Origin of the sequence: Luteibacter sp. UNCMF331Sha3.1, from assembly GCF_900109915.1 — a bacterium.
In the GTDB taxonomy this organism is placed as follows: Bacteria; Pseudomonadota; Gammaproteobacteria; order Xanthomonadales; family Rhodanobacteraceae; genus Luteibacter.
The window spans coordinates 1382675-1440345 of the sequence record NZ_FOBU01000001.1; the positions used below are offsets into that span (position 1 = coordinate 1382675).

Here is a 57671-nt window from a genome sequence, read left to right on the forward strand (position 1 = left end):
TGGCGAGACCGGGCTCCTGGGCCCGACGAGCCCCCACGATGGCGACCTGGGGCCGCAGCAACAAGGCGGCGTCGCCCTTGACGAAGAGCGCGGCCGGCGGGTCGGGGATGGCTTCGAGCTGCGGCGGAAAATCCTCTTCCGTGCAGCGGAGCAGACGCTGGTCGTCGCCGTCGAGCCAGGCGAGATCGTGGGCCAGCGTCGCCTCGTCCGGTTGCTCGATCCACCCGCGGGCCTCCGGCGTCAGCACGTCGGGGTGCCTGGCGAGCCACCTCAGCAGGGCGGCGGCACTGCCCCGGGCCACGAGGCCCTCGCGCAGGCGTCGCGCGCCGAAGTCCGGCGTACGCAGGAGGATCAGCCAGTCGCGGAGCTCGTCGGCATCGGTCATCCGACCAGTTTAGGGGGTCGGGGGACGGATCATGTCGGCGCTTGCCGGGATGGGGCGTCGGCAGGGGCAGAAAGCGAGTGTGGGATCAGCAGGGGTGGAAATCTTCTGTGGGAGCGCGCTTGCGCGCGATCGGGTGCTTGCCGCGAGCACCCGATCGCGCGCAAGCGCGCTCCCACGACGAGCAAGAGCCTGCCCTAGCCCGAACGTCCGGGCGACCGGAATTACTCCGGCAACACCAGCTTGTCGCCGGGCTTCAGCGGACGCAGGGCGTCCATCACCAGCGCGTAGCTGACGTGGTCGAACGTGCGGAAGACCATGATGTGGCCGCCGAACTCGTCGGGCAGCTTCACGTGTCGCGAGGTGCCGCGGCGGTTGTAGTTGCCGCTGACCTCGTCGGCGATGGTCTCGCCCTGGGTCATCACCGTGAACGTGGTGCCGTTGTCCACCCCATCGGCCGAGCCGGCGGAAATCGAAATGACCTGGCGGCTGCCCACGCCGTAGTTGGCGTCCGCGAAGCCGAGCACGCGCGGGTCGGCCGGCATGGCTTTCGGTGCATGCGGATAGAAGTACGGGTCGTACGGGCTGTCGTCGATCTGCATCAGACGGTCGCCCTTGCGCACTTCCAGCGTGGAATCGACCAGCACGAGGCTGGCGACGTCGCCGTTGGTGGCGATGACTTCCGCGGTGCCGATGACCGACACCTCGACGCCCTCGTCCTTGCCCTTGCCGACGTGCGTGTCGTGGCGGCTGTCTTCACGCCAGGGGCTCGGTGCCATGGAAACGTCGCTGTCGAGCGGATCGGCCACGAACGAGCCGTGCGACGGGTTGTTGAGCATGTCGGTGCTGCCGTCCGAGCCGCCGTGGTCGCGGAAGCGGTGCGTCGGACGGACGATGGCCCAGCGCTGGCCGGGCTGCGCGGCGTCCAGGTCGCGGGCGTAGATCTTGTTGCCCGGGGTGGCGCGCAGGCGCGCTTCCTCGAAACCGACCAGGTAGGGCGCCTGCTCGACGTCGTCGGCGTTCATCACGCGCATTTCCTTGAGGAACATGCGCAGTTCGCTCAGCGGGATCGCGGTCACGGCGTCGCCGCCTTCGCGGACGCGAGGCTGCAGGCCGATGCGCGGGCCACCGCCCATCATCGACAGATTGAGGACGTCGCCCGGATAGATCAGGTGGGGATTGCGCACCTGCGGGTTCGCCTGCCAGATCTCCGGCCACAGCCACGGCTTGCTGAGGAAGCGCGCCGAGATATCCCACAACGTGTCGCCCTTGCGGACCGTGTAGGTATCCGGGTGATCCGGCCGAATCTGCGACGCCGCGGCATAGACGGCCACGGTAAAAAACATGCCGCCAAGCAGCATGGCGAACTTCTTGATCATGGCGGGTTTTCCCCCTTCCCCGGTGCTGTCGCGAGTGTAACCGAATCGTTAATGGGCACAATACGTGCCCCGCGCTCGCCCGGCCCCTGGCACGCGCGTAGAATACGGGGCCATCCTACCGTCGCCGTTGCTTGGATTTCGCCGATTTGCCCGCAAATCCGCGGGGTAAGGCGCCGCTCCGGCCCGTGAACGTTCAAGGTGACACCGTGTCCACCCTCACCATTCTCGAATTTCCCGATCCGCGCCTGCGCACCGTCGCCGCGCCCGTCACCGAGTTCGACGCCGGACTGAAGCAGTTCGTCGCCGACATGTACGAGACCATGTACGCCGCCAATGGCGTCGGCCTCGCCGCGACCCAGGTCAACGTGCACAAGCGCGTGCTGGTGGCGGACATGAGCGACGACCGCAACGAGCCCATGGTGCTGATCAACCCGGAAATCCTCGAAAAGGACGGCCAGCAGGTCTACCAGGAAGGCTGCCTGTCGTTCCCCGGCATCTATGCCGATGTCACCCGCGCGCTCCATGTGAAGGTGAAGGCCCACGACGTCGATGGCAACGAGATCGTGGTCGAGGCGGAAGGCCCGCTGGCCGTCTGCATCCAGCACGAGATGGATCACCTCGCCGGCAAGGTGTTCGTCGACTACCTCTCGCCGCTGAAGCGCACCATGCTGCTGAAGCGGATGGAAAAGCAGCGCAAGGCCAGCGCCTGATCCATGACGGCCCGACCCTTGCGCGTGGTGTTCGCGGGAACGCCTGACTTCGCCGTTCCCTGTCTCGACGCCTGCCGCGCATCCGGTGCGGAGGTCGTCGCCGTTTACACGCAGCCCGACCGCCCGGCGGGTCGCGGGCGCAAGCTGGCGGCCAGCCCGGTCAAGGAAGCGGCCCTCGCCGCCGGTATTGCGGTGGAGCAGCCGGAATCGTTCAAGGCCGACGCCGATCGGGATCGCCTCGCCGCCTACGCGCCCGACCTCATGGTGGTGGTGGCGTACGGACTGATCCTTCCGCGCAAAGTGCTCGCCATCCCCACGCTCGGCTGCTGGAACGTCCACGCGTCGCTGCTGCCCCGCTGGCGCGGCGCCGCGCCGATCCAGCGCGCGATCCTCGCGGGCGACACCGAATCCGGCGTCGACCTGATGCAGATGGAAGCCGGCCTCGATACCGGCCCCGTGCTCGTCGAGCGGCGCACGCCGATCGCGGCCGACGACACCGGTGGCAGCCTGCACGACCGACTCTCGGCGCTCGGCGCCGACGCGCTGGGCGAAGGCCTGCGCCGCACGATGGCCGGCGAGACGCTGGTGCCGCGCGCCCAGCCGGACGACGGGGTCATGTATGCGCACAAGCTGGACAAGGCCGAGGCGAAACTCGACTTCGCCGAGCCCGCGATCGCGCTCGAGCGCAAGGTGCGCGCGTTCAATCCATGGCCCGTGGCCGAAGCCGATGTGGCCGGCGAGCGACTGCGCATCTGGTCCGCCCGCGCGGTCGAAGGCGTGACCGGTGTCGAGCCGGGGCGGGTCATCGCCGCGTCGCGGGACGGCATCGACATCGCGTGCGCGGAAGGCGCGATCCGGCTGCTCGTCGTGCAGCGTGCCGGCGGCCGCCAGATCGGCGTCGCCGATTTCCTCAACGCCCGCCCGGAGCTGAAGCAGGCCGCATCGTGAGTCGCGCGATATCCGTGCGCGCACTGGCCGCGGAGGCTCTCGCCGAGATCGCGCTCGCCGGGCATTCGCTCCGCGAGGTGGCCGATCGCGCGCTGCCGCGACTACCGGATTCGCGCGACCGCGCCCTGCTGACCGCGCTGCTCAACGAAGGGGCCCGCTGGTGGCCTCGCTTCGACGCGGCGCTCGATCGTCTGCTCGACAAACCGATCCGTCGCAACGAGCCCGTCATCCACGCCCTGTTGGTCACGGCCCTCGTGCAGCTCGAGGTGCTGGAGCTCCCCGCGTACGCATCGGTCGCCGCCACCGTCGAAGCGGTGCGCGAACTGCGTCGCCCACGGCTCGCCGGCCTCGCCAACGCGGTGCTGCGCCGCTGGCAGCGCGAACGCGACACCCACCTGGCCGCGCTCGACGCGACGCCGGCCACCCGCCACGCGCATCCCGCATGGCTCGCCGACGCGATCGCGGTCGACTGGCCCGACCGTGCCGACGCCGTGCTGGCCTCGGCGAACGTCGAGCCGCCGCTGATGCTCCGCGTCAACCGACGCCGTGCGCGCCGCGACGACGTCGCCACCGCGCTGCGCGAGGTCGGCCAGACAGTCACCCTGCACCCGTGGCTGGTCGATGGCCTGGTGTTGCCCCACAGCACCGACGTCACGCGGTTGCCGGGTTTTGCCGAAGGCTTTTTCGCCGTGCAGGACGGCGCCGCCCAGATACCTGCCGATCTTCTGGATCCGGCTGAGGGTCAACAGGTGCTCGATGCGTGCGCCGCGCCGGGCGGCAAGGCGTGCCACGTGCTGGAGCGCGCCGACGTCGCGCTGCTCGCGGTGGAGTCCGAAAGCCGGCGCGCACCGCGCATCCGGCAGAACATGGATCGGCTCGGCCTGGAGGCGCGGATCGTGGTGGGCGACGCCGGCGATCCCTCGGCATGGTGGGACGGTCGCCCCTTCGATCGCGTGATGATCGACGCACCCTGTTCCGCCACCGGCGTCATCCGCCGCCGGCCCGACGTTCGCCTGCATCGCCGCGCGGCGGATATCGACGCGCTCGTGGGGATGCAATCGCGCATCCTCGCGGCCTGCTGGTCGACGCTCGCGCCCGGTGGCCGGTTGCTCTACGTCACGTGCTCGTTGTTGCGCCGGGAGAACGAGGGCGTCGTCGGCGCCTTCCTCGAAAGTCGGCCCGATGCCACGGCCGTGCCGTTCACCCTGCCGGTCGGCCAGCCCGCCACGGTGGGCTGGCAGATCCTCCCCGGCGACGGCGACCTCGACGGCATGTATTACGCCTTGCTGGAGAAGTCGCGCAGCAGCGACGCGTAGACGGCGTCGGTCGCGTCCACGAAGCGCGCCATTCCGAAGTCGGCGACCGCATGGCGCCGGGCCGCTTCGCCCATGTCGGCCAACGCGCTCCGCTGCGCGAGAAGCCCTCGCAGCGCATCGGCGATGGCGTCACGGTCGCGCGCCTTCACCACCCAGCCGTCCTGGCCCGCCACGATGTTTTCCGGAAGCCCGGCGTAGTCGGTGACCAGCACCGGCTTGCCCATGGCCATCATTTCGCGGCAGGCGAACGAGATCGTCTCGACGTCCCACGACATCACGAAGCCGGCGTCCAGCGCGGCAACCATCGGCCGCACGTCGCCGAGGCGACCGGTGAAATGCACCTGCGACGCGATGCCGAGCGCCTCGACGCGGGCGAGATCGTCCTTCGCGGGCATGCCACCGGCAAGCACCACACGGAACCGCTCCCGGTCGGCGCCATCCAGCGTCGCGAGCGCTTCCAGCAGATCCATCCATCCCTTGTAGCGAGCGGTTCCGGCGTTGCTGCCGATCAGCAGCGGCTTCGTCGCGGCGTCCGGCGCGAGCCAGGCGGCGCGGGACGCCGGATCCGCCGACCGCGGCGCGAAATGGTCGATGTCGACGCCATTGAAGACGGTAGCCACACGACAACGGGCGTACGGCGACGCCATCACCTGCCGCCTGACGTACTCGCACACGGCGATCACCGCGTCGGTGCCGAAACGCGAACGCCACCAGTGGCCGGGGCCGGTCATCGGCTTGGAGTTGTGCTTGGTCAGGACGATCGGTGGCCGGGTCCCCGACGCCCGCCGGGCCGACATCGACAGCCGGTGGTCGGCCGAGCCGTTGACGTGCACGACGTCGAAGCGCTCACGGCGCATCGCATCGATCAGGTGGCGCCTGGCGCGCCGCCGCGCGGCCAGCCGCCGGAAGCCGTTGGGAAAGGGCTGGTCGATCACGGTGACACCGGCGATCGTGCCCGCCTCGCGGTGCAGCCGGCTGCCGGGGGGCGCGGCCACGAACACGGCGTGCCGGGGCGCCAGGCCGCGCGCCAGCCCGAGGATATACGTGGTATGACCGCCGCCATCGCCAGCGTGGAAATTGGTGAAGAGGAGCTTCATCGCGCGGAGCCGGTTCGGTGGAGAGGCGAAGCTGAATTTCCGCCCGCCCGACGCGGGGCTTAGGCGCGGCAGCGGCGGTCCGGTAAAGTACCATGCCCTCGCGCGCATACCCGCGACGCGGAATGAGTCGTGGGCCGCGACCGTCGTGCCCGTTCCGATCCAATCAAGGTGCCGAGTGCTCGACAAAACCAACCCGTGGCGGATGTGGATCGTTTCGCTGCTGATCGCGATCATGCCGCTGACGTTCGCCGTACCGGTCAAGGCCAAGTCGGTGCCGGCCGCCATCCTGCTCCTGATGGGCATCTGGATGCTGCTCAGCGATCCGGAGGCCCGACGCGCCTGGCGGCGCGCCCTCTGGGTCACCGGCCCCGCCGCGCTCGCCTTCCTCTTCTGGCTCGCCAACACGGCGTTGCACGGCATCGACTGGCGCGATTTCGACGTCATGTCGCACGTGCTCGCGTTCCTGCTGATCGCCGGCTCCTTCGCCGCCCCCCTGCGCACCGACGTGTTGCGACTCGGCTTCAGCGGATCGGCCGGCGTCCTCGGCGCCGTCTGCCTCGAGCAGCACTACGTCGAAGGCATCGACCGCGTCTACGGCATCAACAACGGGCAATGGGGTGCGATCGAGTTCGGCATGTTCATGCTGGTGCTGTCGCTGATCGCCATCGCCCAGGCATTGCGTACCGGCCTGCCTCGCTGGGAACGCATCGTCCACGTGATCTTCGCCCTGCTGGGGCTCTACGGCGCCATGCTCACGCAGAGCCGGGGCCCCTTGCTGGCCTTCGTGCCGGTGTTCGCGGCGGTCGTGCTGATCCAGTCGCGACGCAGCGGCCACTGGCGCCAGGGCCTGCTGATCCTCCTGCTCGGCGTCGGTGCGGCCATCGCCGCGGCCACGGCGTTGCATGGCGAGATGATCGAGCGCTTCGCCGCGGTCAAGGAAGAAGTGGCCACCTACAGCGACCAGGAAACGCAGGGTGCGGTGCGCGAACGGCTGGAAATGTGGCGCACGGCCGCCATGGCCATCGAGGCGCACCCGCTTACCGGCGTCGGCCTGAACCAGTTCGGCGACTATGCCCGGGCGCGTATCGCGGAGGGCGAGGTCAGCGCCACGGTCGAGCGCTACGATCATCCTCACAGCGAATACCTCGAATGGGCCGTGACCGGCGGCATCCCGGGCCTGTTGATCCTGCTGCTGCTCTTCGGCGGCGCCCTGGCCTTCTTTGGCCGGCACGCGCTCGACCCGGACAACGCCATCGCCATGCCCGCCTGCGCCGGTTTCAGCACCGTCTGCATGTACGCCCTCTGCGGCATGACGGACAACGTGTTCTACCGCGCCATGCCGCATTCGCTCTATTTCTTCCTGACCCTGGGCCTCGCCGTCTTTGTCGCGCGTATGCTTGCCACGCGCCCATCGCCGCCGGAGCCCTCCTGATCCATGGCATCGATCCATCTCATCGCGTGGGATAACGGCAGGGGCCTCACGCACGACAGCCGCCTGTTCGAAACGGCGCTGCGCGAGCTGGGCCACGAAGTCACCGTGAGTCGCACGCCCCGACGCGCGCACGGTCTGCCGTGGCGTGCATGGTGGGCGATACTCGCCATGCGCCTTCGCTGGCTGACGGGTCGCGGGCCCCGGCGCTACGACCTCGGCCTCACGATCGAGCACGTGCATCCCGCCTACCTGCGCATGTCGCGTCGCAACGCGTTCGTGCCGAACCCGGAATGGCTCAGCCGGCGCGACCGCCGCCACCTGCACCGGTTCGACGGCATCCTCTGCAAGACGGAAAGCGCGCGCGCGGCGTTCGACGCCGAAGGCCTGTCCACGGCGAAGATCGGCTTCGTCAGCACGGACTGCCGCCGCGAAGGCGTACCCCGCGACCGCGAGTTCCTGCACCTGGCCGGCGGCAGCCGGATGAAGGGCACCGAGCGCCTGCTCGCCGTATGGCGCCGGCATCCGGAGTGGCCCACGCTGCACCTCTACCAGTCGCCCCATGTCGCGGCAGACGACCGGCCGACGACGGCGCCGAACATCGACCATCGCATCACGTTCGTCGCCGACATCGAAGACGTCCGGCGCCTGCAGAACACGCACCGCTTCCACTTGTGCCTCTCGGAAGCCGAGGGCTGGGGCCACTACATCGTCGAGGCGATGAGCTGCGGCGCGGTGGTGCTCGCGACCGACGGCGCACCGATGAACGAGCTGGTGACGGACGAGCGCGGCATCCGCGTGGCGGCGCGCGAAAACGGCACGATGAACGCCGCGACGCTGTGGCAGTTCGACGAGGAAGCCCTCGAGGCCTGCGTCGAGCACGCGATGCGGATGTCCGACAGCGACGTGGAGGCGCTCGGGGGAGCGGCCCGTCGCTGGTACGAAACGAACCAGGACGGTTTCCCGGCGCGTCTGGGCCGGGCGATCGACGATCTGCTGCGCCCGCGCTGAACCGCCCGGTCACGGTCTCGACACGGCCGCGACGACACAGCCTGTACGACTGACGTCAGCCTTTCCCGGAATGCTGCGTTTAGAATTCATGAACCTTTAACGGTGACGCCGCCCTTGTCCAACAGCGCCTATACCCGATCGGAACACCTCCGCGCCCTCTGGCCGTGGCTGCCGTTGTGGGCGGCGATGGCCCTGCTCGCGATCTTCGCGCATGGCCCGATGCCCATGTTCTCGACCCGCACGCTCGCCGTGGCGTGGGAGATGTGGGCGCACGGTCACTGGCTGGTGCCGCACATCAACGGCGAGCCCTACAGCGAGAAGGTGCCGCTGCTTTTCTGGATGATCCACGCGGGTTGGGCGGTGTTCGGAGTCAGCGACATCTGGCCGCGGATCCTCGAGGTCATCGTCGGTGGCGTGCAGCTCGTGCTCGCCTCGGTGCTTGCCAGCCGACTGTTCCCGTCGCGTCCGTGGGTGGCCAAGGCGACGCCGTGGCTCTTCATGGCGCTGGCGTACTCGTTCCTGTTCGGCCTGCAGATCATGTACGAGGTGCTCCTCGGCGTCTGGGTGCTGGCCGCGCTGCTCTGCCTCACGCCCACCGCCACGCGTGCCTCGCCTCGCTGGTGGCTCTTCGGCCTGATGGTCGGTGCCGGCCTGCTCACGAAGGGTCCGGTGATGGCGGTACACGTGCTGTTCCCGCTCCTGCTCGGCCCGCTCTGGAACGACTGGGCGCGACAGAACAAGGCCCGCTGGTACGGCTTCGGCGTACTCGGCCTGCTGATCGGTTTCGCGCTCCTGATCGCGTGGGCCATCCCCGCCGGCGAGGCCGGCGGCGAGGCCTATCGCCAGCGACTCTTCTTCACCCAGACCGCCGGCCGCGTCGTCGACACGCACGCGCAGGACCTGCAGAACCATGCACGCCCGGCCTGGTACTACCTCGTCTTCCTGCCTGTGCTGCTCTTTCCGCTGAGCGGCTGGTTGCGCGGCATCGTGGCCGTGCCCACCACCCTGTTCCGCCGGCCCTGGCCGACGGGCACCGGCGTGTCGCTGATCGTCGCCGGCGTGGCGTTGCTGCTGTCGCTGGTGTCCGCGGCGGGTGGCGGATTCCCGGGCTGGCTCGACAAGGTGCTGGTGATCCTCGTCATCGTCCCCGTCTTCGTCGTGCTCATGCGGCAGCCGCTCGAACCGGGGCTGCGCTTCCTCGTCGCCTGGCTGCTGCCCACGCTGCTGACGTTCTCGCTGATCACCGGCAAACAGCTTTACTACGTGATGCCGGAACTCGCCGGTGCCACGATGCTGGTCGCCGCGTCGGTCGCCGATCTGCGCGAACGCCACAAGGGTCTCGCCACGCATTACGCGCTGGGCACGTGGCCGCTGTCGATCGGCGCGTTCCTGCTCGCGATCCTCCTGTTCGTGATGCCGTGGATCGTGCCCACCCGATTCCCCGACAACATCTGGCTGACGGGCGTCGCACCTTACGCGCGCTTCTTCGGCGTGATCTTCGTGGTGCTCGGCGCGCTGCTCCTCCTGCGCGGGCGTGGCGAGATGCGCCGACTGGCGTTCGCCGGCCTGATCGGCACGGTGGCGCTCAATGCGCTGTTCACCCTGGGGCTCTGGTATCGCTACGACCTGGTGCCGGCCTCGCTGTTCCTCGCGCAGGCCGACGCCGCGGGCCGGCCGATCGGCAACCTCGGCACCTCGTACAACGGCCAGTACCACTTCGCCGGACGGCTGATGCAGCCGATCGCCCGCATCAACGTCCTGCCCGGCATGGGCGCGCCGGCGGACGACGACGACGACGTGGTGCGCGACGGCGACAGCCTCAACGACTTCGCCCGCCACCATCCGGATGGAGTGATCGTCTCGTACGCGAAGCATCCGCCGGCCGACGCCTTCCGTTATGCACGGCTGATCCAGCCCTCGCGCACCGGCTGGCTGATGATTTGGGACGCGGCCACGCTCGACGCGCTGCAGGACGGCCGCGTGCCGCCCGAGCCGCGCCAGCCCACCCTGCTCTATCCGCAGGATTACTGGCGCACGCGGACGGCGGCTCGATGAGCGACTCGCTCGTCGAGCGCCTGCGTGCGCAGGTCGGCGGACCGCGCGACGGTGCGCTGTTGCGTTTTTCGCTCGGCAACGCCCTGCTCGGCGAAGGCACCTATGCCGAAGCGGCCCAGTGCTTCCGCGACGCGCTGGGCTTCGATGCCAGCTACTCCGCCGCGTGGAAGCTGCTGGGCAAGAGCCTGCTCGCCGTCGACGACGAAGCCGGCGCGGCCGCGGCGTGGACGTCGGGCATCGAGGCGGCCACCCGTCGCGGCGACGTGCAGGCCGCGAAGGAAATGACCGTCTTCCTCAACAGGCTTTCGCGCCCGCGTTAGGGTCCTTCACCTTGTAAGGATCCGGCCGGTCGTGCGCCGTGTAGCGCTTGTAGTGCCACTGGTACTGCGGGAACGCGCGCTCCACGCACTGCTCCACGCCCCGGTTGAGCGCGGTGCAGGCCACCTTGAGGTCGGCGCTGTCCACGCCCTCGGGCGCGGGAAGCACGTGGATACGGAACCCCGCGCCGTCCGGGAGGCGTTCCGCGAAGCTGAAGAGCACCGTCGCACCGGTGCGCGCCGCGAGCCGCGGCAACAACACCATCGTGAGCGCGTCCACGCCGAAGAACGGCGCAAATTCGCCCTCGCCCTCGCGCGGTTTCTGATCCGGAAGGATGCCCACCGTACCGCCCGCGCCCAGCCGCTTGAACAACGTGCGGACCCCGGCACCCTCGGCGCGTACCTGCTCGGGCGCCAGCTTGCCGCGCACCTTGCGCAGCAGGGCCTCGATGGCGTGGATGCGTGGCGGACGATAGAGGATCGCCATGGGCGTCTGGCTGCACAGCCAGTAGTTGAGGAGCTCCCAGCAGCCGAGGTGCGGCGCCGCGACGATCACGCCCTTGTCGGAGGCCAGCGCCTCGGTGAAGAGTTCGCCGCCGACGACCTCGCGCACCAGGCCCAGCGATTTCTCGGCCCCGCCGCCCCAGATCGCGGCGACCTCGGTGACCGACTTGCCCGACTCTTCCATGGTCTGCCGAAGCAGCGCGTTGCGCGACGCGTCGTCGAGCCCGGGCCGGGTAAGCCGCAGGTTCACCGCGCTGAACCGCGCGCTGCGCGAGTTCGAGCGAAGCGACCGGCGGCCGATCCAGGCGCCGACGGCGTGCACGGTCCGCAGGGGAAGCAGGCTGACCAGCCTGAGCAGCAGGTAGAGGAGGTAGATGTCCGGGCGCATTCGGCGAAGTGTAACGCTCCGTCGCCCCGGCGCATTAAGCTTGGCCGCCAGCCGCCGCTAAGGCTTCCATGATTGCTCTGATCCAGCGGGTCGAATCCGCGCGTGTCGAGGTCGACGAAGAAACGGTGGGTGCCATCGGCGCCGGCCTGCTCGCGCTCGTGGCCGTCGAGCCCGGCGATGGCGAGGCCCAGTGCCGGCGCATGGTCGAGCGCCTCCGCGGCTACCGCGTCTTCTCCGATGCCGACGGCAAGATGAACCTCGCCCTGTCCGACATGGGCGGCGGCCTCCTGCTGGTGAGCCAGTTCACGCTGGCCGCCGACACCCGCAAGGGCATGCGCCCCAGTTTCACCACCGCCGCGCCGCCCGACGAGGGCCGGCGCTGGTTCGACCGTCTGGTCGAGCTGGCACGGCAGGCGCAGCCGGGGGTGGAAACCGGCCGCTTCGGGGCCCATATGAAGGTTCATCTGATCAACGATGGCCCGGTCACCTTCCGTCTGGAGGTGCGCTGAGGCGTCCCTGCGGGGGCGATCCGCCCCTACCCTTCCCTCACCGGGCCTGCCCCGGAATCCGCCCGGACACGTCGTCTGGCGCGATTCTTGCGTCGCCCCGATGAGCCCGATCCACTTGAAAACTGGTCAAAAAATCATCAAATGACTATACTGATCGGTTCCTGTAACCCGCGGCGGTCGGCATGACTAATAAAGCTCACGAGCAACAGTCTGAAATCAAACAGCTCATCTCCAAGGGTCTGGAGCAGGGCTACCTGACCTACGCCGAAATCAACGACCACCTGCCCGACGACATCGTCGATCCGGAGCAGATCGAAGACATCATGGCGGTGCTCAAGGGCGTCGGCATCGAAGTCCACGATTCCGCACCCGACACCGACACGATCTCCGACGGCGCCGCGCCGGGTACCAGCAACGACGACGAGTCCGCGGCCGAAGAAGCCGTGGCGCTGCTGTCGGCCGTCGACGCCGAGGTGGGCCGCACCACCGATCCCGTCCGCATGTACATGCGTGAGATGGGTACCGTCGAGCTGCTCACCCGCGAAGGCGAAATCGCCATCGCCAAGCGCATCGAAGAAGGCCTGGGCCAGGTCCAGACCGCGCTCGCCAGCTTCCCGCTGACCATCCAGCTGCTGCTCGAGGAATACGACCAGCACGTGGAGGGCAAGCGCCGCCTGTCCGAAATTCTCGCCGGGTTCGCCGACCTCGAGGAAGCCGCGGACGCCGCGCAGGCCGAAGCCGATAACGCCGCCGTCGACACCGATGCCGTGGACGACGACGACGAGACCGAGGCCGCCGCCGAGGAAGAGGAAGCCGGCCCGACCGGTCCCGATCCGGAAGAAGTGAAGCGTCGCATGGAAGAACTGCGCTCGCTCCACCAGAAGTTCCAGAAGGCGGCGCCGAAGGCCGAGATCAACGACAAGAAGGTCGCCAAGATCCGCGAGCAGATGTCGGAAGCCTTCCTCAACCTGAAGCTTCCGTCGGCGCTGATCGACAGCTTCGTGCGCAAGCTGCGCGAAGTGGTGAACGACATCCGTCACCACGAGCGCGTGCTCATGGACATCTTCGTCAAGCACGTGAAGATGCCGCGCGCCGAGTTCCTGAAGAGCTTCCCGTCGAACGAAGGCAACCTCGAGTGGGCCGCCGAACTGTCGCGCAAGCGCCAGAAGTGGTCGCCGAACATCAAGAACTTCCGCGAGCAGATCGACGGCGAGCAGGAGAAGCTCGCGCAGATCGAGCGCACGCTCTACCTGCCGCTGACCGACATCAAGGAAATCAACCGCGCGATGTCCGTCGGCGAGGCCAAGGCCCGCCGCGCGAAGAAGGAAATGGTCGAGGCCAACCTGCGTCTCGTCATCTCCATCGCCAAGAAGTACACCAACCGCGGCCTGCAGTTCCTCGATCTCATCCAGGAAGGCAACATCGGCCTGATGAAGGCCGTGGACAAGTTCGAGTACCGCCGCGGCTACAAGTTCTCCACGTACGCGACGTGGTGGATCCGTCAGGCCATCACCCGCTCGATCGCCGATCAGGCCCGCACCATCCGTATTCCGGTGCACATGATCGAAACGATCAACAAGCTCAACCGCATCTCCCGCCAGATGCTCCAGCAGTTCGGCCGCGAGCCGACGCCGGAAGAACTGGCGAAGGAAATGGAGATGCCGGAAGACAAAATCCGCAAGGTCCTGAAGATCGCGAAGGAACCGATCTCCATGGAAACCCCGATCGGCGACGACGAAGATTCGCATCTTGGCGACTTCATCGAAGACACCAACGCCAGCTCGCCCATCGAGTCGGCGACCGAAACGGGTCTCATGGAAACCGTGCGCGACGTCCTCGCCGGCCTCACTCCGCGTGAAGCCAAGGTGCTGCGCATGCGCTTCGGCATCGACATGAACACGGATCACACGCTGGAGGAAGTCGGCAAGCAGTTCGACGTCACCCGCGAGCGCATCCGTCAGATCGAAGCCAAGGCCCTGCGCAAGCTGCGTCACCCGAGCCGCTCGGAAACGCTGCGCTCGTTCCTCGATATCGACTGATATCGGTGGGTAGGTGGTGATCTGAAAAACGCCCGCGCAAGCGGGCGTTTTTTTATGTTCGGGCTCGACGTTGCCATCACTGGCGCGGTGGTGCGAGCGAGCCGGGGTACGTCCCCACGGTGACCGAGGCGTCCTTGCAGATGTGCGCGTGTGCAACCATCGCGCAACCACCAACACCCCTCACCGTCATACCGGCGAACGCCGGTATCCACGGCGATGCAATCGGTTATCGCGACACGCTCCCGCCCCGACGGGAGCCAGCCCGCCGGCGACATCCGCAACACCACGCGAGACAAACGTTACTTTTTCTCTTCGATCCGCTCGATGGCCTGCCGAGTGAATACGCCGGCACGAAGGCCCATAGGGCGAAGCAACTTCGCGACCGTGTCGAGCGTCGGGCTCCGGACACCACGTTCGATGTCCTGCAATCCGCGTGCGGAGACGCCACAGAGTTTCGCGTACTCGGGAATCGTCAGACGCAGCGCGGTTCGAACGAGCCGGATGACCTCGGGGATGGTGCGACTGGGATGCGCGTCGATGTCGTCGAGCAAGGCACGCCTGGCCTCGATCTCTTCGCGCTTCGTCTGTGCGGCAAAACGCTTGTCCATCTCAGAGCACCCTCAGCTGCGCGATGACATCATCGATGGCGGCTCGCTGCATATCCATGACGGCGGCGTCGACACCGATCTCCAATGCACGTTTGCGCAGGGTCTGAAGTGGCTCGACCATCTTTCGCAAGGCATCGACCAGTAAGCCCTGATCGATGCCGCTCGCCGATGCCGCCTGAGCGGCGACGCTGGCCCAGCGCGGATACCCGCCGTCGTCGTCGTTCTCCCAGCGGGTAAGTCGCGGAATGCCGTCGGGGTGCAGCATCATGGGCACGAAGTCGAACAAGGGCGTGAGGCCGATGAATCCATCCTCGCGGCGCTGGATCGCGGTATTTCTCGCGTGGTTGTCCTTGTTGCCCAACACGACGTTGGCGACATCGCGGCGAAGGTATTCAGCGACGTCGCGCGAAGGATGCGTGCATACGGCGGCCAATCGTTCGCACACCGTGTTGTGCGTGAGCCGCAGGCCGAAGCCTGCAAGGCCGCAAAGGGAGGCGACGCTTTCCTGCGCATAACGGCGCACGTCATGACCGACGACCTCACGATCGAACCGGGGAATGAAGAGGGTACGTGCGGTGCCTCGCATCTCACCTTGCACGTGCAGGCCGAGATGTCGCGCGAGCGCCATGTACGGCGCCTCGAGCCGAAGGATCGTCGCCAGCGCCTCGTTGGAGCCGCGTGCGAACTTCACCAGCCAATGGCCCGCGGTGTCTTCGTCCGGCAACGCATGGTCGAGGTAGAAAAGCCCATCGCGCCCCTCGGCAAGCAGAATCTTCGGCCACTCGCCTTGCACACCCGAAGAACCGGCGACGAACAAGCCATGCGTCGCGAGGTATTCCGAGAAGACCTCGCCGCGATCGATCACCTCGCCTTCGGTGAATCCCCGCCGATCGGTCAGCGCGTGACCCCGCAGCCGCTCGGCGGCCTGACGCACGCGAATGTTGCCGATGGGGTTGCCCGCGCCGGCCATCAGGAGCTGCCAGTCCGCCGTGGCGGTGGCCGTCTCCGGCAGGCCAAGCTGACGCAGCAGCTCCTGCCGACCGTAGCCCTGAGGGAGCAGGTCCATGAGGAAGGGAGGCCAGGTGGCCGCCCGAAGTCCTTCAAAGGAAACGGGCACGTTGACACTCAACGCCGCCGCATCGACGCGCCCATCGTGCTCTACCACATAGAGGGTGCCGTACTGTGTCTCGGTCGCCGCAGACCACCCAAGCTCGACGGCGGACCGCAGTTCCACGGACGCCGCATCGACCCATTGGCCGGCGATGAAGACTTCGAGGTCGACTGGCGTGTCCATATGCACGCATTTGTATCACATATAGGCCGGCCGTCCAGCTTAGTTATGATAGTTGTGCGTGCATTCGTAGCATTCGGCCCCAACCTTGGATCGTCCGGGCACGAACGCGGTGCCCGACAGACACCCGCCGCCCCATTCGCTACACTTCCCGCCCGCACGCGGGCCTATAGCTCAACGGTTAGAGCAGGGGACTCATAATCCCTTGGTTCCAGGTTCGAATCCTGGTGGGCCCACCAATCGACTCAAGCCGCTTCCACGCATATGCGGGAAACCATAAAGTGGCCGCATTGGGCACATTAAAGTGGATGTACAAGCATATTCTGTCCGGACGTCAGAGTATGGCGCTTAACCGACCATAGTTATGTTGAGTTGACCAAATGTCGGCGCTGCGCGATCCAACATAAGTTGGGCCTAAGCAGACAAACTATCGCGGACGTCCGATAAGTTGGGGCGCGCGATGACCGACCCGGCTGCTGATCGGACGTTTCGCATCGATGGTAGAGGCAGAAGTTCGGCGCGGCGTTCCCCGATCATATGTTTCTCACAGCGACGACCTGGCCGCTCTGCGAGGTCGACTGAATGAAACAAGGCAGTTCTCCACGCTCGCCGCTAGGTCGCATGCCCTAGCCTGTAGCTATGCCGAATTTTCGATCGATATACCGCTGAACCAGGCGCTGAGGACTGCCTTGGGTTGGCTCTTCAAAATTGGTCGGTCTCTCCGCAACAAAAGGCGCCTCAGAGATTTGTCTCTGGTGTGTCCCACCGTCGCAACTCGCTGCCCAGCGCCGCGCAAAATCGAAGACCAGCGCTGTAACCTTAACCACTATTTTAACGATGAGCATCCGCGCCTATGCACGAGGCACCAACCTCAATATTCGTGCTTGCCATGGTGATGAACGTGTTCTTATGGGCGCATTTAGTTCTGGCCTTGGTAGTTCGCTTCGCTGTTCGCCATGACAAACGCGCGGTAGACGCCTTCTTTGCTTCTGAATCGCCCCGGGGACTTATCCTGCATCGGTCGTATTTTATGCAGGTGAAGCTGTTCTTCCCTTGGATATCAGTCCATGGCACGGACCGACATTCGATGACCCTCAGGACGTTGATCTGGGCAGCCAGGGTTGCCGGTTTGGGCCTGATCATCGCGTTCGTTCTTCTGATAGCCAACTTTATCTATCTCGCGTCTAGCGGGGCGTAAGCAATGCCAGGCGGTGACGATGTGCTGACCTGCCCTGCCCTCAGCAGCCGCACCAGTGATCGTTCTGAAAGTCCGTGGGTCAAGGTTCGAATGCATACGTTCGGAGCTTGTCCGGCGCATACCGAGCCCACCCGAAAACCGAACCAGGGAATGGAGAGGCCGGGCACCAAGGTGCTCGCGGGCACCTCACTATCCGTGCGAACAGGCGTCATCGCAAAACATGGCCATGGAGAACCTTGGCCTGGAGGAACAGATCACGAAAGCGCAGCACCTGACGTGGTTTCGTCTTGCGGACGCAATGACTTCTGGCACAGATAAACGCGACCCACATCCCCTTTCGCGCAACTCGCCACATCAACCCTAGCGAATTCTCCCAGATTGACTACTATCCCAAGATGCCGGAGTGGGCGGCGGGGGACAGCGTGTCCTTTCGAATAGCAGTCTAGACGTATCTTCGCCCGTCCGAGTCCTTACGCTTTCTGATACCCAGACGGAGATCGCAGCGCGCATGACCGACGAATCGAAGATCGATACCAAGCAAGCCACGCCCAATGCTGAGGCGAAGCCCGCCGCCCCGCAGGCTAGCGTCAGCCTGTCGCGCCGCAACTTCATCGCGGGCTCGGCGCTTGCCGCCACCGGCCTGCTGATCGTGCCCCGCCACGTCCTCGGCGGCGTAGGCCACGTGTCCCCCAGTGATCGCCTCAACATCGCCGGCATCGGCGTGGGTGGCATGGGCAAGAGCAACATGCGCGCGCTGGCGGGCGAAAACATCGTCGCGCTTTGCGACGTCGATTGGGGCTATACCGATCGCTCCTTCCAGAAGGCGTTCGCTGATATCGGCCCGTCGCAGGCGCGGCTCGACAAGATGCCGCCGGGCGCGAAGCGCCTCAAATTGCAGCAGGAAATCGAGCTGACCAAGCAGCTCTCCGTGCAGTACGCCAAGGCCAAGCGCTACACCGACTTCCGCCGGATGCTCGAAGAGCAGAAGGACATCGACGCGGTCGTCATCGCCACGCCCGATCACCTCCACGCCACGATCGCCAGCGCGGCGATGAGCCATGGCAAGCACGTGTACCTGCAGAAGCCGCTGACGTGGTCGATCCACGAGGCGCGCTTCCTGTCGAAGAAGGCCCTCGACAATCCCAAGCTCGTCACGCAGATGGGCAATCAGGGCCATTCCTCCGACGATGCCCGACTGGTGAACGATTACATCGCGGCCGGCGCCATCGGCGAAGTGCGCGAAGTGCATGCGTGGACGAATCGTCCGCTCGCGTATTGGCCGCAGGGCATTCCTCGCCCGGTCAAGGTACCTGCGCCGGGTCCGGCGGATTGGGACATGAATGCCGTGACGGCTCGCCTCGCGAACGCCATGGCGGGCAACTATCCGCTGCCGAAGGGTCTGGAGTGGGACCTGTTCCTGGGCCCCGGCCCGGTCGTCGATTACCACCCGGTCTATCACCCGTTCAACTGGCGTGGCTGGACGGATTGGGGCGTCGGTGCCATCGGCGACATGGGCGCGCATCTGCTCGATTCGCCGTTCTGGTCGTTGAACCTTGGTCTTCCGACGTCCATCGAGACCGTTTCGACGCCGTTCGATAAGGTGTCGTACCCCATGGCCACCGAAACGCATTTCGACTTCGCCGCGCGCGGCGACATGCCGCCGGTCAAGCTCACGTGGTACGACGGTGGACTCGTGCCGCCCGGGCTCGAAGCGCTCGGCGCAGGTCAGATGCCGGACGGCGGCACGCTCTACGTCGGTTCGAAGGGCAAGCTCGTGCATGAAACCTATGGCGAGAATCCGCGCCTGTTGCCGAAGTCGTTGCACGACTCGGTGGGAAAGCCGCCGCAGACGGTCGCACGCATCAAGACATCGCATGAAATGAACTGGGTGGATGCCTGCAAGGGCAAGGCCGAAGCGTCGTCGCCGTTCCCGTATGCCGCGAAGCTCACGGAAATCATGCTGCTGGGCGTCGTCGCCCTGCGGGCTGGCGGCCGGATCGAGTACGACGCGGCGAACATGCGCATCACCAACAAGCCCGACGCCAATCAGTTCCTGCAGCGCGACTACCGCAAGGGCTGGACGCTCTAAACGCTGTCGACACCTCGTGTCGCGGGTCCGGTGGACCCGCGCACGACCAGCTCGGCCGACAGCACGCGCTTGCGCGGCGGCACGTCCGGCTCGTTGAGTATCTCGATCAGCATCGTCATGGCTTCGCGACCCAGCGCGTTCTTCGGCTGGGACACGGTCGTCAGCGGTGGCGAGGTGTAGCGCGAGTAACGGATGTCGTCGAAGCCGACCACCGAGACGTCTTCGGGAATGCGCAACCCGCGCGAGATCAGCGCGCGCATCGCACCGATGGCCATTTCGTCGTTGGAACAGAAGAGCGCGCTGAAGGACCGTCCCTGCGACAGGAACAGCTCCACCGCGCGCTCGCCCGCTTCGATGGAGAAGTCCCCGACCGCGGTCAGCGCGGGGTCGGCGGCGATGCCGGCGCGCTGCAACGCGAGGTGGTAGCCCTGCTCGCGATCGACGCAGATGGGGCTCGACGCGGGTCCGGCGACGAAGGCGATGTCGCGGTGGCCCAGCGTCACGAGATAATCCACGGCGGCCGCGGCCGCCGCGACGTTGTCGACGTAGACACTGGAGATGGCGCTGTCCTTGACGTACTCGCAGGCGTTGACCAGCGGCAGACGTCCATCGATCGGGATAGGCGGCACGCGGTGGAACATCGTGATGATGCCGTCCGCCTGGCGCGCCGCGACCATGTCGGCATACGCCTGTTCGCGCACGAGATTGCTCTGCGTCTCACCCAGGAGCACGGAATAGCCATTCTCGTAGGCGACGTGCTCGATGCCGCGGATCACTTCCGAGAAGAACGGGTTGGTGATGTCGGGAAGCAATGCCACGATCAGCCGCGTGCGCGCGGTGCGCAGATTGCGCGCCATCGCATTGGGCGTGTAGCCAAGACGCTTCACGACCGCGTGGATGCGCTCGCGCGTTTCCTCGCTCACGAGCTCGGGCCGCTGCAAGGCGCGCGACACGGTGGCAACGGAGACGTTGGCGATCGCGGCGATTTCCTTCACCGTACGCACGCGTGTGGGCTGCGGCGCAACATCGGTATGTTGCACCTTCTCTCCCTGCCCGTTTCGCTTCGAATCCCCAGCACTCACGCCCGTTCCATCCCTCTCTGATTCCGCCGCGCCCTGATCGATACCTGCCGAGGACACCTTCAATGCTGCACTGCAATGTAATGGATTACATAAAACCGTTGCAGGCCTCTTCACCCATCTGATACATATCTTGGCATGTCTAGGGCGCGTTACCCGCAAGTCGCCTGGGGAAAACAACGAACGCCACGCAGGAGACGGACCTCCGGTCCCGACCCCACGCGGATGTAATCGAATACATTTTCGGCGGCATCGAGTCCGTCGGGGGAAAACATGGCAAGCCAGTCGATCTCGACAAGCGCCAGGAAGAAAGTCCGATGACGCTCGGCATGGGACTCGTCGGCCCCGGCTTCATCGCCGCGCATCATCTCGATGCCGTGCGTCGTCTGGGCAACGTCGAGGTAATCGGCATCGCCGGCTCCAGCCTCGAATCCACGAAGAAACGGGCGCGCGAGCTGAACGCCGGCCGGGCCTATGCGGGATACCGCGAACTGCTGGCCGACCCCGCCGTGCACGTGGTGCACAACACCACGCCCAATCATCTGCACCGCGAAGTCTCCCTGGCGGCGCTGCGCGCCGGCAAGCACGTGATTTCCGACAAGCCCCTCGCGGCGACGATGGAGGAATCGCGCGAGCTCTACGAAGCCGCGCGCGACGCGAACCTCGCGCACGTCGTCACGTTCAACTACCGTGGCTATCCGCTCGTGCAGCAGGCGCGCGCGATGATCGCCAAGGGAAAGATCGGCAAGAGCGTGTTCGTGCATGGCTGCTACCTGCAGGACTGGCTCACCGACGAGCGCGCGTACACCTGGCGCCTGGATCCCAAGCTGGGCGGTGCGAGCTCGGCGCTCGGCGACATCGGCTCGCACTGGTGCGACCTGGCCGAGCACGTGACGGGCGCACGCATCGTCGAAGTCCTCGCCGACCTGCATACCGTCGTCGCCGAACGCGAGGTTCCCGATACCGCGGCTAAGGCCTTCGCGGGCAAGGCGAAGGCGCCCGGCAAGAAACGCAGGATCACCAGCGAAGACGTGGCCAGCGTGCTGCTTCGTTTCGACAACGGGGCGCGTGGCTGCGTCACGGTCGGTCAGGTGCTTCCGGGCCACAAGAACGATCTGCGCCTCGAGGTCAACGGACGCGAAGGGTCGATCGCGTGGCGCCAGGAACAGCCCAACGAACTGTGGCTCGGCCATCACGCCAAAGCGAACACGGTCCTCACGCGCGATCCCGCGCTCATGGATCCGACCGCACGAGGCTACGCCCACCTGCCCGCGGGTCACCCCGAAGCCTGGGCGGATGCGTTCCGCAACATCATCGCCGACGCCTATGCGTGGATCCGTCGCGATGCCCGCGCGGACGCGAAGCCGATCGCGCTGCCCACGTTCGCCGACGGCTACCGCAACAGCCTTCTGGTCGACGCGATGCTCAGGAGCCATGCCGCCGGTGGCGTGTGGCAACCGGTCACAGACCCTCTCGAAACCAAACGCACAACGAGGAAACGCGGATGAAATGGCGCCTTAGAGTCATGATGCTGTTCGAGTTCGCGATCTGGGGCGCGTGGTACGTCACGGTCGGCACCTGGCTCGGCAAGACGCTGCATTTCACCGGCACGGAAATCGGTGCCGTCGCGGGTACCACCGCCGTCGGCGCGATCATCTCGCCGCTGTTCGTGGGCCTGCTCGCCGATCGCCTGTTCGACACGCGCAAGGTGCTCGCCGCGTTGCACGTCCTCGGCGCCGTGCTGCTCGTGGTCGCCGCGCAGCAGACCTCTTTCGCGCTGGTCTACGCCGCCCTGCTCGCCTACAGCCTCTGTTACATGCCGACGCTGGCGCTGACCGCCGCGCTGGCCATGCGCCACATCTCGAATCCCGAGCAGGAATTCGGTGCCATCCGCGTCTTCGGCACCATCGGCTGGATCGTGATGGGCCTGATCGTGGGCGCCTGGGGCGTGGAAGCCACAGCGTCGCCGCTGCTGCTGGCCGCGGGCCTGTCGGTCGTGATGGCGGGTTATTGCTTCACGCTCCCCGCCACGCCGCCCCTCGCGCGCAACACGCGCTTCGAGTTGAAGCACGCACTGCCGCTCGAGTCGATCCACCTGCTCCGCGATCGTTCGATGGCCGTGTTTGCGCTGGCATCGTTCCTGATCTGCATCCCGCTCCAGTTCTACTACGCCTTCACCAACCTCTTCCTCAACGAGGTCGGCGTGGTCAACGCCGCCGGCAAGATGACCGGCGGGCAGATGTCCGAACTGTTCTGCATGCTGCTCATCCCCTGGTTCTTCCGCCGCCTCGGCGTGAAGTGGATGCTTGCCGTCGGCATGCTGGCATGGGTGATCCGTTACACGATGTTCGCCTACGGCGACGCCGGCAGCATGATGTGGATGCTCTGGCTCGGCATCATCCTCCACGGCATCTGCTTCGACTTCTTCTTCGTCGTGGGCCAGATCTACATCGACCGCGAGGCGCCGCCGGCGCTGCGCGCGGCGACCCAGGGCCTCATCACCTTCCTGACGTACGGCCTCGGCATGTTCGTCGGCTCGTGGTTGTCCGGCGCCGTGGTGCAGGCCTATACGAAGGGCGAGTCGGCACACGACTGGACATCGATCTGGCTGATCGCCGGCGGATTCGCCGCGTTCGTCTTCGTACTGTTCGTCGTGATGTTCAAGGACCGCAAGTCGGTGGCCACCGCGCCCGCCGCTCGCGCCAACTGATTCCAGGGAGAACGATTCATGCTGTCTCGCAGGCAATTCCTCGCGCGCTCCGCCATGGCGGGCGCCGTCCTCGGCCTTGGCATCGGCACACCCGCGAAGCTCCTCGCCGCCGCGTCGAAGAACAAGACCATGGGCATCCAGCTCTACATGGTGCTCGACGCCTACCAGAAAGACCCCGTCGGCACGCTCAAGACGCTGAAGTCGATCGGTTACGCGGAGATCGAGGCCATCGTCACCACCACGGCCGAAACGCTGCGCGACCAGCTGAAGGAGGCCGGTCTCGCCTGCCCCAGCATGCACTTCGACAGCCTCGGCTTCGACAAGGGTATCGGCGCCGCGCACACGCTTGGCGCGACGTTCATCGTCAGCAGCATGCTGCCGGCGATCATGCACAAGGAAAAGGGCGCGACGGGCGACATCACCTATACGCTCGACGACGCCAAGCGGACGGCCGAATACGCCAACCGGCTCGCGGAAAGGGCGAAAAAGGCGGGATTACAATACGCCTATCATAACCACCATGCGGAATTCACCGATGTCGGCGGCGGCAAGACCTATTTCGACGTCCTGCTCGCGGAAACCGATCCGAAACTCGTGCAGTTCGAACTCGACTGCGGCTGGGTGCACGCGGGTGGCAAGAATCCTGCCGATTACTTCACGGCGAACAAGGGCCGTATTCCGCTGATGCACGCGAAGGATTTCCTGCCGGGTAACGCCAAGGACTATCCGGGAGCCGAACTCGGCCGCGGCACGCTGGACTACAAACCGATCATGGCGGCCGCCGATGCCTCCGGCCTGAAGCATTGCTTCGTCGAACAGGAAGGCCCGTTCGCCCGTATGAGCTCCCTCGACGCCGCCCGCGTCGACTACGACTACCTGCGCCCGCTGCGCTGAGGAACACGCATGGAAAAGAACACATACGACGCCATCGTCGTCGGTACCGGCATCAGTGGTGGCTGGGCCGCCAAGGAGCTGACGGAGAAGGGCCTGAAGACGCTCGTGCTCGATCGTGGCCCGATGGTGAAGCATGGCGACTACCCGACCGCGATGAAGAATCCGTGGGAGCTGCCCTACGGCGACGAACCGACGCAGGCGGACATCGCGCGCTGGCCGAAGCACACGCGTCCTTCGTTCTACGGCATCACCCAGTCCACCAAGCACTGGTTCGCCGACGACATCGACAATCCGTACGAAGAAACCAAGCCGTTCGACTGGTTCCGTGGCTATCACGTCGGCGGTCGCTCGCTGATGTGGGGACGCCAGAGCTATCGCCTCAGCCCGATGGATTTCGAAGCCAACGGCAAGGAGGGCGTGGGCGTCGACTGGCCGATCCGCTATGAAGATCTCGCCCCGTGGTACGACAAGGTCGAACACTTCATCGGCGTCAGCGGTAACGCCGATCACCTGGCGCAGCTGCCGGACGGCGACTTCCTGCCGCCCATGGACCTGAACTGCGTCGAGAAGGATTTCCAGAGCAAGCTCGACGGCAAGTTCAACCGCAAGCTGATCATCGGCCGCACCGCCAACCTGTCCGCCCCCCTCAAGCACGACCAGAGCCCGCAGCGCGGTACGTGCCAGTACCGCAACCTGTGCATGCGCGGCTGTCCGTACGGCGGCTACTTCAGCAGCAACTCGTCGACGCTGCCGTCGGCCGAGCGCACGGGCAACATGACGATGGTGACCAACGCCATCGTGTACGAACTGATCTACGACAACGACAAGGGCAAGGCCACCGGTGTGCGCGTGCTCGACGCCGAGACCGGCCACCAGACCGAGTACTTCGCCAAGGTCATCTTCATGTGCGCGTCGACCTTCGGCACCGCGCAGATCCTGCTCAACTCGACCTCGACCCGCTTCCCGAACGGCTTCGGCAACGACAGTGGCGAACTCGGCCACAACATCATGGACCACCTGTTCGGCACCGGCGCGCGCGCCATGGTCGACGGCCATGAGGACCGCTACTACTCCGGTCGCCGCCCGAACGGCTTCTACATCCCGCGCTACCGCAACGTCGGCACCGACAAGCAGAAGTACCTGCGTGGCTTCGGCTTCCAGGGCGGCGCGGGTCGCCAGGACTGGACGCGCCTCGTGCAGGAACAGCTGCTGGGTGCCGATCTGAAGCAGGCCGCGGAGGCGCCGGGTCCCTGGTACGTGTCGATGATGGGCTTCGGCGAGATGCTGCCGTCGCACAAGAACTTCGTGACGCTCGATCGCAACCACAAGGACAAGTACGGTCTGCCCATCCTCAACTTCGACGCGGCGCATCAGGAAAACGAACTGATGATGAGCAAGGCGATCATCGAGGACGCCGTGGAGATGCTCACCGCTGCCGGCTACCGCGACGTCGGCTCGTTCAGCATGAAGGCCAACGTCGGCGCCGGCATCCATGAAATGGGCACGGCGCGCATGGGTCGCGATCCGAAGACCTCGGTGCTCAACGGCTGGAACCAGATGCACGCCTGCAAGAACGTCTACGTGACCGACGGCTCGGCGATGGCGTCGTCCGGCTGCCAGAATCCGTCCCTCACCTACATGGCGCTGACCGCTCGCGCGGCCAACCACGCCGTGGAAGAACTCAAGCGCGGCAACGTCTGAGGATCACGCCCATGAATCGTCGCGAATGGTTGAAAAACATGTCCGTGCTGGCCGTCGGTGCCATCGCGGGCCCGTCGTTGCTGGCCGTGTTCGACGCGCATGCCGCGTCGCAGAAGCCCGGTACGAAGCCTCAGTTCCTCAATCCGGCGCAGTACACGCTCGTCGGCGCCGTGGCGGACATCATGATTCCGCGTACCGACACCCCGGGTGCCGTCGACGCGGGCGTGCCGCTCTTCATCGACCAGATGTTCTTCGCTGCGTACACCAAGGAAGAGCAGACGCGTTACGTCACCGCGATGGCGGCGTTCGACAAGGCGGGGGGCAAGCCCTTCCTCCAGCTCGACGAAGCCCAGCGCAAGGCGCTGGTCACGAAGCTGCACACCGAAGCGCTCGCCGCGCCGAAGGGCACCACGCCGGCACCCGCCGCCGACTTCGTGATGATGAGCAAGAAGCTCACGATGATGGGCTTCTTCCTTTCCCAGCCGGGCTGCACGCAGGTGCTTCAGTACGCCCCGGTTCCTGGCGCATGGCACGGCGACATCCCGCTGAAGGACGCCGGTAACGGCAAGGCCTGGGCCGTCGAGACGTCGCTGAAGATCTGACATGAAGACTCTCAAGGGCCCCGGCATCTTCCTCGCCCAGTACGCGTCGGACGAGGCGCCGTTCAACACGTTGCCCGACATCGCGCGCTGGGCGTCGTCGCTCGGTTTCGTGGGCGTGCAGATCCCATCTAACGACCGTCGCCTGTTCGATCTCGAGCAGGCCGCGGCGAGCAAGACGTATTGCGACGACATCGCCGGCACGCTCGCCGAGCACGGCCTGGTGGTGACCGAGCTGTCCACCCATCTGCAGGGCCAGCTGGTCGCGTCGCATCCCGCCTACGATCGGCTCTTCGACGGCTTCGCGCCGCCGGCGCTGCGTGGTCATACGCAGCAGCGGCAGGAGTGGGCGGTACAGCAGCTGAAGCTGGCGGCCGTCGCGAGCAGGAACCTCGGCCTCACCGCGCACGCCACGTTCTCGGGTGCGCTGGCGTGGCACCTGTTCTACCCGTGGCCGCAACGCCCGGCGGGCCTGGTCGAAGAAGCCTTCGCGGAACTCGGCAGGCGCTGGAAGCCGATCCTCGACGCGTTCGACGAGGCCGGCGTCGACGTCTGCTACGAACTGCACCCGGGTGAAGACCTGCACGACGGCGCCACGTTCGAGCGGTTCCTCGACGCGGTCGACCATCATCCGCGCGCCAACATCCTGTTCGATCCGAGCCACATGGTGCTGCAGCAGATGGACTACCTGCAGTTCATCGACAACTACCACGAGCGCATCCGCGCCTTCCACGTGAAGGACGCCGAGTTCCGCCCCAACGGACGCTCGGGCGTGTATGGCGGCTATCAGGGGTGGGTCGACCGCCCGGGACGTTTCCGTTCGCTCGGCGACGGCCAGATCGATTTCACCGCGATCTTCAGCAAGCTCGCGCAGTACGGCTACCCCGGCTGGGCGGTCCTCGAGTGGGAGTGCTGCATCAAGGATTCGCAGCAGGGCGCGATGGAAGGCGCACCCTTCATTCGCGACCACATCATCAAGGTGACCGAACGCGCCTTCGACGATTTCGCATCGAGCGGCAGCGACCGCGCCTTCAACCGCACGATTCTGGGACTCGAATGACCGCATCGGATAATTCTCTCGACACCGGCCGCCGCAGCGCGCTCGGTCATCTCGCGACCGCCGCCGCCGTCATCGCCGCCGCGCCGCTGATCGCCTCGGCGGGCACGTTGCCGGGCAAGGCCCCCGCGGGCCCCGCAGGTCCCGGACGCCTCAAGCAGTCGCTGAGCCGGTGGACGTCCAAGGCGCCGCTCCCCGAGCTGTGCAAGCGTCTCAAGGCCATCGGCTTCGTCGGCGTCGATCTGCTCTATGCCGACGAATGGTCGGTGGTCACGGACCACGGCATGGCGGTGTCGATGGGGTATCCCGCCAAGCGCGACAACCTCATCGAGTTCGGTTTCAACGATCCGGCGAACCACGCCCAGCTGATCAAGGAAATCGAGACGACGATCCCGCTCGCGAAGCGTGCCGGCGTGACCAACATCATCACGATGTTCGGCAACCGCAAAGCGGGCATCGACGATCAGCGCGCCATCGACAACTGCATCGCCGGCCTGTCGAAGATCGCGCCCTACGCGGCGGAGAACGGCATCACGCTCTGCCTCGAGCTGCTCAACAGCAAGGTGGATCACCACGGTTACCAGGGCGACCACACCGCGTTCGGCGTGGCCGTGACCAAGGGGCTCAATTCGCCCAACGTCAAGCTGCTCTACGACATCTATCACATGCAGATCATGGAAGGCGACGTGATCCGTACCATCCGCGACAACATCCAGTGGATCGGTCACTTCCATACCGGCGGCGTACCCGGTCGTCACGAGATCGACGGCACGCAGGAACTCAATTATCGCGCCGTCGCGACGGCCATCGCCGACCTGAAGTACCAGGGCTTCATCGCGCACGAGTTCATGCCGACGCACGCCGACCCCTTCGAATCGTTCGCCGAAGCATTCAAGATCTGCTCGGTCTGACCCTTAGACAGGAATGCCCATGACGCGCTCCATCCCGAAAGTCCTCGCTCTATCCGCTCTTGCGATCGCCGCTACGTCGACTGCGTCCGCGCAGGACGATCCGAAGGCCACGGAAAAATGGGAACCGGTGCCCAAGGTGGTGACACCGGGATCGAAGGACAGCGCACCGCCGTCCGACGCGGTGGTGCTCTTCGACGGTCGCGATCTCGCCGGCTGGGAGATGTCGAAGGATCATTCGCCGGCGCGGTGGAAGGTGCACGACGGCATCGTCACCGTCGACAAGACCACCGGCAACATTCAGACGAAACAGCGTTTCCGCGACTACCAGCTGCATCTCGAGTGGCAGATCCCGAAGAACATCACGGGTGAAGGCCAGGGCCGTGGCAATAGCGGTGTGTTCCTCGCGTCCACCGGCCCGGGCGATGAAGGTTACGAACTCCAGATCATGGATTCGTTCGAGAACAAGACCTACGTCAACGGCCAGGCCGCGAGCGTCTACAAGCAGACGGCACCGCTCGTGAACGCCGCGCGTCGCCCGGGCGACTGGCAGACCTACGACATCGTCTGGACCGCACCGGTGTTCGCCGCCGACGGGTCGGTGAAGTCGCCCGCGTACGTCACGGTGTTCCACAACGGCGTGCTCGTGCAGAACCACACCGAACTCACCGGCGAAACCTTCTACATCGGCAAGCCCAAGTACAAGGCGTACACCGACGCCCCGATCAAGCTGCAGGCACACGGCGATCACTCCGAGCCCCTCAGCTTCCGTAACATCTGGGTGCGTCCGCTGAACTGAGCGGGCAGGCGCACGTAGGAAACAAGAGCATGGCGGCGAGGCGGACCATGACCGCCGCCATGAACCCGTCCAGTACACGCATTGCGGTGAGACTGCGGAGCAGACGGGGCACGTGCAAGGCGCAACCCTAAAGCGACCGCATGACCGCGGCCGGTGAGATGCGAGAGGCGCGTAACGCCGGATAGAAGGCGCACGCAAGCGAAACCAGCAGCACCCCGACAGATGACGCCAGCACTATCGACGGCGAGATGAGGCCGAGGTCGAGTCTCGCCATTCCGATGCGATTGATGCCCACGGCAGCAACCGCCCCGAGACCGACACCGATAGAGGCCAGCGAAGCATTCTCGATCAGGAAGTAGGCAAGTATGTCCGACGACCTGGCACCCAAGGCCCGTCGGATGCCAATCGATACACGACGCTGGCGCACCCAGTGCGCAGTCAGCGCGCCGATGCCGATGGCGGTGATGACGCAGAGAACCATGACGACACAGGCCAGTGCATAGGCCAGCGCGTTGGCCTTGCTCGCCTGTTTCGCCCGCAATTCCTCAAACGATCTCGAGAATGGCTGCACATGACCCGAGTTAAGCTCGCGCAGCTTTGCGAGCGCGCTCGTCAATGCACGACCCACCTGTCCCGGCGACGTTCGTACAAGGTAGTACCCACCGATGTCCGCGTCGGCGGCGCGTTTGGCGATCAGCATCGTCATTCGGTCCTTCGCTTGCGCAGGCAGTGCGGAAACGACGTCACGCATGACGCCGACGACGCGATACCGCTGCGTTCCCGCACGCATGAGCCGTCCCACGGCGCGCCCGTCCGCAAAGAGCGCTTGCCGAAGGCTTCGGCTGATGACGGCTGGCCATTCGGGGTTATCCGACGTAGCGTCCGGAAGCATGCCCTCGTCGATACCCTTACCTTCCACGAGCTCGACCCCGAGCACGCCCTGGTAATCACCGGCGCCGCGGTAAACCGCTACCCGCACCGTGCCAACCGCCGCATCATCGCTACTAAGGCTGACGTAGTTCCCTGCGTGAAGCGGCACCGCACCAAAGGCAGCGTGCGTGACGCCGGGGAGCGCTGCCAGCGCGACCAGATTGTTCGCTTGTGTTCCGGTGCCTCCGCTTCCGATCACGCCGATACTCTGAATGACACCGATTCCTCGTTCGTCGATACCGATCGCCTCCACCGCCGACGAGATCGTGGAGGCGATGACGAAGATGCAATTCGTTATGACAGCGACGACAGTCGCGATCTGCAGAACCAGAATCGAAGCGATGCCGAAGTGACGAGGTAGCGCTTTGAATACGTGCATGTGACCTCAACCGGCTTCCTGCATTTGACGGTACGGCGAATGCCCCGACGCGACAATCGCGGGCACGAGCGAGCTGACGAGCATCGCGGCAATGCCAAGCATGATGGACGCTGCGACAACGCCCCCATCGAGGCTCAGATGGCTGGCGTACGTTTCTGGGGAGAGCCGGAGAAGCCCGACCCCGATGAAACCGAGGGCGATACCGAACAGACCGCCCAGGAAGCCGAGTAGCCCAGCCTCGATGACAAGTTGAAGGATGATGGCCCGACGGGACGCGCCGAGCGCTCGACGCAGGCCCAGTTCAGGGAAGCGGCCACGGAACGACACGACCTGCAGTCCCGCTACCGTGAAGAGACATGCGAGCAACACACCTAGCGACACGAAAAACTGCGCCCTCACACCGGGAGGAACGACGTTCTTGTATCGAAGCCACTCGGGCACGTTGCGCAGGCGAGTGTTCGGCGGTCTTCCATAACGGCCGGATCGTTGCTGCTCCAGGGAATAGGCAATCAGCTTTTCGCGAAACAGCGACGCTTTAGCTGGGTTCATTGCCACCCATACCTGCACCCACGTACAGTGATCGTCCATCGGACCATAGGCATCTTCGCTCAATGGACCGATGCAGCGAACGGGTCCGAATCCGTAATCCTGAGGAAGGTCGACCCAGGTACTGAACGGAATGAAGAGCTCCTCGGAATCGCTATACGGCCCATCGTTGAGGTCATAGATCTTCGGCACAATGTCCCATGGCTTCAGGACACCGACCACCCGCATGGTCTTCGTCGCTATCGTCAGTTCCCGGCCCACGCTATCGGTGCCGCCGAAGATGGCGTCGTTGGCCTTGGACGAGAGCACGACCACGCGATCCCGAAGCGAGTCCTGCGCGTCCGTCCATGGCGCCCCGTACTGCATACGAGCGCCGAACATGGAGAAGAAATCGCGTGTGGTAGCTCGGGTGATCGCCATCCTCGCCAGCGCGCCAACATCTCCCTTACCTGTGAGTGGCAGCCAGTTCTGAGACGTCATCACACGGGGCGATCCCTCAGCCAGCCTGAAGACGGACTGCGCGTCGAGAAAGTTGAGGTCATCGGGAGGTTCGGTCATAGAGGCATCGACCGTGCTGCTAGTGGAATCGAGCTGCGGGTGATAGATGCCGGCTCCGCGTCCGCCCAGTGGATCGGCCCCAAGGACGGCAATGCCGCTTCCCGTCGCACAGAATCCGCCAACACCGATCGCGATCGTGGCCACGATGAGCGCAGCACTAGCCAGCCTGCGCCGCAACGAGTGCTTCGCGATGCTTAGCGAGTGGAGTGCCACGAAAAGCACTCTCCCGAAAAGGACGTTGTTCACGATATTGAACAGAACCCGATATTGACTGCATCAGGCAACGGGCGGTCATCAAAGCATTGGACGTTGGATGATCCGCACGAGACGTTCCCACAAGCCCAATTGACCCCACGTTCGGGAATTCGTCCGCCGGACAGCACCGGGCGCAGATCCTCTCCTTTGTAGAGGATCGCACCGTTCGGAGTCACAACGATATCTTCCGGGTTTATAGACATAAGAACTCCAACTTCGACGCTCTGCCGATCATGAAACATGTCCACGGAAATGCACCAGCAGTCCCAATGCCCGGAAGACCTGGCAGGTATCGGTGGCCACGGTCGCCTCGCCAACGACAGATTGATCGCTATCGACTACTCTGAGCTTGAAGAGCCCGTCGCGGAATCCGATCGGCTCAACGAACAGCCTTACACCGGCCCCGTCGGATAGGCTGAAGATATCGGTGAATTCGCGACCATACGAGGTCCGGAATATGGGCTTTTCGCGAAGGTCGGACAGAATCACGAAACTATGGCTTCGCATGTCGTTTAGGCTCCACACCGCCACGCAACCGCACTGAACCGTCGCTGGTGAGGACAACGATCAATGGCATCCGCCATTTGCACACCCATCGTTGGATCCCGTGCACCCTTTGTTATCGCAGCCCGTCTGAATGTGCCGATTTGGAGCACCACTCTCCTGAAGAGATGCGAATTTGCGCAGTTCGTCGGTACGCAGTGTCAGTTCACCGCGATCACTAATTGAAACGAGAGAGGGGTCAATAATCACTTGAACTCCTGCCTTAGATGTCTTCAGTCATGACGGCCTTATGTCGGCTAATTAGTCGCCAATGTAACTATTTCGATGCCCTTCACTGGGACCGCCGCCGGAAGTGCCCCAAGCGGACAAGAAAGGGTCGGCTTCGATGTATCGAGGAAGCCAACCATCCACTGACGAAGCTTCACGTTGTCAATGTCAAGAGTGCCGTCGGGCAGTATCCGTCCTAGCGTATTGCGCGGATCGTCAAGAATGACGGTACATTTCCCGATTGCACCATTTGCCCGAATGAGCAGCGAGTTCGGTTTCGCGGCGTAGCAAATGTAGTCATCGAGATCCAGCTCAGACCTGACAGAATCGCCTTCATCCGCTCCGTTTCGGATATGGGAAAGAGCAGCCTCGTACGCCGACCTATTTAGAAGCCTCGGCCCAGCATCGAGTGCCTGTCCTAAAGCGCCAATTCTGTGAAAGCTGGCCGAGAATCGTTTGTCCGTCAGAAAGCTAGGCTTGAGGCGGTCGTACAGGCGCCTCATCGATTCGATATTGTCTTCATGCAAGTGCAGACGCAGGCTCACATGGAAATCTCTATCGGATCGCGCACATGCCTCCAGATTGTTCCATATCGTTTGGAATGTAGGACGACGATTGGCTTGTGTTCGGGTCTTGTCGTGCCATTCCTCATCACCATCCAGAGTGATCTGATAGTGCGTCTGATCCAGCCGGATAAGTTGATCGAATGTCTCTGAGTCGAGAAGGTACCCGTTAGTCGTCAGACCGCCAGAGAAATGAACTCCATGTTCATCGCATAGCTCTTTCGCGTAGGCGCTGATCGACATCACGACTTCCTTTGCCAGCAACGGCTCACCGCCGAACCAGGACAACGTGAGCATCTTGAGATGAGGCACTCTATTGCGAATCAGCGACTTCACCCCATCGATGACGGGTTGCTTCATCCTTCCCACGGTGAAATCTTCGTAGCAGTAAGTGCATCGAAAATTACATTTTTCAGTTGGGAGAAGGATAAGCTCGAGACGATCGGGAGATATGGCGGCTGCGAGACTTCCATTTGTATACATTCATTCATCCCTTTAAGCAGATCGTCAGCAACCGATGTTGTTGCATCCGGAGTTGGCGGTGCCGCCGGTGCAACCTCCATTGACGCACCAAGTGTTCCTTAGGCGCCATGTCACGTCGGTGCCAGATGCCTGAGCGGCGGCCACGAATCTATGAGTAGGACCGTGTAACGCGATCGCCGCATCAGATTTGATCGAGATATCCTCCGGATCGATCTGAATAGGTAAGTCCATTGCGTGATCTCCCTTAGATGTGTTGTTTATTGTGGCTGTAACCCGGCTACGCAGACTGCCCGTCCACCTTGCTGCACGGGGCGTTGATAAGCCCCATGAGGCGTTTCCGACCCTCAAGTGCAGCCGGCATTGGAGCAAGCCCTGTTGTCCCCGCCGCATCCATCGTTTGTGCAGGCACGGTTCGGTTCCTGGAGACGACGTGTCGATGCCTCCGATCGATTCCGCTCTACGAAGATTGAGTGCTGACGCGACTCAAGCTGGATCGCACCCGTGGACGTTATCGAGATCAGACCCGGATCGATGATCAATATCCTTCTCCCTGGCGTTGGCACGGCCTTCGCCGCAGCATCGACCCGTCCTGGACGAGCCGTCATTTCTTTCGCGTGTCGAACCCGGATTGGTTATCCCAGGTGGGGGCGCAAGGCAGCTTTATATCCGCAGGAATTTGGAATGCAAGGGTGCGCATGGCTCCCTTTGGTGCAACTGGTGTGTCCTTTTTTCTCACTTCTCTGCGCAGAAATCGTCCGGCTCTGGTCTCGATGCAATCACAAAGTCAACGTCCAGTGCTGCACGAACTGGCGCTTGACCAACTCCGGTCGTGCGCACGTCACGATTCGAGTCGGCGAAGGCATCGATAGTCGTGACGATGCGTTATAGGAGAATTCCTAGAGTCGACGGCGGCGAGTTCGCGGCGGCGGAAACACCCATCGATGCCTTTGTCACAAATCGTCGCCTCAACGGCTGAGGCAATTCTCACAGCATCGTTAGCACGCGGCGGTCCGCCGCTCCGTTAACGTTATTCTTTGCGCGTGATCCAATCGGAGAATGCCGCCGGATCGTCCAGCTACACCCACGATGCGAGCAGCTCCACCACGTTATGTCGGAAGACGTAGTGCATGCCGATCCATTCCTGAAGCGCGACGACGCGGCCGGCGATGTGTGCGCGCAGGGATAACGGGTCGGGTTGTCACGGAAGAATTCTTCGGAATCTACCTGGCCCGGTAGTTGCGGGGAGGTAGTCCGACAGTACGCCGAGCGCTTCCGACGTGGGATCGCCGATGAGTGACGCGGCAGGGCATGTCGGTCCAAGTGCACGATGTCCCGAAACAGATCGCCGTCGAAGTCGTCGCGGACGCCGCGCTCGTTGCCAGGTGTCCCAAGGCCGCCGCGTAGTCGCATTTGCTTCGCGCAGCGTTGACCCCTCGCGCGGCAACATGCGCCATGCCTACCCTCTGGTGGTTCGTCCTCATCGGTGCACTCCTGCTGGGGACGTCCTTCCTGTCGGGGTGGATCCGTCGTGGACCGGTGACGGCGTTCGCGATCTTTCTGGTCGTGGGAGCCTTGCTGGGGCCGGGCGTGCTGGGTCTCGTCACCTTGTCCGCATCGGGGGCCAACGTGCATTGGCTGCATGTCGCCGCGGAAGCGGCGCTGGTGGTCTCCCTGTTCGTCACCGGGCTGAAGCTGCGGCTGCCGATTCGCGATCCGGGCTGGCGGATGGCCGTTCGGCTGGCCCTGCCCGCCATGGTGCTCACCGTCGCGGGCATCGTCGCGATCGCGCAGGTCGGCCTCGGCTGGCCCTTTGCCGCGGCGCTTGCCCTGGCGGCGATGGTGAGCCCTACGGATCCCGTTCTGGCGTCGCTGGTGTCGGTGGACGACGCGCGCGACGACGATGCGCTGCGCGTGGCGCTCTCGGGTGAGGCGGGTCTGAACGACGGCACGGCTCTGCCGCTGCTGATCCTCGCCCTGGCGTTGATGCAACATCAGGGCGACCCCGGTGCCGTCGTCGGCCATTGGTTCGCCGTCGACGTGATATGGGGCCTCGCTGGCGGCCTGCTGATCGGGTTCGTCGGTGGATGGGGTCTCGGTTACGTCGGTACCCATCTTCGCCACGCCACGCGCGAGGTCGCGCCCAGCGATTTCCTCGCGATCGGCATCGTGCTGGTCGTCTACGCGCTCACGAAACTGGTGGATGCGTCCGGGTTCCTGGCCGCGTTCGCCGCGGGCGTGGGTCTGCGTCGGGTAGAAGTCCTGCTGACGAAGCGCGCCGATGCCGCCGAACCGCACGACACCGGCGACGAGCCGGCGGAAACGCGCGTCAAACCCAACGAGCGCTCCCGATCGACACCGGACCAGCCCGGCGAATCCGTCGGTTGGGTCGTTTCCGATGCGCTTTCGTTCGGCGAGACCTTCGAGCGACTGATCGCGTTCGCCCTCGTACTCGCGGTCGGCATCGCCGTCGTACCCGTGGCGAGCGTGAGCGGCGCGTGGATCGCGGCCGCGCTCATGCTCGTCGTGCGCCCCGTGTCCGTATGGATCGCCACGATCGGCAGCGGCGTGCCATGGCAGCGGCGCGTGCTCATCGGCTGGTTCGGCATACGCGGTCTCGGCAGCCTCAACTACCTCGCCTTCGCACTGGTCAGCGGATTCACAGGGGTCGATGACGGCGTGCTCGTTGGCATCGTGCTCACCGTCGTCGCGACGAGCATCATCGCGCACGGCGTCACCGTCACGCCCCTGATGAACTGGCGGCAGCGCGCGCTCGACGCGAAACGTCAGTCGCGGTAACCAGCGTCGCTCAGGACCGTCACCGGGACGGCCCGCTCCTGCTCATTTGCTGCTGCATCTGCTGGGCCAGATACTCGGACCGTATCTGCGCCTGCTGGTGGTCGTACTGCGCGATCTGCGCGACGGCCTGCTCGGGCTGCGGCGGTGGCTTGGTCAGGTCGACGGTGACGGGCGTGGCGAGTGGGCCGCTTCCGAGGAAGCCCATCGTCATGTTCTGCTCGTTGAGGTGGCAGCTGCTCAGGTTGTCTCCAGTGATCCGGTTGGTGTGGCAGGCAGCCGTGAACTGCAGAAGTCGCTCCTCGGATGCCTCCGGAACCCGGCGACCCAGTTCGCTGTACAAGCCGTGATGCACACTCACGGGATGGCGGGGGTCCGATAGGTTTGGGGCAGACTGAGCTTGCGTAGTGAGTTCGCCCAACGGAGAGGGCGCATTGACACGGGTCGTCCCCTGCGGATCGGCGTAGGGCGGCCGAACAGTTGGCTGCCGGTCAACCGAGCGCGTATCGCTGTCCATTTCCTCGGCGACGTTCTGCGCCGGCGGCGCCCACGAACGCTGTGCCTCCTGAGCCATCCGTAGATCGGCAATAAATGCGCGGCCTCGGATTGCTCTACGCGTCGCCTCGTCGGCCACACCATTGACCTCGAAACCCTCCTGTTGCTGGAAGCGCGCGACGGCCGCCTTTGTGTACGAGTCGTAGAACCCGTGAACAGCCAGAGGCTCGTTCCGATAATCCGTCACGCCAAGCTTTTTCAAGTCTTCCTGCAGGCGCGTTGTCGCCTCCATGTCGAGGCCATGCGGTGCGGGAGTCCGTAGGTCGACGCCGTTGTAGCCAAGATCTTCGTGACTTCGCTCCTGAGATAGGGCCACATCGAGCGATGGAATGCGATGCGACGGCGCCACGTTATACGTCTCAACAGCGGCCCGATGCTGGTGCTCCTGAAGAAAGGAAAGATGCGCCTTTCCGATCATTCGCCCTTCCCTGCGTAATGCGATGTCGTGACCGTGGGCCGCTTCAGACTGGGACTTCAAGGCGGCCAAGGTGCGCGCGCCCACCTCCCCGTCGGCGACAAGCGAGAGGGACCGTTGGAATGTAAGGACGGCATCGCGCGTGTTTCGCCCAAAATGGCCGTCAGGCTCCAGACGTTGCCCGTTCGAGCCGAGATATCCCATTTCCCGAAGATTTGCCTGGAGGTCTTTGACATGCTGACCTTGGTCCCCGAGCTTCATCACCGGTGTGCGGCTCCCGGCGATTCGGTCCGTATCGAATGGCACGGGTATGCCAGTGCGAGCGAACTCCATAAGCTCTGCTTTCTCGTCTCGGATCCTGTTCCGTAGACCGGGCCAATTTTTCTTTGAGCTGGCAAATTGCTCTTCTAAGTGGCTTGCCTTGTAGTCTTGCACGGCCTCAACCAACTGTTCATCGCTAATCGACGACAGGTTGAAATCTCGACCAAACTTCTCAACAAGTCCATTTTTGAAGATTGACTGCGTCAGGCCCCCATACTGGACCGCGGTGCTCCATACCGCATCGTGTACGGCGCCGCCCCGCGATGAAACATCTAACCCGCTTCTGATCAGAGCTCTCAGCTGAGGTCGATAGTGGTGGGTCCGGATGAACTCATGCTGGTCATCGCCGAACCCAGACTCAGATGCAGCGAGGTCTCTCCATTTCTGTTTGAAAGCCGGGCTATTTATCTCGAGTCCGACAAAATGCTTCCCATAGACGGACCAAGCGAGATACTCGTCAACGGTCTTAGCTGAACTCGACAGCTGGTACTGCCCATAGGACACCCCACCGTGATCTCCCTTACCCGTGGATATGGTGCCCGGCCCACGGCCGCCTGCCTCATAACGCCGAGACGTGTGACCTACGGTCCAACCTTTCTTGTCTTCCATCTAGATTTGCTCCCTGCGTAACTACCGCTTCAACATCGTCTCGAGTTCAAATGCGCGCTCTGTCGTGGCTTGAACGTCACACCCGTACGCATCGAGTTCACCGCCCTGTCCCGAGTCGGGTCGTATGGCGCATCGAGAGTCCCGCTTGCGAATCCATGCCCGCTCCTCCCCTCGGAGTCGGTTCCTCGCAATGGGATCAAGGTTCGCCATCAAGCTTTTGTAAGCACGGTTGAGCCGGTCATCTTGGTGACCCATTTCCTCACTCATGCAGTCTCTCATTACCGGCGTTACACCACCGGACGCGTCGAGGCATTGCGTATAACTGGGCCGAACCCCAATCTTCGTATCCTCAGGCGACAGTTCGCCTGGAGAAGCCAGAGCGGACATGCAGAAGCTCAGGGACACGATGATGAATATAGAGATTCGCTCTGTCACGCCAGTAGGCGGTGCGTACCAGTGGTGCTTTCGAGAAAACGCTTCCTTGTGCAACATCATTCCTCCCATGCGTTGTGCAGAGTCAGCCGGCAACATGCGCGGTAGTCGACTCGGACGGTGATGTGGAGCCAGCGTACACGGCGGTCTTCAGCAACGTACGCGACGCCCGCTTCATTCCTCGCATCATGACAGTGTCCCTACTCGATTATTCGTTCCGACTTCGACATGATGTGCTAGATAGCGTCAGGCTCGAAGTCCTCCATGGCGATGAATCCGAAGTCCTGGATATAGGAGATCGATTCTTCTTTGTGATCAACTCCACCTTCGCGGCGACACGACGAGTGAATGAACACGGCCGGTTGGCTGGCGCCGGCGACCAAGAATCTCGACCACGTTCATAGTTTCTCCCTGGGAAGCCTCGCGCCCGATACGCGGCGGCGCGAAAAGAGCAGTACCGTACGCCAACCTTGAGGTGCGACATATGGAAATTTTCGGAAAGTTAGTCTGAAACGACGGCGTGCGCCGCACCAACCGTTCGGAGCAATGCAACGGCACGACCTCAGTCATTCGATGCCCAAATGGGTAGGTGCTTACTTGATATCGCAGCTCCCAGCCAAAGTACTGAGCTAATCGTCCTGCGCCTTCTCCCACGTCATCCGCGCATGCGCCTGCGCGGTGCATTGCGCTCCTAGCTGCACGAGCGAGGCGATGGCTTCAAGCGACAGCGCCACACGCCTGCACTCCACGCCATCGGACTCGTGAATGAGGTCGGCAAGGAACTCGCTGAGGGTTCGCGCGTAACCGAGCCACTCGACCGCACCGTTCAGCAGATCGTGCGTGGTGGCTTCGGGATCGAGTGGATAGACGGCGCGGAGCGTGGACGATCGGCCGGGCAATGACATGGGAAACCTCCCTGGAAGAAAACACCCGCGTCCTGACGCGGCACGCCCACAGAGCGACGTGCCGCGGACCATCGGACTCGCGGTTTCACCGGCTGCCCGTGGCCGGGCGCCGGACAGCTTGATTGACGACGTGGACTGGCGTCAGCTCGTGGAAGCGGCACGCGAGAGCACGCGCCGGGTCACACGGCCGAGAAAAACCTCAGAAAAAGGCGCTGACGCCCGGTCGATCAACCGTGTCTGCGACGGATGCAGACAGCCCGGTAACCGGGTGGGTTGTCGCCGGGGGGATTCGGCGGGCGAGCGGGTGCCGTATGATCGTGGGTAGCCACTATCGACTCCTGAACAGTTGGTTGTGGTCAGCGAGACGGGGGTGCTCGAACACCTCCGTCTCGCGCTTCAGCCACGCGTATCGCATCCGCAAGACGACGAAACGACAATGTCAGCGTGGCCGTGGCAACGTAGCAAATTGCGATGGTGTTGTCTGTAGGCGTCGAGGATGCTTACCGACACGACACGGTCTCGAATGTCGTGGCGATGCGACAGTGAGCGCCCGCACGTCAGTCGCGGTAAGCGGGCCTCGCCATCTCGCCGATCCAGTAGGCCGCGCGGCGCACCCATTCCTCGGCGAGGTTGCGGTTCCAGACGAACGTCGCGACGCTTTCCGGTGGCATGGTGTAGGTGAAGCGGTTCTCGCCGTCCACGACGGACACCGCGCGCGGTTTCGTCGCGATGTTGACCATCACCAACACCATCGATCCGTCGTCGTTCTGGAAGGCGACGTTCGCGAGGTCTTTCGTGGCATCGGTGTCGTTGGATTTCACGCGGAACGCGCCGGGGAGCACGAACCGGCTGAAGTGACCGAGGGCGTAATACTCGTCGTTGCGCGTGATGGCGCCGGTGGTCGAGTCGATGGTCACCACGCCCTTGCACGCGGCGCAGCCGCCGAAATGCGGGCCGTGGTCCTCGTCGAGCGCGAGGTTCCAGTAGATGACGCCACGGGCCCACTGACGGGTTCCCGTTACCAGCAGATTTCGCGAGAACCAGAGCAGTTCGCCGTTCATGTTCAACGGCCAGTCGCCGCCGGAGCATTCGGTGATGTAGGTGTCCTTGTCGGGATGCTCGCGGTGCACCCTTCCCTGCTCGTGCTGACTGCCTTCGTAGCAATGCCACGCGACCCCGTCGACGAACGGCGCGGCCTTCGGATCGCCGAGCACGCGCAACGGTTCTTCCGGATGGCTCCAGTTGTGGTCCCAGTCGAGGATGGCGACCTTCGGCACGCGCGTGGCGAGCTTCGGCCCGAGGTGCTCGCCGATGATGCGCGCCCGCTGTTCCGCGCTGAGCTGCATGCCGGGATAGCTCAGGGGCGAGTAGCGGGGCTCGTTCTGCAGCGTGAGCGCGGCGATGGGAATGCCGTGTCGCGCATAGGCATCGACGTATTTCACGAGATAGTCGGCGTACACGCCTTCGTAGGGTTCGAGCAGCGTGCCACCGATGAGATTGCCACCGTCCTTCATCCACGGCGGCGCGCTCCACGACGACGCGACGACGAGCATCCCGGGGTGGATCGCCATGATCTGGCGCATGGTCGGGATCAGGTAGGCGAGGTTCGGCGCCACGCTGAAGTGCTTCAGCTCCGGGTCCGTCTGGCCGAACGGTACGTCATCGAGCGTGTAGAGGTTGAGCGAGAAGTCGGAGGCGCCGATGGTCAGACGCGTCATGTTGAAGTTGAGGTTCGGCGGCGGCCCATAGAGCTCGCGCAGCAACGCGTCACGCTGCCGGGCGGATAGCTTGTTGCGCAGGAGCCATGCCGACGAGTCCGTCAGGGCGGCGCCGAAGCCCGTCATCGACTGGTAGCGCGTATCGCGCTCGATGGTGATGTCCGCTGGCGACGCATCCGCCGCCGCCAGCGCGAGATCCGGTTGCGGTGTCAGTTGCAGACGGTGATCCGCCGTACTCACCCAGACCTCGACGACGGATGCGACGGGGCGCGCGGCGGCGCGCGGCGCCACGGCGGCGGCCGGCTGCCACAGACGCGGCGCATAGATCGCCGCCAGCGTGAACAGGGAGATCAGGGCGATGAAGACCGCAGCCACCCGGCTGGATTCGCGACCCTCCTCAGCCATGCCGGCCGATGTTCCCATCACTCGTGTACACGACGTTCGTTACCCACTCCGTATTGCCGTTGCGCGACAGTCTACCGGACGGGAAACGATGACGCCGGTCGTGGCGGCCTGTGATTGTCTAACGCCGGAGTGACCGCCTATGCTTGCGATCCATGTCCGCGTCGTCCGCCAACCTCTTCCATCGCATGCGCGTCAGCCGACGCGCGTGGCTGCTCGTGGCGTTGGCGCTGCTGGTCAAGCTCGCCACCGCCACGGCGTGCCTGCTCGACGGACCGTCGTTCGCCAGCGCGCCCGCCGACCGTGGCGATGCGACGCAACTCGTGCTGGCGACGCCTGGCGATATGCCGGGCGACGACGCCTGCGCCCTCGGCGAGGGCGGTGGCTGCCATTGCGCGTGCGCCCACGCCATGGCCCTGCCGGCCGCCGCATTTGCGGTCGGCAGCTTCACGCTCCTTCCCTCCTACGTCTCCCAGCCGCCCGTCACGCCCTCGCCGCGCGACGCGATAGCGCCTCTGCGTCCACCCATCGCCTGAGCACGTGCCCTGGCGCACCGCCGCGGTAGCGGCGGTGCGGATCGCTCGTGTCTTGAGGAGATGTTCCGATGTATCTACGACGTGCAGCGCCTGCGGGCGCTCTGTGCGTGTTGCTGGCTGTCGCGACGATGGGCCGCGCGACGCCGTTCGACGAAACGCCGCTCGTCGCGGCACCGCCCGACCTGCGCACGGCGGTGCGCGATGTCTGGCAGGCCAGTCCGCAACGCGACGCGGCCGAGGCGCGCGTTCGTGCGGCGCGCGAACGCGCGAAGGCGGCGGCGCAACCGGTCTACAACCCTGCCGTGCAGCTCGACGGCGAGAACGCCGATGTCGATCGGCGTACCGCCGGCGCCAGCCTGACGCTCGACGTGACCGGCAAGCGCAAGGCGCGCGTGTCCGAGTCCGATGCCGATGTCCGCGCCGCCGAGGCCGCGCTGGCGATGGAGCGACGGGACGTCGCGCGCGACTGGCTGAAGAGCTGGGCGTCCCTTGCCCTGGCACGCGAACAGACCGCGCTCGGGCGACGCCGCGTGCAGCTGATGCACCGCTTCGACGAACTCGCTGCCCAGCGGCTCGCCGTGGGTGACGTGAGTGCGCCGGAGCGGGACCTCGCGGGCCTGGCGCTCGGGGAGGCGCAGGTGCAGCAGGCATCGCTCGAGGCCGCCGAGGCGGCGGCGCTCGCCGCGCTGAACACGCTCGCCGGCGAGACGAAGGCCGGGTTGCCCGCGCTGCCCCGCGGCCTGCCCCCCGATGTCGGACCGATCGACGCCGCGACGCTCGCCGATCGCCCGGAGCTCGTCCGGGCACGCGCGGAACAGGATCGCGCGTTTGCCTCGATCGCGGTGGCGGATCGTCAGCGCCGGCCCGATCCGACCATCAGCCTGACGGGTGGACGGGTACGCAGCGGTACGCGTACCGATCGCGTCGTCGGCATCAGCGTCTCGCTTCCGCTGCCGGTGTTGAACAGCGGCCGCTACGACGTGGACGCCGCACGCGCGGAAGCCGATGCGGCACAGGCGTCCCGTCAGGCGGCGGCATGGCGTGCCGACGAGCAGCTGGTGCAGGCGACGGCGACATACAACGCGATGCGCATGGCCGGCGAGAGCTTCCGCGCCGGCCGCGCGGGTGCGTTCGACGATCGCGTCGCGCTGCTCGACCGGCTCTGGCAGGCGGGCGAGATCGACACGTCCGACTACCTCGTGCAGCTCAGGCAGAGCACCGACACCGCTCTCTCGGGCCTCGCGCTCGAGAGCCAGACATGGCAGGCGTGGTTCGACTATCTCGCCGCCGCCGGCCGTCTGACCGAATGGGTCGATGGCCATCCGAAGGAATCACCATGAATCGCATCGCTCTCCGCGCCATCGTCGTCGCGATGGCCGCACTCACCTTTGCCGCCCACGCCGCGGCAACCGACGCGGACGGCGACGATCCGCTCGTCCTCGACGCGACCGCCATTAAGGAGGCGGGTATCGTCGTGGACGTCGCCGCGCTGCGCACGTCGGTCGACCGGATCAGCGCTCCCGGCGAAGTGAAGGCCGATGCGTACGCCACGGCGATCGTATCGCCACGCGTCGCGTCGCAGGTCGTGGCGCGCCGGGTCAGACTGGGCGATGACGTCAAGGCGGGCCAGCCGCTGGTGGCGCTGTCGAGTGTCGAGGTCGCCGAAACGCAGGGGCAGTTGATCGTCGCCAGTCAGGACTGGGCTCGCGTCGCCGCGCTCGGCCCGCAGGCCGTCTCGGCGCGGCGTTACAACGAAGCGCTGGTCCAGCGCGATCAGGCGAAAGCGAAGCTGCGCGCCTATGGTCTTTCCGACGGGCAGATCGCCCGTTTGATCCAGCGCGGCTCGTCCGCGGCCGACGGCAGCTTCGAACTGCTCGCTCCCCAGTCCGGCCGCGTGACGACGGACGAGTTCGTCGTCGGCGAGCGGGTCGAGCCGGGCCGCGTGTTGCTCACGCTGGCCGCCGAGGCGTCGGTGTGGGTGGAAGCACGGCTCGCTCCTGGGGTTGCTGCGCAGGTGCGTCCGGATGCCGACGTGTCCATCGTCTCGAACGGGAGGACGTTCGCGGGCCGGATCGTGCAGCGCTCGCACCGTACCGACGAAAAGACGCGAACCGTCGCGCTGCGCATTCGCGTGCCGAACGAGGACGACATGCTCCACCCTGGCGAACTCGTGGAAGCGCGCATCGCGATCGCGTCGCGCACCCGGGAGCTCGCCGTGCCGGCCGCCGCTATCGTCCTGCTCGGAAACCAGCCCACGGTCTTCGTGCGCGGCAAGCGCGCAGGGCAGTTCGAACCGCTCCCGGTCGAAACCGGCGACACGCACGACGGATGGACGGCGGTCACGCAGGGCCTGAAGGCGGGCACGCCGTACGTCAGCCAGGGAGCGTTCTCGCTCAAGGCGCGCATGCTGCGGTCGCAGCTGGGAGACGACTGATGCTGCAACGTCTCGTCGCACTCTCCTTGCGTTACAAGGCGCTCGTGCTGGTCGCGTTCGCGGTGGTGGCCGCGCTCGGCATCCACGCCGCGCGCACGCTGCCCATCGATGCGTTTCCCGACGTCACCCCGGTACAGGTCAACGTCTACACGGAAGCGGCGGGACTCGCCGCGGAAGACGTCGAGCAGCTGCTCACCACGCCCGTGGAGTCCTCGCTGGCCGGCCTGCCGGGCGTGCACGACATCCGCTCGGTGAGCCTGTTCGGCCTGTCGTATGTATCGGTCTACTTCGACGACGACACGGACATCTACTTCGCGCGCCAGCTCGTGAACGAACGCCTGCAACAGGTGGGCGACCGTCTCCCCGCCGGCTACGGCAAGCCGGAGATGGGCCCGAACACCTCCGGACTCGGGCAGGTCTTCTGGTACACGGTCGAACGGGCGAACGGTGCCGGAGGGGACGCCTCCTCCGACATGGACCTGCGCACGCTGCAGGACTGGTCCGTGCGCCTCATCCTGCGCACCGCTCCCGGCGTCGACGACGTCACCTCGTGGGGCGGCCAGCAGAAGCAGTTCCAGGTGCGCGTGGATCCGCTGCGCCTGATCGCGCACGACCTCGGCTTCCGCGATCTGATCCAGGCGCTGGAGGCGAACAACGCGCAGGTCGGCGGCAACGTGATCGACGTGGGCCGCGAGCAGTACCTCGTGCGCGGCCTTGGTCTCGTCAGGAATGCCGACGACATCGGCGACATCGTGCTGAAGACGGAGGATGGCACGCCCGTGCTCGTGCGCGACGTCGCGGTCGTGACCGAAGCCGGCGCACCGCGTACCGGTGCCGTCACCCGCGATGGCAAGGAGGTGGTGATGGGCCAGGCGCTCGCCCGCATCGGCGAGAACGCGAAGAGCGTCGTCGATGCAGTGAAGGCGAGGCTCGACACGGTGAGACGCGTGCTACCCGAAGGCGTGGCGATCAGACCGGTCTACGAGCGGACGGATCTGGTCGACGCGGCGACGGGAACCGCCGTACGCGCGCTGGTCGAAGGGGCCATCCTGGTCGCGCTGGTGTTGTTCGTGTTCCTCGGCGAACTGCGCAGCGCGCTCATCGTCATCGTCACCCTGCCCCTCGCCATGCTGATCGCCTTCATCGGCATGCGACAGGCGGGCCTCTCCGCCAACCTGATGTCGCTGGCCGGTCTCGCGATCGGCATCGGCATGATGGTGGACGGCGCCGTGGTGATGGTCGAGAACGCCTTCCGCCTCATGGCGGAACGAAAGGCGCGCGGCGAACCGGTCGATCGTGCCGCGTCCGTGTTGCAGGCCGCGCGCGAGGTGGCCGGCCCGATCGCGTTCGCCATCCTGATCATCGTCGTCGTCTTCCTGCCGCTGTTCAGCCTGCGGGGGCTCGAAGGCAAGATGTTCAAGCCGATGGCCTTCAACATCGCCTTCGCCATGGCCGGCTCGCTGCTGCTCTCGCTGACGTTGGTACCCGTGCTGGCGGCGATGTTCCTGACGCCGAAGGAAGATCGCGACACGCGCCTCGTCGCCGTGCTCAAGCGCGGCTACGCGCGCGTGCTCGCGTGGTCGCTGGCACGGCGGGGCGTCGTCGTCGGGATCGCGGTCGCGTCGCTCGCCGCCACGGTCGCGATGTTTCCGCTGCTCGGCAAGGAGTTCATGCCCGATCTGCGCGAAGGCGCGATCATGTGGCGCATCACGTCCATCCCCTCCGCGTCGCTCGACGAATCGATCGCCATCTCCAACCGGGTCTCGGCGCGGATCAAGGCGGCGTTTCCGGAAGTGGAGACCACGCTGGCCATGATCGGGCGCGCGGAAAAAGGCGAGACCGCCGACGTGAACTACATGGAGGTGTACACGCCGCTGAAGCCGAAGGATCAGTGGCGCGACGGCAAGACGCTCGACGCTATCGAAGACGACATGCAGCGCGAGCTCGCCGCGCTCCTGCCGACGGCGGTCGTGAGTTACACGCAGCCGATCCAGATGCGTGTCGAGGAGCTCATCTCCGGCGTGCGGGCGACGCTGGCGCTCAAGCTCTACGGCGACGATCTCGCCGAGCTCGATCGTGTGAGCGCGAAGCTCAAGAACGTGCTCGCCACCGTGCCGGGTGTGGCCGACCTCTCGCTGGAAGCGAACGTCGGCAAGCCGCAGATCCGCATCGCCGTGGATCGCGCCGCGCTCGCGCGTTACGGCCTCAACGCGGAGGATGTGCTCACCGTCGTGCGCAACGGCGTCGGCGGCGAACCCGTCGGCACGCTGATCGCCGGCGTGAAGCGCTTCGACATCGCGGTGCGGCTCGACGATGCCAGCAAGCGTTCGATCCAGGCCGTCGAGCGCATTCCCCTCCGCACGGCGTCGGGGGCGCTGGTCCGGCTCGATCAGGTGGCGACGATCGATACCGTGGAAGGCTACTCGTTCATCCGTCGCGAACAGCTCCAGCGTTACGCGGTGATCCAGATGGACGTGCGCGGGCGGGACGTGGACGGGTTCGTGAAGGACGCCGATAGCGCCATCGCCGCGGCCGTGACGCTTCCGCCGGGTTACTACACGGCCTGGGGTGGCGCGTTCGAGAACCAGCAGCGTGCACTGACGCGGCTGGCGATCATCGTCCCGGTGACGATCTTCGTCATCTTCATGCTGCTCTACACCGCGTTCGGTTCGCTGCGCCACGCGGCGCTGATCCTCGCCAACGTGCCGTTCGCGACCATCGGCGGCGTCGCGGCGCTCTTCCTGACGGGACAGTACCTTTCGGTACCGTCGGCGATCGGCTTCATCGCCGTCTTCGGCGTGGCGATGCTCAACGGTATCGTGCTGGTCAGCTTCCTCAACGGACTTCGTGCGACGGGCGGCCTCGACGTGCGCGACGCGGTCGTCCGGGGCACGGCGCTACGCCTTCGTCCCGTGCTGATGACGGCGAGCGTCGCGATCCTGGGCCTGTTGCCCATGCTGGTCTCCAGCGGCGTCGGTGCGGAAACGCAGCGACCGCTGGCGACGGTGGTGGTCGGTGGGCTGATCACGTCCACCCTGCTGACCCTGGTGCTGCTGCCGGTGATCTACGATTGGATGGAACAACGGCGCGCCGCGCGGAGCCGTTGAACGGCGTTCACCGCGTGGCCGCGTGCACTGTCATGGCGAGCGCCTTCAGGGCGCTCTCCGTGCCCGGGCACGTGTCGTTGGCCAGAAGCACGAAGCCCTGCCCCGTCGCCGGATAGAGCACCACCTGGCTCGACATGCCGAACGATCCACCACCGTGCCAGAGGACGCGCTCGCCGCGGTCGAGCGATGCGTTCCAGATCATGCCGCGGCCGTCCACGGCGTCGCCGCGAAGGATCGCGTGCGCCTGCGCGATCACCGGATCGGCTTCGTCGAGGTGTCGCGCGACATAGCGGGCCATGTCGCGCGTGTCCGAGTACAGGCCCCAGCTGGGGCCGGCGTTGAGCGTGTGATACGGCGCGGGGACGCCGTTCCGGTCGTAACCCGTCGCCAGGCGGGCACGCTGGCTTTCCGCGACGGCGAACCCGGTGTCGGACATCTTGAGAGGCTGGAGGATCGCGGTGCGCAGCCATGTCTCGAAGGGCGCACCGTAGACCTGCGCGACCCCCATGGCGATGACCTTCATGGCGGCGTTGGAGTAAGCCTCCGTCGCGCCCGGAACGGTGCGAAGGCTCGCCTCGTGCAGCGCGGCCGGGAAGTCGGCGGGCGTGAAGTCGCGTTCCACCGCCAGCAGACGGGCGGGTCGGCTGGCGACGTCCGGAGCGCTCATGGCCGCGTCGGTGTCGGGGATGTCCCGGGGCATGCCGGAGGTATGGGTGGCGAGCGTTCGCAGGGTGATGGGGCGCCCGTTCTTCTGGAGATTCGGCCATGCACCGGGAAGGTAGGTGCGGAAATCCGCATCCAGCGCCATGCGCCCTTCGTGCACGGCCTTCGCGGCCAGCATGCCGGTGAAGGTCTTCGTGACGGAGGCGAGTTCGTAGAGCGTATCCGGCGTCGCCAGCTGCCGACGCCCCCTGAGCGTGCTGCCGTAATCGTAGAAGTGGGGCGATGTCGCCGCGCCATCCACCACGGCGAGGGAAAGGCCCACCCGGCAGGTGTCGGCGAAGAAGGCGGTCGCCGCGGAGCCGACCGCGTTGTCGAGTGCCGTGCGCCGCGGATTGTCCGTCGGCACCGTGGCGGCCTGGACGCTGGCCGTCGCGAGAACGAGGAGGACGAGTGCCTTGGACGCGAATCGGGCGGGAGCCATGCGAAGTCCGGTGAGAGCGGGAGCCTCGCCATGGTACCGGCTTCAGAAATTGGTAAATCTGCCGAAATCATCAGAACAGCCACATTCTGTGGTCTCGCAGGTCCGGCAGGTTCCCATGCTCGCAAGCAGCTACAGCGGCATTCTCGTCGTGTTCTCGCTCATCGTGGCGGTGCTGGCGTCGTACACGGCGCTGAACATGGCCGGACGCGTGGCGAGCACCCGTGGCCGGGCCTCGGCGCTCTGGCTGATCGGCGGCTCCGTCGCCATGGGCTTCGGCATCTGGTCGATGCATTTCGTCGGCATGCTGGCGTTCCGCCTGCCTATCGCGGTCGGCTACGACCTGGGCCTGACCACGCTTTCGCTCGTGATCGCGGTGGTGTCCTCCGCGTTCGCCCTGTGGCTGGTGTGCCTGGCCGAGCTGCCCCGGCGACGCCTCGTCGGCGGGGCGGTGCTCATGGGCGCCGGGATCGCGGCGATGCATTACACCGGCATGGCCGCGATGAAGATGCAGCCGGGCGTGATCTACGATCCCTGGCTGTTCGCCGCCTCGGTCGCCATCGCCGTGGTGGCCTCGGGCGCCGCGCTCTGGATCGCCTTCCGCCTGCGGCACGACGGCGAGCGCGTGGTGCTGGCGCGCCTCGGCGCGTCGCTCGTGATGGGCTGCGCCATCGTCGGCATGCATTACACCGGCATGGCGGCGTCCCGGTTTCCGCTGGGCAGCTGGTGCGGGGCGGCCAACTCCGGACTGGACGCCAAATGGCTGGCCGTCGTCGTGATTCTCGTCAGCCTCGCGGTGTTCGCCATCGCGCTGGTGATCGCGATGCTCGACGTGCGCGCCGACGCGCTGGCCATCTCGCTCGACCGCGCCAACAGCGAACTCGTGCAGCTGGCCCTGCACGACAACCTCACCCGCCTGCCCAACCGCGTGCTGCTCGGCGACCGCATGGACCAGGCCATCCACAAGGCATCGCGCGAGAAGAGCCGGTTCGCCGTGCTGTTCATCGACCTGGACGGCTTCAAGGCGGTCAACGACGTCTATGGCCACCACACCGGCGACCTGTTGCTGAAGCGCGTCTCCGACCGCATCCTCGCGACCACGCGCAGCGAAGACACGGTGGCGCGCCTCGGCGGCGACGAGTTCGTGGCGGTCTTCGACGTCGCGCGCCCGGAAGACGCGGCGTTGCACGCGCAGCGCCTGGTCGACACGCTGGGCGCGGCGTACGAGATCGAAGGGAACACCGTGCATGTCGCGGCGAGCATCGGCATCGCGATCTACCCCGGCAACGGGCAGACGACGCATGAGCTAATGATCAACGCGGACGCCGCGATGTACCACGCCAAGGAGCAGGGCCGTAACGGCTACTGCTTCTTCGAGAGCGCGATGAACGCCAACGTGCACCAGCAGCTACAGCTGCAGCAGGACCTCCGCCGCGCGGTCGACCGCGGCGAGTTCGTGCTGCACTACCAGCCCAAGTTCGTGTCCCCCAGCGGCCCGGTGGTCGGCGTGGAAGCGCTGCTGCGCTGGCAGAAGCCCGGTGCCGGGCTCGTGGCACCGGACGAATTCCTCGCGGTGGCGGAGCGTACCGGCCTCATCGTGCCGATCGGCAACTGGGTGATCGACGAAGCCTGCCGGCAGATGCGCGAATGGCAGCGCGAAGGTCACACGGACTGGACCGTCGCGGTCAATCTTTCCACCGTGCAGCTCACGCACGCGGGCCTCGTCGACGTGCTGGGCGAAACCCTCGCGCGCCATGCGCTGGCACCGCGTCATCTGGTGCTCGAAGTGACCGAATCCACGGCGATGCGCGATGCCGAGGCCAGCCTCGCCATCCTCAACCAGCTCGCGGCGCTGGGCGTCGGCATCTCCATCGACGATTTCGGTACCGGTTATTCGAGCCTTCTCTACCTGAAACAGTTGCCCGCGGACGAGCTGAAGATCGATCGTGGATTCGTCACCGAACTCAGTCATGGCAACGACGACGAAGCGATCGTTTCGGCGATCATCGCGCTGGGCAAGACGCTGGGCCTGAAGATCGTGGCCGAGGGCGTCGAGACGACGGAACAGCAGGAGCTGCTGACGCGGCTCGGCTGCAACGCGCTCCAGGGCTACCTGCTCGGCAGCCCCGTGCCTGCGGACCAGCTGGTCGGCAGCACGCCCGCGGTCGTCTGAATCACTTTCGCGCGCGGGGTTTCGCGCGCGCGCGTTTGCCGATCGTCGCCGGCTGCATCGGATCCTTCGGGCCGCCGCGGGACCCCGTTTCCAGGCGCTCCATCCACGAGAGCGCGTCGACGTACGTCAGAAAATGCTGGAGATAGGCCGGCGAGGCGTCGCGCATCAGCGCGATCGAGCGGTGCACCAGCGCACTGGAATTGAGAGGACCCGCGTCCTCGGCCGTGTACGCGAGTGTTTCGCGCATCTGGCTTTCGGTGCGGACGCGCGACCAGAGGGCGCGAAACGGATCGAGGAGGCCCAGCTCGGGATACGGCACGGCCGCGGCGGCATCGCGCGTCGCCGCGCGTGCGGCGAGCTCGTCGGCCAGCAGGCCGAGCGGCCCGCGCCCGGTCGCCTGCGCGGCCGGCGGCGCGTCGGCCTCGGGCGCGCGATGCTTACGGGCCATTCGCGGCCTTACCGGTGGTCGACTGCCGGGGCACGGGCGCCAGCTCGACGCGACGATTCTTCGCACGGCCGTCCTCGTCGGAATTCGCGCCCACCGGCTGCTCGGCACCGAACGCGGCGGCGAACACCGACGAGGCCGGCACGCCATCGGCGATCAGCGCGCGCGTCACCGTCAGGGCGCGCTGCGCCGAGAGTTCCCAGTTGTCGGCGAACCGCCGATTGCCGTCGTGCACCTGCTGGTCGTCGGTGAAGCCACTGACCATCAGCAGTTCGCCGCGCGATGCCAGGTACGTCGACAACGGGCCGGAAAGCGTCTTCAGCAGCTCCCGGCCCTCCGGCTGCAGCTGATCGGAATTGAGCGCGAAGAGCACGCTGCCGCGAATGCCGATGCGACCGTTGACCAGCGTGACGCGCCCCGCCGCGAGCGGCACGGCGAGCGCTTCCTCGAGCGTGGTGCGACGCTGCTCTTCGGCCTGGCGGTGCTTCACCTCTTCGTCGAGCCGCTGCGACAGCGCCAGCTGCATGCCGATCACACCGACCAGGATGAGCACGAACGCGCCCAGCAGCACGGACATCAGGTCGCCGAAGGCGGCCCAGATCGACGTGCCGGACTCGGACTCGAGTTCGAGTTCGTCGCTCATGCCGCGCCGGCTCCCGCGCGCTCGCGCTGGCTGGCGAGCCGCTGCAGGTCTTCGACGATCTGTTTCTGCGACAGCATGCTGAGGTCCACGACCTCGCGCGCCTGCGCCACGTAATACGCCAGCTGTTCGTCGCTGCGCGCCATGGACCTGTCCAGCGCGGACGACACTTCCTGGAGATGCGTCATCAGCGCGGCGTTGGACTCGCCGAACGCCGCGACCGCGCCGCCGAACGCTTCGCCGAGGCCCACGATGCCGGTCGCGCTCTCGCCGACCTGCGCCGCGACGGTTTCCAGCTTGCCCGTTTCCGCTTCGATGTGATCGGTGAAGCGCGTGCCGACGCGCTCCAGCAGACCGGCGGACTGGGCCACGAGGTCATCCACCGCCGTGCGCTGTTCCGTCGACGCGTGGTTGACGGCATCGAGCAGTGTTTCGAGCGTGGCGAGCAGGCGCGTGCGCTCTTCGAGCATCGCGGTGTCGCGCACCATGCTGTCGGACAGTTTCTGGCGAAGTTCCGCGACGACGTCGGCCGCGATCTTCGGTGCTTCAGAAGCCGCGTCGACGAGGCGCGCGATCTCGGCGATCGTTTCGCCCGCGCTGGCCCGCGTCTGTGCCGCGACGTCGTCGGCGGTGCGGGCCAGCGTGTCGCAGATCGCCTGCTGGCGCTCCGCCGTGGCGTCGGAGGTCCGCGCCCACTGCTCGCCCAGCGTCTCGCCCATACCCGCGAGCGTGTCCGACCATGCCTTCAGGCGCGCTTCGTCACCCGACGCCAGCGCCGTCTGCAGCACGCCCTGCGCGTCGCCGACCTGGCGGACGAGTGCCTCCGCGTGTTCCGCGAACGTCGATGTCGCCTGCGCCATCGCCTGCTGGTTGCGATCGGCGAGTTCGCGATTGACGGCCTGCTGCTGCGCGAGCGCCGCGCCCCAGCCCTCGGCGATGGCGGCGCCGGTGGCGTCCAGACGGCTGGCGACGCCGTCGACCAGCGTGGCGGAGCGCTGGCCGAAGGTCGCGCTGAAGCCGTCCAGCGCCAGCGAAAGCTCGCGTGCGAGCGCTTCGTTGGTGGCACGCTGCTCGGCGAGCGCGTCGGTCCAGATCGACGAGACGCGCGTCGCGGCCTGTTCGAATCCGCTGGCGAGGCCATCGAGCTGCTGGCGCACCGAGGCGTTGATGGATGCGTGCAGCGACGCGGTTTCGCGCGCCAGCGCCGCCATCGTCGTGTCGACCACGGGCTGGAACGCCGCGCCGGCCGCGCGGGCGCTCTCGACCACGCTGTCCTTGAGCGACTGCTCGACCGCGGAGGCGAGACGCTGGTGGATGGCTTCGGTTTTCGCGTGGAACGATTCCTGGCTCGCGAGCTGGCGTTCGCCGGTGGCGGCGCCCTGCCGCTCGATGGCCTCGACCATCGCCTGCAGGCGGTCGACGAGCAACGGCATCGACGCGCTCTGTTGCTGGAGCAGGCGGAAGGATTCGTCGCGCTGGTGCGAGCGCGAATGCACGCGCAGCGTGGTCGCGATGCCGGCATCCAGCTGCTGCACGACGGCGATGCGCTCGCGACGGCACAGGGCGGAAAGCAGGCCCAGCATCGCCGAACTCGCCACGCCGGCGATCGACGTGCCGAAGGCGAACCCGAGGCCCTTCACCGGCGCGGCGAGCGAACTGCGGATCGCCTGCAGGTCGGTGGCGCTCTCGAGTGCGAGGCCCGTGCCATGCAGGGTCGCCATCATGCCCAGCAGCGTGCCCAGCATGCCGAGCAGCACGAGCAGGCCGACGAGGTAAGGGGTGAGCGTCGGCAGCGGCAGCGCCACGCGCTCGCCCTCGACGCGCAGCCGCACCGCATGGCGAAGGCCGGGATGCAGTTCGCCGAGCCAGGCGGGCAGGTTCGCCGGCGCGCTCGACAGGCCGTTCACCGCGGTGCGCAGCGACGCCGTGGCCTGTCGGTAACGATGCAGTTCGACCGCGCCGGCCACGTAGCAGAGACCGATGATCGCGGCGACGGCGGCACCGAGCGGGTTGGCGCCCACGTAGCCCACGCCGACCCAGCACACGGCGAGGAGGCCGACGGCGAACACGATGAAGTAAAGGGAATTCCTGAGCATGATTTCTCGTTTAGCTGGCGGAAAGCGCCGCAAGCAGGCCTTCGACCGGTTGGAAACGCACGTCCAGTTCGGCGAGCAGGACGCTCTGCATGTCCTTGCGGAACACATCGAGCCACGCATCGTGCGTGGCCCCGGCCGGATCGTCCGGCGCACCCTCCGCCGCATGCGCGCGGCGAAGGCTTTCGAAACGGGTTTCCAGCAGCCCCGGCACGGTGGCGAGCAGACGCTGCTCGCGCGGGCTCAGGGCGAGCTCCATCGCGGCGTCCAGCTCCGCGAGGCGCCCCATCTCCGGGGACGACCGACCGAGCAGATCGCGCAGCTCGCCCCGGAGGCGACCCGTGGAGCCCTGCATCGCACGCTGCAGCGTGAGATAGCGCTGGCGGAACGGGGCGAAATCCGGCGGCGGGAGCACCCAGCCCTCGACGGGCGGCGCCACGACGGGCTCGCGTTCGGCGGAGGGCACGAGCTCGCGCGCGCTGGCGATCGTCTCCGCCAGTGCGGCCCGCACCCGGGCGCATTCGCCGGCCGGCCCCTCGTCGAAGGTCGCGACCTCGTCCACGGGCTCGGGCAGGCGCCCGTCCAGCGCCGTCGCCAGCGCGATCGCCTGCGTCCAGTTGAGCCACCCGCTCAGGCGATCCGGCAACGACTGGCTGGATTGTGAGGCATCGACGTCCGCCAGGCGCCCCAGGAGGCGGATGAACGTCGGGCCACGGACCGTGGTCCGGCGGGCTGATTCCACGAGGTGACTGGCTGAAAAACGGGCATTTTACACGGTCTGCGTGTCGGGACGGGTCTCATGGTCCCGTGCGCCGGATCGTCCGGGGCCGGAAGCGTACCGTTCGATTTGAGAACGCCGCGTGCCATGCGGAAAGCGGACGGCGCTCAGATAGTGAACCCTGTCCGTTCCCGATCCGATCGCGGGCATCCACCGAGGTCTTCTCTCGTGCCGTCCCCAACGCCCTACCGTCGCTATCTGCACCTCGGCATGACCGCCTTCGCCGCGGCCCTGTGCGTTCCGGCGTTCGCCGTGTCGCTCAGCGTGCCGCAGGTACAGGTCGGTCCGCCCGTCGACGCGATGTATCGCTGCCCTGGCGGCAAGTCGTTCCGCGTGACCTACTTCAACGGAAAGAACGGCCAGAGCTTCGCGTTGCTTCCGGTCGACGGCGTGCCGCAGCTGCTGGTGGCCACGATGTCGGCCGACGGCGTGCGCTATCAGTCCGGTTTCGTCACGTGGTGGACCAAGGGCCGCGGCGGCGATTTCTACGATGCACGCAAGGATCCGGACCGGCCCCTGCTGCGTGGATGCGTGTCGAACTGATCGCGGGGCCGGGTCGATTCGATACCGAACGGCCGGCTTGGCGCCAGCGCGCGTCGCCCGACACACGTTTCGGCAATCCCCGCGTGGCGCCGGGGTCTAGCATGGCGTGGTTCGACCCGCTCCCGCGGCAGCCGACGACACTTCCGTGCCGGTCGCCCCCCTCTATCGCGTTTCAACGAGGTGCGAACCATGAAGATCCTGATGGTCATCACATCCCACGACCAGCTCGGCGACACGGGCAAGAAGACCGGTTTCTGGCTCGAGGAATTCGCGGCGCCTTACTACGTGTTTCAGGAGGCCGGCATCGATCTGGTGCTGTCTTCGCCCAAGGGCGGCCTGCCGCCCTTCGATCCCAAGAGCGACGATCCGGAATTCCAGACGGAGCTCACCGCGCGTTACAAGAAGGACAAGGAAGCGCAGGACCGCCTTTCGAAGACGGTGAAGCTTTCGGAGGTATCGCACGATGGCTTCGACGCGGTTTTCTATCCGGGCGGTCATGGTCCGATGTGGGATCTCGCGGAAGATCCCGATTCGATCAAGCTGATCGAGTCGTTCTACGCGGCCGGCAAGCACATCGCCTTCGTCTGCCACGCACCGGGCGTGCTGCGCCACGTGAAGGCACCCGATGGCGGCTGGCTCGTCAAAGGAAAGAAGGTGACCGGCTTCACCAACACCGAAGAGGAAGCCGTGCAACTGACGCATGTCGTGCCCTTTCTTGTCGAGGATTCGCTCAAGCAGAACGGCGGCATCTTCTCGAAGACGGACGACTGGAAGATCTACGTGCTCATGGATGGCCTGCTCCTGACGGGGCAGAACCCGGCGTCGTCCGGGCCGGCCGCGACGGTGTTGCTCGCGCAACTCCGGTCCCGGTGACTCGCCATGGCCGACGAACGGAAAGTCGCCATCGTCACGGGTGCGTCGCAGGGTATCGGCGCGGGCATCGTCGAAGCGTTTCGCGACCTCGGTTACGCCGTGGTCGCCAACTCGCGGAACATCCGCCCATCGCAGGATGAGGGCATCGCGACCGTGGCGGGAAGCATCGCCGACCGCAACGTCGCCGCGAGCATCGCGACCACGGCGGTCGAGCGCTTCGGACGCATCGACACGCTGGTGAACAACGCCGGCATCTTCATCGCGAAGCCGTTCGTGGAGTTCACCGAAGAGGACTTCCGCAACGCGATCGATACCAACGTGGCCGGTTTTTTTCACATCACGCAGTTCGTGGCGACGCAGATGCTTCGACAGGGCTTCGGCCATATCGTGCAGATGACCACCACGCTCGTCGACCAGCCGCAGGCGGGCGTGCCCGGCAGCCTCGCCGCACTCACGAAGGGTGGGCTCGATGCGATCACGCGCTCGCTGGCGATCGAGTACGCGACGGCGGGCATACGCGTGAACGCCGTGGCGCCGGGCATCATCCGCACGCCGATGCACGCGGGCGATCCCCTCGACGAACTCGCGAAACTGCATCCGGTCGGGCGACTCGGCGAAGTCGAGGACATCGTCGACGCGGTGCTTTACCTCGAACGATCCACGTTCGTCACCGGCGAAACATTGCATGTCGACGGCGGCCAGCACGCCGGTCGATGGTAAGGAGCCCACCATGCCGATCGTTACGATCCAGGTCACGCGCGAAGGCACCTCGCCCGGCGCCACGTCGACCACACCCGAGCAGAAAGCCGCGCTGATCGCAGGCGTCAGCCAGCTGTTGCTCGAGGTGATGGGCAAGCCGCTGGACAGCACCTTCGTCGTCATCGAGGAAGTCGATCTCGACAGCTGGGGCTGGAAGGGGGTGCCGGTGGCGGAGCTGAGACGACGGTCGTCTCAGGAATAGAGGCGAGCGCCTTGGTGGGAGCCAGCCTGCTGGCGAAGGGTGCTCGCGGCAAGCACCCTTCGCCAGCAGCCTGGCCCCCACCGAAACGATAGCCCGTTGAATCTCAGAGCTTCGCCGATTCGCGCCAGAGATCGGTGCCGCCGTCGGTCGCGTAGCGATCGATCTCGGCGAGTTCTTCCGGGCTGAAGTGCAGGCCACGCAACGCGCCGAGCGAATCGTCGAGCTGCGCGACGGTGCGCGCACCGATCAGTGCCGACGTCACGCGCGGATCGCGCAGAACCCAGGCGATCGCCAT

At 65.7% G+C, this 57671-nt stretch carries 47 protein-coding genes, 1 tRNA gene and 1 pseudogene (2 of these 49 running past the window's edge); 29 read left to right on the forward strand and 20 right to left on the reverse strand.

Features of this window, described 5'->3' with window-relative positions; all coding sequences use genetic code 11:
- Window positions 1–385, reverse strand: partial view of a DNA-processing protein DprA gene (dprA, locus tag BMX32_RS06175; protein WP_089975682.1) — the 5' end (the start) only. Its footprint begins 755 nt before the window's first position; only the first 385 of its 1140 coding nucleotides appear in the window; the start codon lies at window positions 383–385; the stop codon falls past the left edge of the window.
- Between the two features lie 221 nt (window positions 386–606).
- The gene (locus tag BMX32_RS06180; protein WP_089975685.1) at window positions 607–1761 is read right to left on the reverse strand and encodes a LysM peptidoglycan-binding domain-containing protein; all 1155 of its coding nucleotides are present in this window, start codon (window positions 1759–1761) and stop codon (window positions 607–609) included.
- A gap of 206 nt (window positions 1762–1967) precedes the next feature.
- On the opposite strand from BMX32_RS06180, the gene def reads away from it, so the two are divergent.
- Genes def through rsmB form a run of 3 tightly spaced genes read left to right on the forward strand, consistent with a single transcriptional unit; the run spans window position 1968 to window position 4735 of the window.
- Window positions 1968–2471: a peptide deformylase gene (gene def / locus BMX32_RS06185; protein WP_089975687.1), complete on the forward strand. Its 504-nt coding sequence runs from the start codon at window positions 1968–1970 to the stop codon at window positions 2469–2471.
- Between the two features lie 3 nt (window positions 2472–2474).
- A complete protein-coding gene (fmt, locus tag BMX32_RS06190) occupies window positions 2475–3419 on the forward strand; it encodes a methionyl-tRNA formyltransferase (RefSeq protein WP_089975690.1) in 945 nt (314 codons plus the stop codon).
- On the forward strand, window positions 3416–4735 hold the full coding sequence (gene rsmB / locus BMX32_RS06195; protein WP_211664173.1) for a 16S rRNA (cytosine(967)-C(5))-methyltransferase RsmB: 1320 nt from the start codon (window positions 3416–3418) through the stop codon (window positions 4733–4735). The genes fmt and rsmB overlap by 4 nt, the downstream gene beginning before the upstream one ends.
- Here rsmB and BMX32_RS06200 read toward each other — a convergent pair.
- The gene (locus BMX32_RS06200) at window positions 4696–6117 is read right to left on the reverse strand and encodes a glycosyltransferase (protein WP_244511430.1); all 1422 of its coding nucleotides are present in this window, start codon (window positions 6115–6117) and stop codon (window positions 4696–4698) included. The two genes, rsmB and BMX32_RS06200, sit on opposite strands and share 40 nt — an antisense overlap.
- On the opposite strand from BMX32_RS06200, the gene BMX32_RS06205 reads away from it, so the two are divergent.
- The 4 genes from BMX32_RS06205 to BMX32_RS06220 all read left to right on the forward strand — a co-directional run bounded on the left by BMX32_RS06205 (window position 6065) and on the right by BMX32_RS06220 (window position 10647).
- Window positions 6065–7264, forward strand: a complete 1200-nt coding sequence (locus BMX32_RS06205; RefSeq protein ID WP_170843572.1) for an O-antigen ligase family protein — start codon at window positions 6065–6067, stop codon at window positions 7262–7264. The two genes, BMX32_RS06200 and BMX32_RS06205, sit on opposite strands and share 53 nt — an antisense overlap.
- A gap of 3 nt (window positions 7265–7267) precedes the next feature.
- Window positions 7268–8272: a glycosyltransferase gene (locus tag BMX32_RS06210; protein ID WP_089975699.1), complete on the forward strand. Its 1005-nt coding sequence runs from the start codon at window positions 7268–7270 to the stop codon at window positions 8270–8272.
- A 114-nt stretch (window positions 8273–8386) separates the two neighbouring features.
- Window positions 8387–10327: an ArnT family glycosyltransferase gene (locus BMX32_RS06215; protein ID WP_089975702.1), complete on the forward strand. Its 1941-nt coding sequence runs from the start codon at window positions 8387–8389 to the stop codon at window positions 10325–10327.
- Window positions 10324–10647 (forward strand): hypothetical protein, encoded by a 324-nt coding sequence (locus tag BMX32_RS06220; protein WP_089975705.1) that lies wholly within the window; start codon window positions 10324–10326, stop codon window positions 10645–10647. Before BMX32_RS06215 ends, BMX32_RS06220 begins: the two co-directional genes overlap by 4 nt.
- Here BMX32_RS06220 and BMX32_RS06225 read toward each other — a convergent pair.
- Window positions 10622–11536, reverse strand: a complete 915-nt coding sequence (locus tag BMX32_RS06225; protein WP_089975707.1) for an LpxL/LpxP family acyltransferase — start codon at window positions 11534–11536, stop codon at window positions 10622–10624. The two genes, BMX32_RS06220 and BMX32_RS06225, sit on opposite strands and share 26 nt — an antisense overlap.
- A gap of 68 nt (window positions 11537–11604) precedes the next feature.
- Here BMX32_RS06225 and dtd point away from each other — a divergent pair, with 68 nt between their 5' ends.
- Together dtd and rpoD are read left to right on the forward strand one after the other, a co-directional pair.
- Window positions 11605–12045: a D-aminoacyl-tRNA deacylase gene (gene dtd / locus BMX32_RS06230; protein WP_089975710.1), complete on the forward strand. Its 441-nt coding sequence runs from the start codon at window positions 11605–11607 to the stop codon at window positions 12043–12045.
- A gap of 182 nt (window positions 12046–12227) precedes the next feature.
- Window positions 12228–14084: an RNA polymerase sigma factor RpoD gene (gene rpoD, locus BMX32_RS06235; protein ID WP_029213904.1), complete on the forward strand. Its 1857-nt coding sequence runs from the start codon at window positions 12228–12230 to the stop codon at window positions 14082–14084.
- Window positions 14085–14383: 299 nt separating this feature from the next.
- Here the strand turns inward: rpoD and BMX32_RS06240 are convergent, their stop codons facing one another.
- On the reverse strand, window positions 14384–14692 hold the full coding sequence (locus BMX32_RS06240; protein ID WP_089975713.1) for a helix-turn-helix domain-containing protein: 309 nt from the start codon (window positions 14690–14692) through the stop codon (window positions 14384–14386).
- Between the two features lies 1 nt (window position 14693).
- Window positions 14694–15926 carry a type II toxin-antitoxin system HipA family toxin gene (locus BMX32_RS06245; RefSeq protein WP_211664174.1) on the reverse strand — a complete coding sequence of 411 codons (1233 nt, stop codon included), beginning with the start codon at window positions 15924–15926 and terminating at the stop codon, window positions 14694–14696.
- A 220-nt stretch (window positions 15927–16146) separates the two neighbouring features.
- On the opposite strand from BMX32_RS06245, the gene BMX32_RS06250 reads away from it, so the two are divergent.
- Both BMX32_RS06250 and BMX32_RS18615 read left to right on the forward strand, forming a co-directional pair.
- Window positions 16147–16222, forward strand: a tRNA-Ile gene (locus BMX32_RS06250).
- Window positions 16223–17689: 1467 nt separating this feature from the next.
- Window positions 17690–19270 (forward strand): Gfo/Idh/MocA family protein, encoded by a 1581-nt coding sequence (locus tag BMX32_RS18615; RefSeq protein WP_089975725.1) that lies wholly within the window; start codon window positions 17690–17692, stop codon window positions 19268–19270.
- On the opposite strand, the gene BMX32_RS06270 is transcribed toward BMX32_RS18615, so the two are convergent.
- On the reverse strand, window positions 19267–20310 hold the full coding sequence (locus BMX32_RS06270; RefSeq protein ID WP_244511431.1) for a LacI family DNA-binding transcriptional regulator: 1044 nt from the start codon (window positions 20308–20310) through the stop codon (window positions 19267–19269). The genes BMX32_RS18615 and BMX32_RS06270 overlap by 4 nt on opposite strands.
- Before the next feature lie 356 nt (window positions 20311–20666).
- Here BMX32_RS06270 and BMX32_RS06275 point away from each other — a divergent pair, with 356 nt between their 5' ends.
- The 8 genes from BMX32_RS06275 to BMX32_RS06310 are packed head-to-tail and all read left to right on the forward strand — an operon-like array spanning window position 20667 to window position 29017.
- Window positions 20667–21857: a Gfo/Idh/MocA family protein gene (locus tag BMX32_RS06275; RefSeq protein WP_244511432.1), complete on the forward strand. Its 1191-nt coding sequence runs from the start codon at window positions 20667–20669 to the stop codon at window positions 21855–21857.
- On the forward strand, window positions 21854–23059 hold the full coding sequence (locus BMX32_RS06280; protein WP_089975731.1) for a nucleoside permease: 1206 nt from the start codon (window positions 21854–21856) through the stop codon (window positions 23057–23059). The genes BMX32_RS06275 and BMX32_RS06280 overlap by 4 nt, the downstream gene beginning before the upstream one ends.
- A gap of 18 nt (window positions 23060–23077) precedes the next feature.
- Entirely contained in the window at window positions 23078–23953 is an 876-nt protein-coding gene (locus tag BMX32_RS06285) for a sugar phosphate isomerase/epimerase family protein (RefSeq protein ID WP_089975733.1), read from the forward strand.
- Window positions 23954–23962: 9 nt separating this feature from the next.
- Window positions 23963–25654 carry a GMC oxidoreductase gene (locus tag BMX32_RS06290; protein ID WP_089975736.1) on the forward strand — a complete coding sequence of 564 codons (1692 nt, stop codon included), beginning with the start codon at window positions 23963–23965 and terminating at the stop codon, window positions 25652–25654.
- Window positions 25655–25665: 11 nt separating this feature from the next.
- Window positions 25666–26256: a gluconate 2-dehydrogenase subunit 3 family protein gene (locus BMX32_RS06295; RefSeq protein ID WP_029213631.1), complete on the forward strand. Its 591-nt coding sequence runs from the start codon at window positions 25666–25668 to the stop codon at window positions 26254–26256.
- 1 nt (window position 26257) lies between these two features.
- The gene (locus tag BMX32_RS06300; protein ID WP_029213632.1) at window positions 26258–27313 is read left to right on the forward strand and encodes a sugar phosphate isomerase/epimerase family protein; all 1056 of its coding nucleotides are present in this window, start codon (window positions 26258–26260) and stop codon (window positions 27311–27313) included.
- Complete coding sequence (locus tag BMX32_RS06305) at window positions 27310–28221, forward strand: hydroxypyruvate isomerase family protein (protein WP_089975738.1); 912 nt, start codon at window positions 27310–27312, stop codon at window positions 28219–28221. The genes BMX32_RS06300 and BMX32_RS06305 overlap by 4 nt, the downstream gene beginning before the upstream one ends.
- 19 nt (window positions 28222–28240) lie before the next feature.
- Window positions 28241–29017, forward strand: a complete 777-nt coding sequence (locus tag BMX32_RS06310; protein ID WP_211664175.1) for a 3-keto-disaccharide hydrolase — start codon at window positions 28241–28243, stop codon at window positions 29015–29017.
- Between the two features lie 127 nt (window positions 29018–29144).
- Here BMX32_RS06310 and BMX32_RS06315 read toward each other — a convergent pair whose 3' ends face one another.
- The 4 genes from BMX32_RS06315 to BMX32_RS06330 form a co-directional block, all read right to left on the reverse strand.
- Complete coding sequence (locus BMX32_RS06315) at window positions 29145–30326, reverse strand: ABC transporter permease (protein WP_089975744.1); 1182 nt, start codon at window positions 30324–30326, stop codon at window positions 29145–29147.
- A 6-nt stretch (window positions 30327–30332) separates the two neighbouring features.
- Window positions 30333–31676 (reverse strand): ABC transporter permease, encoded by a 1344-nt coding sequence (locus BMX32_RS06320; RefSeq protein WP_089975747.1) that lies wholly within the window; start codon window positions 31674–31676, stop codon window positions 30333–30335.
- Between the two features lie 240 nt (window positions 31677–31916).
- Window positions 31917–32174: a hypothetical protein gene (locus tag BMX32_RS06325; protein WP_139206682.1), complete on the reverse strand. Its 258-nt coding sequence runs from the start codon at window positions 32172–32174 to the stop codon at window positions 31917–31919.
- A 311-nt stretch (window positions 32175–32485) separates the two neighbouring features.
- On the reverse strand, window positions 32486–33502 hold the full coding sequence (locus BMX32_RS06330) for a radical SAM protein (protein WP_089975752.1): 1017 nt from the start codon (window positions 33500–33502) through the stop codon (window positions 32486–32488).
- Between the two features lie 1452 nt (window positions 33503–34954).
- Between BMX32_RS06330 and BMX32_RS06335 the strand changes: the two genes are divergently transcribed.
- Window positions 34955–36298, forward strand: coding sequence for a cation:proton antiporter (locus BMX32_RS06335; protein WP_089975755.1), 1344 nt, complete (start codon window positions 34955–34957; stop codon window positions 36296–36298).
- A gap of 19 nt (window positions 36299–36317) precedes the next feature.
- Here BMX32_RS06335 and BMX32_RS06340 read toward each other — a convergent pair whose 3' ends face one another.
- The 3 genes from BMX32_RS06340 to BMX32_RS06355 all read right to left on the reverse strand — a co-directional run bounded on the left by BMX32_RS06340 (window position 36318) and on the right by BMX32_RS06355 (window position 41655).
- Window positions 36318–38195 carry a peptidoglycan-binding domain-containing protein gene (locus BMX32_RS06340; protein ID WP_089975758.1) on the reverse strand — a complete coding sequence of 626 codons (1878 nt, stop codon included), beginning with the start codon at window positions 38193–38195 and terminating at the stop codon, window positions 36318–36320.
- Window positions 38196–39256: 1061 nt separating this feature from the next.
- Entirely contained in the window at window positions 39257–39532 is a 276-nt protein-coding gene (locus tag BMX32_RS06350; RefSeq protein WP_089975764.1) for a hypothetical protein, read from the reverse strand.
- 557 nt (window positions 39533–40089) lie between these two features.
- Complete coding sequence (locus tag BMX32_RS06355; RefSeq protein ID WP_089977035.1) at window positions 40090–41655, reverse strand: glycoside hydrolase family 30 protein; 1566 nt, start codon at window positions 41653–41655, stop codon at window positions 40090–40092.
- A 152-nt stretch (window positions 41656–41807) separates the two neighbouring features.
- Here BMX32_RS06355 and BMX32_RS06360 point away from each other — a divergent pair, with 152 nt between their 5' ends.
- The 4 genes from BMX32_RS06360 (at window position 41808) to BMX32_RS06375 (ending at window position 47729) form a co-directional block, all read left to right on the forward strand.
- Window positions 41808–42188: a hypothetical protein gene (locus BMX32_RS06360; protein ID WP_089975767.1), complete on the forward strand. Its 381-nt coding sequence runs from the start codon at window positions 41808–41810 to the stop codon at window positions 42186–42188.
- Window positions 42189–42256: 68 nt separating this feature from the next.
- On the forward strand, window positions 42257–43528 hold the full coding sequence (locus BMX32_RS06365) for a TolC family protein (RefSeq protein ID WP_089975770.1): 1272 nt from the start codon (window positions 42257–42259) through the stop codon (window positions 43526–43528).
- Entirely contained in the window at window positions 43525–44622 is a 1098-nt protein-coding gene (locus BMX32_RS06370; RefSeq protein ID WP_089975773.1) for an efflux RND transporter periplasmic adaptor subunit, read from the forward strand. The genes BMX32_RS06365 and BMX32_RS06370 overlap by 4 nt, the downstream gene beginning before the upstream one ends.
- The gene (locus tag BMX32_RS06375) at window positions 44622–47729 is read left to right on the forward strand and encodes an efflux RND transporter permease subunit (RefSeq protein WP_089975776.1); all 3108 of its coding nucleotides are present in this window, start codon (window positions 44622–44624) and stop codon (window positions 47727–47729) included. The genes BMX32_RS06370 and BMX32_RS06375 overlap by 1 nt, the downstream gene beginning before the upstream one ends.
- A gap of 7 nt (window positions 47730–47736) precedes the next feature.
- Here the strand turns inward: BMX32_RS06375 and BMX32_RS06380 are convergent, their stop codons facing one another.
- The gene (locus BMX32_RS06380; protein WP_089975781.1) at window positions 47737–48873 is read right to left on the reverse strand and encodes a serine hydrolase domain-containing protein; all 1137 of its coding nucleotides are present in this window, start codon (window positions 48871–48873) and stop codon (window positions 47737–47739) included.
- 115 nt (window positions 48874–48988) lie between these two features.
- Here BMX32_RS06380 and BMX32_RS06385 point away from each other — a divergent pair, with 115 nt between their 5' ends.
- Entirely contained in the window at window positions 48989–51043 is a 2055-nt protein-coding gene (locus BMX32_RS06385; protein ID WP_089975784.1) for a putative bifunctional diguanylate cyclase/phosphodiesterase, read from the forward strand.
- A gap of 82 nt (window positions 51044–51125) precedes the next feature.
- Here the strand turns inward: BMX32_RS06385 and BMX32_RS06390 are convergent.
- The 4 genes and pseudogenes from BMX32_RS06390 to BMX32_RS06405 form a co-directional block, all read right to left on the reverse strand.
- Window positions 51126–51449 (reverse strand): annotated as a pseudogene (locus tag BMX32_RS06390) (DUF2894 domain-containing protein); the annotation flags it as partial.
- A gap of 31 nt (window positions 51450–51480) precedes the next feature.
- Complete coding sequence (locus BMX32_RS06395) at window positions 51481–52131, reverse strand: OmpA family protein (protein WP_089975790.1); 651 nt, start codon at window positions 52129–52131, stop codon at window positions 51481–51483.
- Window positions 52128–54224 (reverse strand): DUF802 domain-containing protein, encoded by a 2097-nt coding sequence (locus BMX32_RS06400; protein ID WP_089975793.1) that lies wholly within the window; start codon window positions 54222–54224, stop codon window positions 52128–52130. The genes BMX32_RS06395 and BMX32_RS06400 overlap by 4 nt, the downstream gene beginning before the upstream one ends.
- Before the next feature lie 10 nt (window positions 54225–54234).
- The gene (locus tag BMX32_RS06405) at window positions 54235–54963 is read right to left on the reverse strand and encodes a DUF3348 domain-containing protein (protein WP_089975796.1); all 729 of its coding nucleotides are present in this window, start codon (window positions 54961–54963) and stop codon (window positions 54235–54237) included.
- Window positions 54964–55167: 204 nt separating this feature from the next.
- On the opposite strand from BMX32_RS06405, the gene BMX32_RS06410 reads away from it, so the two are divergent.
- From BMX32_RS06410 to BMX32_RS06425, 4 genes are all read left to right on the forward strand, one after another.
- Window positions 55168–55542 carry an MliC family protein gene (locus tag BMX32_RS06410; RefSeq protein ID WP_211664176.1) on the forward strand — a complete coding sequence of 125 codons (375 nt, stop codon included), beginning with the start codon at window positions 55168–55170 and terminating at the stop codon, window positions 55540–55542.
- Window positions 55543–55731: 189 nt separating this feature from the next.
- Entirely contained in the window at window positions 55732–56415 is a 684-nt protein-coding gene (locus BMX32_RS06415; protein WP_089975799.1) for a type 1 glutamine amidotransferase domain-containing protein, read from the forward strand.
- 6 nt (window positions 56416–56421) lie between these two features.
- Complete coding sequence (locus BMX32_RS06420) at window positions 56422–57135, forward strand: SDR family NAD(P)-dependent oxidoreductase (protein WP_089975801.1); 714 nt, start codon at window positions 56422–56424, stop codon at window positions 57133–57135.
- A gap of 10 nt (window positions 57136–57145) precedes the next feature.
- A complete protein-coding gene (locus BMX32_RS06425) occupies window positions 57146–57376 on the forward strand; it encodes a tautomerase family protein (RefSeq protein WP_089977042.1) in 231 nt (76 codons plus the stop codon).
- A gap of 103 nt (window positions 57377–57479) precedes the next feature.
- Here BMX32_RS06425 and mgrA read toward each other — a convergent pair whose 3' ends face one another.
- Window positions 57480–57671 carry the 3' end of an L-glyceraldehyde 3-phosphate reductase gene (mgrA, locus tag BMX32_RS06430; protein WP_170843574.1) on the reverse strand. The gene runs 840 nt beyond the window's last position, so the window shows 192 of its 1032 coding nt (coding positions 841–1032); its start codon lies off the right edge, out of view; the stop codon is at window positions 57480–57482.

What these genes read in the sequence shown, in the direction of transcription:
- BMX32_RS06180 (WP_089975685.1), bottom strand. Translation starts at nt 1,761, where the DNA reads ATGATCAAGAAGTTCGCCATGCTGCTTGGCGGCATGTTTTTTACCGTG.
- fmt (WP_089975690.1), top strand. Translation starts at nt 2,475, where the DNA reads ATGACGGCCCGACCCTTGCGCGTGGTGTTCGCGGGAACGCCTGACTTC.
- BMX32_RS06205 (WP_170843572.1), top strand. Translation starts at nt 6,065, where the DNA reads ATGCCGCTGACGTTCGCCGTACCGGTCAAGGCCAAGTCGGTGCCGGCC.
- BMX32_RS06200 (WP_244511430.1), bottom strand. Translation starts at nt 6,117, where the DNA reads ATGGCGGCCGGCACCGACTTGGCCTTGACCGGTACGGCGAACGTCAGC.
- BMX32_RS06210 (WP_089975699.1), top strand. Translation starts at nt 7,268, where the DNA reads ATGGCATCGATCCATCTCATCGCGTGGGATAACGGCAGGGGCCTCACG.
- BMX32_RS06220 (WP_089975705.1), top strand. Translation starts at nt 10,324, where the DNA reads ATGAGCGACTCGCTCGTCGAGCGCCTGCGTGCGCAGGTCGGCGGACCG.
- BMX32_RS06225 (WP_089975707.1), bottom strand. Translation starts at nt 11,536, where the DNA reads ATGCGCCCGGACATCTACCTCCTCTACCTGCTGCTCAGGCTGGTCAGC.
- dtd (WP_089975710.1), top strand. Translation starts at nt 11,605, where the DNA reads ATGATTGCTCTGATCCAGCGGGTCGAATCCGCGCGTGTCGAGGTCGAC.
- rpoD (WP_029213904.1), top strand. Translation starts at nt 12,228, where the DNA reads ATGACTAATAAAGCTCACGAGCAACAGTCTGAAATCAAACAGCTCATC.
- BMX32_RS06240 (WP_089975713.1), bottom strand. Translation starts at nt 14,692, where the DNA reads ATGGACAAGCGTTTTGCCGCACAGACGAAGCGCGAAGAGATCGAGGCC.
- BMX32_RS18615 (WP_089975725.1), top strand. Translation starts at nt 17,690, where the DNA reads ATGACCGACGAATCGAAGATCGATACCAAGCAAGCCACGCCCAATGCT.
- BMX32_RS06275 (WP_244511432.1), top strand. Translation starts at nt 20,667, where the DNA reads ATGACGCTCGGCATGGGACTCGTCGGCCCCGGCTTCATCGCCGCGCAT.
- BMX32_RS06280 (WP_089975731.1), top strand. Translation starts at nt 21,854, where the DNA reads ATGAAATGGCGCCTTAGAGTCATGATGCTGTTCGAGTTCGCGATCTGG.
- BMX32_RS06285 (WP_089975733.1), top strand. Translation starts at nt 23,078, where the DNA reads ATGCTGTCTCGCAGGCAATTCCTCGCGCGCTCCGCCATGGCGGGCGCC.
- BMX32_RS06290 (WP_089975736.1), top strand. Translation starts at nt 23,963, where the DNA reads ATGGAAAAGAACACATACGACGCCATCGTCGTCGGTACCGGCATCAGT.
- BMX32_RS06295 (WP_029213631.1), top strand. Translation starts at nt 25,666, where the DNA reads ATGAATCGTCGCGAATGGTTGAAAAACATGTCCGTGCTGGCCGTCGGT.
- BMX32_RS06300 (WP_029213632.1), top strand. Translation starts at nt 26,258, where the DNA reads ATGAAGACTCTCAAGGGCCCCGGCATCTTCCTCGCCCAGTACGCGTCG.
- BMX32_RS06305 (WP_089975738.1), top strand. Translation starts at nt 27,310, where the DNA reads ATGACCGCATCGGATAATTCTCTCGACACCGGCCGCCGCAGCGCGCTC.
- BMX32_RS06310 (WP_211664175.1), top strand. Translation starts at nt 28,241, where the DNA reads ATGACGCGCTCCATCCCGAAAGTCCTCGCTCTATCCGCTCTTGCGATC.
- BMX32_RS06315 (WP_089975744.1), bottom strand. Translation starts at nt 30,326, where the DNA reads ATGCACGTATTCAAAGCGCTACCTCGTCACTTCGGCATCGCTTCGATT.
- BMX32_RS06330 (WP_089975752.1), bottom strand. Translation starts at nt 33,502, where the DNA reads ATGTATACAAATGGAAGTCTCGCAGCCGCCATATCTCCCGATCGTCTC.
- BMX32_RS06335 (WP_089975755.1), top strand. Translation starts at nt 34,955, where the DNA reads ATGCCTACCCTCTGGTGGTTCGTCCTCATCGGTGCACTCCTGCTGGGG.
- BMX32_RS06340 (WP_089975758.1), bottom strand. Translation starts at nt 38,195, where the DNA reads ATGGAAGACAAGAAAGGTTGGACCGTAGGTCACACGTCTCGGCGTTAT.
- BMX32_RS06350 (WP_089975764.1), bottom strand. Translation starts at nt 39,532, where the DNA reads ATGTCATTGCCCGGCCGATCGTCCACGCTCCGCGCCGTCTATCCACTC.
- BMX32_RS06355 (WP_089977035.1), bottom strand. Translation starts at nt 41,655, where the DNA reads ATGGCTGAGGAGGGTCGCGAATCCAGCCGGGTGGCTGCGGTCTTCATC.
- BMX32_RS06360 (WP_089975767.1), top strand. Translation starts at nt 41,808, where the DNA reads ATGTCCGCGTCGTCCGCCAACCTCTTCCATCGCATGCGCGTCAGCCGA.
- BMX32_RS06365 (WP_089975770.1), top strand. Translation starts at nt 42,257, where the DNA reads ATGTATCTACGACGTGCAGCGCCTGCGGGCGCTCTGTGCGTGTTGCTG.
- BMX32_RS06370 (WP_089975773.1), top strand. Translation starts at nt 43,525, where the DNA reads ATGAATCGCATCGCTCTCCGCGCCATCGTCGTCGCGATGGCCGCACTC.
- BMX32_RS06375 (WP_089975776.1), top strand. Translation starts at nt 44,622, where the DNA reads ATGCTGCAACGTCTCGTCGCACTCTCCTTGCGTTACAAGGCGCTCGTG.
- BMX32_RS06380 (WP_089975781.1), bottom strand. Translation starts at nt 48,873, where the DNA reads ATGGCTCCCGCCCGATTCGCGTCCAAGGCACTCGTCCTCCTCGTTCTC.
- BMX32_RS06385 (WP_089975784.1), top strand. Translation starts at nt 48,989, where the DNA reads ATGCTCGCAAGCAGCTACAGCGGCATTCTCGTCGTGTTCTCGCTCATC.
- BMX32_RS06395 (WP_089975790.1), bottom strand. Translation starts at nt 52,131, where the DNA reads ATGAGCGACGAACTCGAACTCGAGTCCGAGTCCGGCACGTCGATCTGG.
- BMX32_RS06400 (WP_089975793.1), bottom strand. Translation starts at nt 54,224, where the DNA reads ATGCTCAGGAATTCCCTTTACTTCATCGTGTTCGCCGTCGGCCTCCTC.
- BMX32_RS06415 (WP_089975799.1), top strand. Translation starts at nt 55,732, where the DNA reads ATGAAGATCCTGATGGTCATCACATCCCACGACCAGCTCGGCGACACG.
- BMX32_RS06420 (WP_089975801.1), top strand. Translation starts at nt 56,422, where the DNA reads ATGGCCGACGAACGGAAAGTCGCCATCGTCACGGGTGCGTCGCAGGGT.
- BMX32_RS06425 (WP_089977042.1), top strand. Translation starts at nt 57,146, where the DNA reads ATGCCGATCGTTACGATCCAGGTCACGCGCGAAGGCACCTCGCCCGGC.